Genomic DNA, 53,075 nt, shown 5'->3' with positions numbered 1-53,075 from the left:
ATTTGCAACACGAAGGGCACCATGCCGAGGCGGGACAGCGGGGTGTCGGTGCGGCAGCCTTCACCCATCGGGTCGTAGATCATGTCGTCGGCGACGAAGACATGGTCGGCCTGGAAGCTGCTGCTGCCCGTGCCACGCATGCCGAGTACTTGCCAGTCGTCGAGGATCTCTATCTCGCCACGCGGCAGGAGCGCGGCCCGGCGTACCGGTTTGCCGGCCTCATCGGCGATGAGGAACGTCGCGGTGACGTAGTCAGCGTGGTAGAGACCGCTGACGAAGTCCCACCGACCGCTGACCACGTAGCCGCCGTCCACCCTTTGCGCGCTGCCGGGCTTGAGGGACGCCGCCTTGAGGGCGATGCCGCCGGCGAAGATCCTGCGGGCTGTGTCTTCGCTGACCACGGTGGCGAGCTCGCCGGCACCTTCGAGAAGAATCGTGGCTGTCCAGGCGGTGGCGGGGTCGATGTGCCCAATCTTTTCGATTACCTCGAACGCGGTGACGGCATCGACGACGTTGCCGCCGAGATCGTCGGGAGTCATGATTCCGAGCACGCGCGACTGCCGCAGTGCTGCGATGGAGCGGTCACTGAGGCGCCGACCCGATTCGGATTCGATTGCGCCGATCGCGAGTTCGTCACGGATGGAATCGACCGCGGCGAGGGCCGCGGCGCGCCGATCGGTGCGGGCGAGCGGCCACGAGGTCAGCGGGGCAGTGGTGGTGGAGGTCATCGGTCGGTTCCTTTGCGGTTGGGGTATCACGGACGGGCCGAGGCGGGCAGCGGAGTATGGATCCCGAATCGGCGTTTGCTGTAGGAGAGGGTGCGGGCGGGCCGGTTTTCGACCGTTCTGACCTGCCCGAGAATGATGACGTGGTCGCCGCCGCCGACGATCCGGGCGACGTCGCATCCGAGCCAGCCGGGGGCGTCGATCAAGCGGGGCAGGCCGCTGTCCATCCGCCAGGGTGCGTCGGCGAATCGATCGATGCCGCTGGTAGCAAAGATGCGGGCGAGTTCCTCATCGTGCTCGCCGAGGATGTTCACGCCCAGTCGGCCGGTGGCGGTGACAGCGGTCAGCACCCGCGAGCGGCGGTCGAGGGCGACAGTGATCATGGGCGGGGTCAGCGACAGCGAGCCGAAGGCGCTGACAGTGGCACCCACGGGCGTGTCCTCGGTCATGGCGGTGATCACCGTGACCGGGGCGCACAGGGATGCCATCGTGTCTTTGAATTCGTCGGCGATCGAGGTGGTGTCGGTCCGGTCGGGGGTGTCTGTGCTGATCGACATTCGTGCCCTCACTTCAGGTCAGTGGTGGGAGGTGTTCTTGCTCGATACTGCTCGGGTCGGCAACGTCGGTTCATCCCCGGAACTCGGGATTTTTCAGCGCCGGATCAGTCCGAGGACATGTGCGCGTAGCTCGGCGAAGGCCGGCTCGAGTTTGGTGTGCAGTTGATCCCGGGGGCCGGGTAGGGGGACCTGGATGATCTCGGTGACCGACGTCGGAGCGCCGGAGAGGACGATGACGCGGTCGGCCAGGTACACCGCTTCGTCGATGTCATGGGTGACGAGAACGACGGTCATCCCCAGTTCCTCACGCAGTCTGAGCATCAGGTCCTCGAGATCTGCTCGGGTCTGCGCGTCGACCGATGCGAAGGGCTCGTCCATCAGCAGCACTTCGGGCCGGCACGCGACTGCGCGGGCGATGGCGGCGCGTTGCTGCATCCCGCCCGACATCTGCCAGGGATAGAGGTTCGTCGCGTGTGCAAGGCCCACCGCCTGCAGCGCCTGCTCGGCGATGCGGTGGCGTTCTGTTCGTTTCAGGCCCGAACGGCGGAGCGGGAGCATGACATTGCCCAGCACACTCATCCAGGGGAGCAGGGACCGTGAGTAGTCCTGGAAGACGAGGGCCAGGCCCTTCGGGGGAGCGGTGACATTCTCTCCCTCCAGTGCGACCTCGCCGGCGTCCGGTGAGAGCAGTCCCGCGAGGCACCGCAACAGGGTGGTCTTGCCTGCCCCCGAGGGGCCGACCACGGTGACGAATTCCCCTTGATGGACCGTGAACGTGACGTCGGCCAGGATGTGCCGGGAGGCGGTCCCGCGACCATAGGATTTTGCCACGGCCCGCACATCAAGAGTGAGACGAGCGGGCACATCCGGGTCGGTGGCTGCGGCCGGGGTGGTGGTGGATGTGGTCATGATGCAGAACCTCCTTGCCCAGCTTTCCTGAGCCCGTAGTACCAGCGGAGTAGATACCGTTCGATGCCGCGGAACACGACGTTGCTCGTGTAACCGAGAATTCCCAGAAGTAACAATGCCGACCACATCTCCGGAATCGCGAAGGTGCGTTCGGCCTGCAGTTGCACGTATCCGATTCCGTGCGTGGACGCGACGTATTCGCTGGCGATGATCAACACCACGCCGAGCGCGACGCTGATCCGCACTCCGGCCAGAATCTGCGGGCTTGCCCCCGGCAGGACGACCCGCAGCAACCGATGGTGGAACGGAATGTGATAGCTGCGCATCATGTCTCGTACGAGCGGGTCCAGGGAGCGGACACCGTCGATCGTGCCGAGCAGGATAGGCCAGATCGTCCCGTAGGCGATAACCGCGATCTTCATCTCGTCCCCGACACCCATCAGCACGAGGCCGACGGGAACGAGCACGATCCCAGGTACCGAGCGCATGAACTCGAACACCGGGTGAGCGGCATCGTAGAGACCCTCGCGCAGCGCCAGCACCAACCCGGCACCGATTCCGATCACTGTCGCAATCACCAGACCGGCGAGGAAGTTCCGCACGCTGGGAACGGCATCCGATCCGATCCGGTCGAACAACCACATCTGCTGGAAGGTATGCGCCACCTGCTGAAGTGGAGGGAAATAGAAACTCTCCCTGCGTGTTGTCGCCACCCACACCACGGCGACGGCCACGATGGGCAGCCACAGTTCGACGGCTGCCGCTCGTGCTGTTCTCCGTATCATTTCACTGTCTCTCTGTTGGCGGGCGACCACGGAATCACCCGGCGTTCGAGGTGGAGGAAGACCACGTTGAGGGCAACACCGAGCAGTCCCGCGACCATCAGCCAGGCGAACATCACGTCCACACCACCGGCCTGCTGCGCTATGCCCAGTGACTTGCCCAGTCCCGGAGCCGAGCCGAGGTACTCGGCCGCCGTCGTCAGCATCAGCGCGATGGCGGCCGAAGTGCGTAATCCGGTGACCACGAAGGGGAGCGCGGACGGCAGGACCAGTTGCGTCATGCGATCGAACCGCGAGAGTCGTAACGACCGCACGGTGTCGGCGGCGACAGGGTCGACGTTATGCACACCGTCGACGGTGGACGTCAGTAGCGGCCAGCACGCCCCGAACACGACCAGGAGCACCTTCATCTCCATCGTCGAGCCGAGGATCAGCAGCAGAACGGGGGTGAGTGCGACCGCGGGAATGGTGCGCAGGAAGTCGATCATCAGGCGTGTGCTGCGGGTGAGGAACTCGGATGTTCCGATCAGCAGTCCGACGGGGACGGCGAGGACGACGCACAGGGCGAGGCCCGCAACCCAGCCCACCGCGGTCTGGCCCAGCGTCATCCAGAATTCCGGCGTGGTCGTCATCGACGCGAGAGCCGACAGTGATTGTGTGGCAGTCGGTATCGAACTCGAGGGCAACAGCCCGGACTGCACCGCCAGTTGCCAGCCTGCCAGGGCTGCGACGATGACCGCTGCCCGCGTGGCCAGGCGTCGCTGGGGGAGTGGAAACCAGGGTGAGGTTGCGGCCGGGGGCCGAGGCGTGCGCGTGAGCGTGGTCATGATCGATCAGCTCATCAACTCGTCGACATCGACGTCTCCTGAGACGAACTGATACTGCTCCATCAGCCCGGTCCACAGCGTCAGTGCGGCGCGGGGGTCGCCGGCGTCGAAGACAGGGAGCCGCATTGCCGGAATCAGTTCAGCGGGAACCGGGCTGATCGCCGGCAGCACTGCCCGCACCTCGTCCGGGTGCGCGGCGGCGTATTCGATGCCCCGGTTCAGTGCCCGGACGAAGCCCTGCACTGCCTCCGGATTTTCCTGTTCGAACTTCTGCGAGGTGGCGACGGTCAGCTGCATGCCACCCGGCACCGCCTCTGCGCCCGGTGACATCAAGCGGGTGGCACCCTGGGCGAGCGCGGCGGTATCGAACGGTGAGATCGTGCTGATGGCGTCGACATGGCCTTTGGCGAGGGCGTCGGTCATGTCCGACAACGGCATTTCCAGGAATTTCACCTGGTCGCTGTCCGCCCCGGCCTTGTCGAGCGCGGCACGGAGAGACAGTTCGCCACTGCCTTTCAGTGCCCCGACCGCGACGGTTCTTCCGGTCAGGTCTGCGGGTGTCTTGACGGCACTGTTCTTCGCGACGAGCACGACTCCGGTGTCCTCAGCGGGGAGATCGGTGCTCTTGGTCACGCCCCCGACGATCCGCAGCGGGAGCCCCTTGTCGAACGCCTGGATGACGATCGCTGTCTCTCCGAGAGCGAACTGGTCGGAGCCGTTGACCAAGTTCGTGATCATGGCACCGGCATTGGTGAAGTCTGCGGTCGCGTTGATCCCTTCCTCGCGGAAGAATCCCTTGTCGACCGCAAACGTGAAGGGAACGGAGTCGACGATGGGTAGCTGACCCACCGTGACGTCGAGAAGGCCATCGGTTCGGGACTCTGTGTCCGAGGAACTACAACTTGCCGTCGATACCAGGGCAAGTGTGACCAGGCCGGCGATGACGGCGTGTCGGGGCAGTATGTGCATCGGTCGTTTCCTTCTCCGAGAATAGTGAGGTCGGGGACCTGAAGGGACTCGCGGTTCGCGCGATCTTTCGAGACTGGCGGTGTGGCGAAAGTCTCGTTGTACTGAGCCTGGCGGGTTCGAGTTGTGGACGCAATGACGAGAACTCGGGATGTGTCAGGTCAGTCCAGCCACCGCTGCAGATGCAGCAGGGTGCGCTCGAACGCGATATCGGTTGCTTCGGAATCGAACGTGTCGCGTCCGAAGGTTGCGAACGCGTGGTTCGCACCGGGGTACCGGTAGAACTCCGCCTCCGGGTTCCCGGCGAACGCCTCCGCGATGGCGGTTCGTGCCTCGGGCGGGCAATAGTGATCATTTTCGGCGAAGTGGAACAGGACGGGGACATCGATCTGTTCGGCCACGTCGAGGCGGTCCTGCACTCCGACGCCGTAGTAGCTCACCGCAGTATCGACGTCGGCATTCGCGGCGGCCAGGATAGCCAGACCGCCGCCGAGGCAGTAGCCGAGCGCACCGACCCGCCCATTGCCCCAGTCGCTTCGGCGAAGCCACTGGATTGCCGCGGAAATGTCGAGGCCGGCGGTGGACAGGTCCAGGTTGTCCCGCAGCTCGATCGCGTGAGTGAAGTCCTCCCCGGTGTAGTCGAGTTCGACATCAGCCTCCTGGCGGGCGAACAAGTCGGGGACGAGCGCCTGAAACCCCTGCGCCGCAAAGATCTCAGCCATGGTCCGCATGTAACGGTTGATACCGAAGATTTCGTGCAGCAGAACGATTCCACCGCGATGGTGACGTGTTTCGGGTCCCGCGGAGTAGGCCCGGAACGTGTGGCCGTCCCCGGCAGTGAGGCGAACCGTCGAGGTGAGGATCATCGTGCCTGCCCCGTCCAGTAGTCGAGGTGGGGTTCGAGGGCGGCCTGTCCCATCGGATGATGCCGGATCTCCGGACGACCATCGCCACCTGCGAGCACCTCCGCCATGGGCGTAGGGACCGTGCGGACCTGGTCCGATGCCCCCGGAAATGACGCCAGATCCTTGGCTGCGAGTGCGTACACCACGCGTCCTATGCCGCTCAGATAGATCGCGCCGGCGCACATCGGGCACGGTTCCGCGCTGCTGTACAGCGTGGTCGAGGCAAGAGCCGAAGCCCACCTGGACGCCGACGCCGCGCGCACCACATTGGTCTCGGCGTGCGCAGTGACGTCGCGGTCGGTGACTGCGGTGTTCGTTGCCGTCAGCAGAACGATCCCTGCGGCATCGACGAGAAGGGAACCAAATGGCCGGTTGCCGTCGGCGCGCGCCGTTCTCGCCAGATCCAACGTGTGCAGCAGGTGCGTTCGATCGGTGGCCTCGCCGACCGTGCTGCCGGCCGGATTCACACCGACCTCGTGAAGATCGGAACCGAGCGCCGCTCACGGAAACGCCACACATGGTCGGCGCCCCGAACGTAGATGTCCCGGTATTCCGCCACCGACTGTGCGATGGGTTCACCAGCCTCGAGTCCGTCGTGCATGTACAAGGTGACGAGCACCGTGCCCTCGATCGACGAGGTGGAGAGACGAACGAGGCGATGGTTGCTGAGCACGCTTCGGGACGTGCGAGCCATTGCTGTGCGTCCGTCGGCGAACGCCTGCAGTGCGGCAGTGCCGGCCGTGACCGCCTGACCGGTGACGAACCTTCCGTCTGTCTCGAACAGTTCCGCGAACCCGGCCGGCTCCGCATGGTCGAGCTTCCAGGTGAATTCGACGACGAGGTCGTGTATCGCCGATCGCGTGGGGGTGTCGATGTCGCCGCGGATTGCGTGCACCAGTCGCTCCTTCAGTCGAAGTTGTCGTATCGCTCGTAAGCCTTCTCCGACAACACCGGTCGGCGCATCACAAGTTCTCGTCAACTCCGGCTCTGAACCGCACCCCGTGCGCAACCGACCGCACTCGAGTCGTGGCGGGCGTCAGTCGTCCATCAGCCCGGATCTGATGGCATACGCGGTTGCGTCCGCTCGCCCGGAGGCCCCGATCTTGCGATACAGGTTGCTGATGTGCCTGCCGACGGTCTCGATGCTGATGACGAGTTCGGTGGCGATCGCCCGGCTGGTCGAACCGGCCGCGATCAACCGGAGCACCTGCACCTCGCGGGCGGTCAGACCGTCGGGATAGCGATCCTGTCGACTACGCCGGGCGCTGCGGGCGGCCACGAGCTGCGGTGCGTAGGCCAGGACGTCACCGACTGTCATTCGGAAGCCTTCTGCGTGCAGCACCGAGAGATTGGACGGCGGTCCGGTGAGGATTCCGGTCAAATCTATCGCTCTGGCGGGGAATTCGATCCAGTCATGCAGATTCAATGTCGAGCGGACAGACATGGCCAGACCTACCAGCCGGGCGGCATAGTCGCTGTCGCCGAGATCGTGGAGGCACACGGCAAGACCTTCCAGACACCAGATGAAACGTGGTCTCGCACCGATCGCGGCCGCCAGAGCGAGGCTCTCGAGGTAATGGGTGGCAGCCGCGACGACGGTGCCACGGCCCAGTTCGATCTCGGCGATGAGGTTGAGGAAGACCGAACTGTTCCAGGCATCACCGGCGTCCTGGGCCAGACGTAGTCCCTCTGCGAGCAGCGCTGTCGCCTGAGTGTCGTGGCCGTCCTCATGGAGAATGCGGCCGAGTTGTTGCAGTGGCACGTTGGTGTACGAGCTGTCTCCGACACCGCGAAACCCTTCGACGGCACGGTCCAGGGTGCTGCGGGCAAGCTCGCGGTGGTGGCCGGTCGCGGCGGCCGAGGCGCCGAAGAGGCTGCGGGCGCGGGCTGCCCACCACTGGTCGTCCGCGTCGTCGAGGCTGGCGATGGCCTCCTCGAAGAGCGGGCGGGCGGCGTCGAATCCGTGTACTTCGAATCGGGCGGCGGCAAGGTCGACGAGAGTGCGGGCTCGCGTGGTCGGTTCACCCAATTCCTGCCAAAGACGTGCACATTCGTCCAGTTCGGCGAGCGCATGCGCATATGACGACGCGGCACCGGTGAGAACTGCCCGGGCCTCGCGGGCGCGCACGGCTGGCACGGACCGCCTGTCTCCCGTGAGCCGAAGACTGTCGGTGAGCCAGTGCAAGCCCTCCTGCAGGAGACCTCTCGCGAGCCAGTAGCTGCGCATTCCTGCGGCAAGGTCGACTGCGCGTTCGTCGCCCAGTTCGAGGTAGAACCGTAGTGACGACCTGATGTCGCCGAGGTCACCGTCGGTGCGTGTGAGCCAGTCGTCGGCGGCAGGCCCCACGAGGTCCGCGCCGTCGAGCACTCTGTGCAGAAAGTACTGTGCGTGGGCAGTTCTGGCGGTCGCGGGCTGTGGTTCCGACCGCAGTAGTAGCCGGCCGTAGTCGCGCGTGGTCTGCGCCATCGCGAAGGCGGGTCTGCGACGGTCCGGCCGATCGGGCACCGGAGTGAGCAGGCTGAGGCGCACGAATTCGTCGAGGTGATCCACCACCGCGTGCGGAGAACAGACTTCGGCAGGTCCATGCAGTTCGCCCACCGAATCGGCGAGAATCGCTGACAGTGCTCGAGGTTCGATGACGCCGTCGAAAACCGCAAGGACCTTGTACAAGGCGGCATCGACCGGCTCGAGCAGCGACACGGTGTCCGCAACGGTGCGGGTCAAGGTGCGGTGACGGTCGGGAAGATCAGCGGGTCCACGCATGTTCGGCGACCAACCGTCTTCGATCCGCGCCGCCAAGGCGTCCAGCGTCAACGTGCTCAGTTGATGGGCGGCGATCACGAGGGCGAGGGGAAGCCCGCCGAGTTGCCGGCAAATCGAGGCGACCGTGTGGGCCTGGGCCCCGAGGTCTCGTTCGAAGGCAACCCGGCGGGCGTGATCGAGGAAGAGTTTCAGCGCTGGACTGGTCGACGCGTCGATGTTGGGGGCACCGTCTGCGTCCGGACAGGGGAGAGGGCGCAGTACATATCGGTATTCGTGTGACAGATCGGTCGCGGCCCTGCTCGTTGCGAGGAGCCGGACGTGCGGGTGGGCAGTCAGGAGCGCGCCGAGGGCGCGCACCTCGGAGCGGATCCGTTCGAGACTGTCGACCACGACGACGTGTGGTTTCTCCGATTCGGGCGGCGTCGCCATGGTGTTGCCGATCTGGGTCACCGCGTCTGTCGCGGACTCGCATCCCGACAGATCTACCGGCGTGACGTCGGTGCCCGATGTCACCAGTTCCCTCGTCACTGCGGCGACGACCGCGGTCTTCCCCACACCTCCGGTGCCGACCACGGTCAGCATCCTGACCGCGGGGTCGCGGAGAAGTGTGAGGATCGAGGCAACGTCGTCGTCCCGGCCGACGAGCGCGCGTGGTGGCAATGTGTCCGAGTCCATGGCAGAACCCTCTCGATGTCGACGAAGCCCGCAGTCACCCCTTCGCGGAATGCGCTCCGGTCATCAGGGCTGCGAGGTCGTCGGGTTCGAGGAACGACGGCGGGGGCGGTGGTCCCCAGGCGTAGAGGCCTTGGAGTCCGTGCAGCACTTCCGGGGACCAGAGTTCGTCTTCGGGGACGGTGTCCATGTCGGAGTAGTACTCGGAGAAGTTCCCGGCCGGGTCCTTGAGGTACCAGAAGAAGTTCGCGCCGGCGTGGTGGCGGCCGAGTCCCCAGATGTGGCGTTCGGGGTTGTTCTCGAGCATGGTGTGGGCGCCGCGGCCGACCTCGTCGATGTCGTCGACCTGCCAGCTGGTGTGGTGGATGAAGTTCACCGGTGCGGCCATGACGAGGACGTTGTGGTGCTCGACGGAGCAGCGCAGGAACGCGGCCTTGTCGCCCATGTAGTCGCTGACCTTGAAGCCGAGGCCGTCGGTGAAGAACTTCATGGTGGTCTCGAGGTCGGTGGATCCGATTACCGCGTGGCCGAGTTTGCGGGGGCGTACCGGGTCGGTGCGGGTGAGGAACGGGGCGCGTCCCCACCGGTCGATCCGGCCCGGGCCGTTGTACGGCGTCGGCGACACCGCGGGCTCGATGACGATCCGGGGCCGGACCTGTACCCGCACCAGGGTGCCGGTGATCGGTTCGACGGCGCTGACGGACGTGCCGTCCTGTTCGACGGCCTGCCCGAGCCCGTGCAAACGCCTGGTGGTGGCGGCGATGTCGTCGGGGTCGTCGGCGGCGACGGTCAGCTCGACCAGTCGCCGGGTGGGTGCGTGCACGATGTGGAGTTGTTCGCCGCCGTTGCGGGTGGCGAACACCCCGTGTCCGTGGTGTTCGAGTCCGAAGTCGGTGTAGTAGGCGATGGTGTCGTCGACGTTGGGGACGCCGATGGTGACCTTGCCCAGTCCGTGTAGTGTCATGACGTGGTGTCCTTACTGCGCGTCGGGTTCGGCGACGAATCTCTGGTGCAGTTCGCCGATGCCGTCGATCCAGCTGTGGAGTGTGTCGCCGGGCTGCAGGAACCGTTGCGGGTTGCGGCCGACACCGACGCCGGCGGGGGTGCCGGTGAAGATCACGTCCCCGGGGTAGAGGGTGACGGTGTGGGAGAGGGTGGCGATGAGCGTGGAGACGGGGAAGATCAGGTCGCGGGTGCGGCCTTTCTGCACTTGTTCGCCGTCGATGGTGCAGCCGAGTTCGAGGTCGTCGGGGTCGGCGAACTCGTCCGGGGTGACCAGCCACGGTCCTTGCGGGGAGAACCCGGCGTAGGATTTGCCGAGACCGAATTGTGGTGCGGGACCACGGGTTTGGGTGATGCGTTCGGAGATGTCCTGTCCGGCGGTGAGTCCGGCGATGTGGGACCAGGCGTCGGCGGCGTCGATGTTGCCGGCTTCGCGGCCGATGACGGCGACGAGTTCGACCTCCCAGTCGACGTTGCCGCCGGTGGGGATGATCACGTCGGTGTCGGGGCCGGTGAAGCTGGAGGCGTATTTGGTGAAGACCGGTGGCAGGTGGGTGGGGGATTCGAAGCCGGATTCGGCGGCGTGGGCGTGGTAGTTCAGGCCGACGGCGAACACCTGCCGGGGAGCCGGCGACGGTGCACCCAACCGGGTGCGGTCGATCGGGAAGCTGTCGTCGGCCAGAGCCGAGAGGTCCTGGACTGCGGCCCATTCGGTGACGTCGTCCCAGGCTTCGTAGAGAGCCTGCAGGCTCGGGCCGAACCGGCCGCGGGAGGCGTGGGCGATGTCGACGGCCCGCTCGGAACCTTCCTCTCCGAGGACGAGGGCGGCACGGTGGTCGATATTGGCGATTCGCATGAAAGTGGTTCTCCTGGAGTGAGTTCACACGGTGGTGGTTGCAGGGTGGGGGCTGGTAGGGGATGGGTCTAGGGTCCGCAGTCGGTCGCGGTATTCGCTGAGCAGATCCGTCAGTTGGGTGTTGTCGGTGACGGCGCCGAAGATGTAGTGATCCGGCCGGACGAGCACTGCGCTGATGTTCTGTCCGTGGAACCACCGAGTCCATTGACCGGTCCCGTCGAGCAGATCCGGTGCTCCGGTCTCCTCGACGGTCTTCAGCCGTACGCCGGTGCTGTCGAGCAGTCGCTGCAGTGTCGGATCCGCGTGCGCGACATCGGGTTTACCGCGTACCAGCAGGACCGAACCGAAGCCGGTGACCTCGTCGAGGAGGTCGCTGTGGGCGCCGATCCGCACCGGAAACTGTGGTGCAAGGGTCCCGCGCAGCCCGCCGCCGTCAGTGTCCTGCGCGGTGACGCCGTCTCCGAGGACGGGAAGGGCTGTGACCGGCAAAACCTTCGCGGGGTCGGCGCCACCGCCGATCATGCGGGTATCGCGTTCGGTGGCCTTCTCCTCGTCGAGGACGCAGATGACCCGCCCGAGTTCGACCGACATCGTGACCGCATGCTGCAGGTGCGCGCTGCGTTCGGACGAGTACGAATCGAGCAATGCGAGGTCGGATTCGCCGCGCAGGACGCGATCGAGCTTCCACGAGAGATTGGCTGCGTCGCGGATACCCGAGCACATGCCTTGCCCGGCGAAGGGAGGCATCTGGTGCGCGGCGTCACCGGCGATCGCGAGCCTGCCGGCGTTCCACCGGTCCGCCCACCGCGCGGCGAACGTGTAGACGGCGTGCCGCTCGAGTTCACTGTTCTCCGGCGTCCGGTCCCACGCCCGGAGCAATTCCCATGCCTTCTCCGGCGTGTTCAGTTCTTCTCTCGTCTCGCCGGGCAGTCGCATGAACTCCCACCGACGACGCCCCGGTCCGCCCGACACGACCGTGGTCGGCCGGGCGGGATCGCACAGTTGCCAGTTCTGTGGTGCCCACTCGCGGTCGTCGAGCGGAATGGTGTCGACGATCAGCCAGTCGAAGAAGAAGCCCTCGTCGTGCATGGCCGCACCCATGCGCTCACGGACGAAGCTGTTCGCGCCGTCGCAGCCGACGACGAACCGTGCTCGCACCTGCCGCTGTTTGACGACGGTGCTGGTGAATGTCACTGCGACGTCGTCTGCGCCCTCGTCGATACCGACCACTTCGGCGCCGCGCAGCAGAGTGACGTTCGGCATCGTCGCCACCGCCTCGGCCAGTACCTTCTCGAGCTGCGGCTGGGAGAAGAAGCTCGCTGTCGGCCAGCCGTTCGGACCGGTGCCGGACCAGTCGATCCGCACCAGCGCCTCACCGGCGGCATTGCGCCATTCGTAGTAGTCGGGCACGGCTTCGGAGATCGACTGGACCTCCTCGGTCAGGGCCATCGATTGGAAGACACGGCCGATCTCGTCGTCGAAATGGACTGCCCTCGGGAGCGGGAACGGCTCCGGCCAGCGTTCGACGATCACCACGTCGTGGCCGCGCAGGCCGAGCATCCGACCCAGCGTCAGTCCTACGGGCCCGGCGCCGACGATCACGACATCGTGCGTGTTGTCCTGCATGTTCGTTGCTCTTCCTCGGGTGCGAGTGCAATAGGACCGCAATCGAGCCCTATTGAGCATGTTGAATAGCTACAGCATGCTGTGACCCGCGCCGCATGTCAAGAGACTCGACCCAATCAATCCGTATCAAGCATGCTCAATACGGTAGAATCGGCGTTGGCCCGACTCCCAGCGGTGAAGCGGCGATGGGCACGACGAAACGAGGACACGATGACCGATCTCGCGCAGCGGATGATGATGGACGCATCGCTGAGCCGGACCGAGCAAGCTGCATTGGCTATCGGTCAACTCGCGGAGCAGGCGCAGCACGGGGCGCGCCTCGGGACGAAAAAGGAACTCCAGGAACAATGCGGCGTCGCTAAAGGCACCTTCAACGAAGCTCTGCGCATTCTGCAGTCACGTGGGGTGATCACAGTCCGATCGGGACCCGGTGGGGGGCTGTTTGCCGCTTCACCCACCCCCATCGCGCGTCTCGGGAACTCCATCCTCTCCCTCGACGCCGCGGAAGGAGATGTCGCCGATGCGGTACGCATCCGTGACGCGCTGGACCCGCTGCTCATCGAGGACGCACTCGATCACAGTTCGGCCGTCGACATCACTCGTATGCGCACCGCTCTCGACGTCATGCGGCAGTCCGCCGACGCCGGCGACGCGACGGAATTCGTCCGAGCCAACTGGGAACTGCACGCCGCGATCGCTCGCGTGAGTCCCAACGCGATCCTGAAGTCGATCTACCTGAGCCTGCTCGATTTGATCGAATCCCACACCGTCTCCGTCGAACCGGTCGGCGACAGACCTCTGCCGGAATACATCGCCGAACGACAGCAGTTGCACGTCGACCTCGTCGACGCCCTGGACCGCCGTGACCGGGACGCTGCCCTTCGACTCATCCATGCGCACAACACAACACAAACCTGAGGCCGGACGCGCACACACGGCCTGAAACCCGATACGGAGGCGCACCGGATGTCGAGCATTTAGGGTGGTGCGGTGGGAATCAGTAGCCGGGCGGCACGGGTCGAAGACGTGCACGAATTGGCTCTCGGCATGCCGCACGTCACCGTCATCCACGGCCCCGGCGACAATCCCGTCTACCAGATCGGGGGCAAGTCGTTCGTGTTCTTCCGCAATCCGCGACCCGATGCGACGGACCCCGACACCGGGGAACGCTATGACGACGTGATCGTGTTCTGGGTGCCGTCCGAAGCCGACAAGCAGGCGCTTGTCCGCGACCACGCGACACCGTTCTTCACCACCTCACACTTCGACGGCCACCTGTCGGTGCTCTTGCGGGGGAGCCGCATCGGCGAGTTGTCCCGGCAAGAATTGGTGGAGCTCGTTCAGGATGCGTGGCTCTCGCGCGCGTCGGCGCGCAGGGCAGCGACCTGGCTCGGCGCGCACCCTCCCGCGTGACCCACGATCCGGTGGCGATCGGACTCGGCAATCGGTTCCGCCGCGCAGGTCGGGCGCAATAGTGTGGAAGCCGGCGGGGTCGGGACGTCCATGCACCCGATCCCGTGTTCGGAACGGGTGAGAGGCTGACCATGTCGGGTCGGACTGCGAATGCCAGACGGATGTCGTTGCGGACATTGCTGTGGCTGGCGATCGGGATCCTCGTGGCCCTGTTCGCCGTTTCTGCCGCGTTTTCCGTGTACGGGAGACTGGTGGTTCGTGCGTCCGAGACCCTGCTCTCCGAGCGCCTCCTGCCCGCACAGCATGCCGTGTCGGATCTGACGACCGCCTATGTGGACCAGGAGACCGGGCAGCGTGGCTATGTTCTGACCGGTGATCCGAGTTTCCTCGAACCGTACGACGCAGGCAGGGACGCCGCGGCCGCGTCCCTGTCGGATCTGACCGCGCTCCTTGCCGGCGACGCGGAGGCTTCGGCAACGCTGGACGAGGTCGTCGAGGCGGCGAACACCTGGACCACTCAGGCCAGCGAGCCGGAGATCCTCGCTCGTCGCAACAACGAGATAGCGGACGAGCAGGTCGTGGCCATGACCGCGACGGGCAAGGAACTGTTCGACGGGCTGCGCTCACAGCTTCAGGACCTCAATGCCCTGACGGATGAACGGGTGACCGAACAGGTCGATCGGGTTCGCTCGGCGCAGGTCTTGGCAAATGTCGCGACCGCCGTCGCGTTCGTTCTCGCCGTCGGCACCGCGATAGCCTCCCTGTATCTGACGCGACGATTGCTGACCCGGCCGATCGAGCGTCTCGTCGCGGACATCAGCGCGGTGGCCGAGGGCGACTACGAGCGGGAGATCGGCACCGACGGGCCGAGGGAAGTGTCGATGATCGGCGGCGCCGTCGACACCATGCGGACCAGTCTGCTCACCCAGAATCGGCTACTCGTGCAGGCGGAACACGAACGAACCCGCCACGACGAACAAACCCGGATGGCGGCCGATCTGCACGACCTGACGATTCAGCGCGTGTTCGGGCTGGGCCTGGCATTGACTTCCCTGGCTCGACGGCATCCCCGTCTTGCCGCGGATCTCGATCCGCTGATCGACGAAACCGACAGCATCGTTCGCGGTTTGAGGGCGGTCATCTTCGACCTCGAGAGTGGTGCGACCGCACCGACGAACGGCACCGCAAGTTTGAGCGCGGCGGTCGGTGAGATCGTCGAGAGCAGTACAGCCGCACTCGGATTCACTCCCGACGTGTGCCTGGACGGGCCGGTCGACCAGTTCTCCGGCCACGACGCCGGTCCGGAACTTCAGGCGGTGCTCCGCGAGGCCCTGAGCAACGTTGCCCGGCACGCCCATGCGACATCGTGCCGTGTGATGGTCGCCGCCGCCGACGACCGTCTGGCGCTGAGCGTGACCGACGACGGTACCGGGATGGGCGCGGACGCTGTCCGGGGGCACGGGCTGGCGAACATCTGCAACCGAGCCGCGCAACTCGGTGGTCGTGCCGTCATCCGCGACGGCGCGCCGGGGACCGTGGTCGAGTGGGAAGTGCCCGTGTCCTGATCGCGGTGGCTACGCAGACCACTCGATCAACGGCGGTCGCACTGCAGCGCACAGGGGATTCCCGCGGGCGTCGGTGAGTCCAAGTCGCGCGGTGATGCGCCCGGCCGACGCCGCCGCGTCCGCGGTGGCCTGATCCACCCCGGCCCACATCAACTTCGCCCGTCGGAACATGACGAATCCGCCGTCTCCGTCGACTGTCCCCCACGACAGGTAGACGAACCGTGCACCGGGACGGCCCTGTACGTACGGCCCGGTGATGTCGAGACCCGCCGGCGTCGGGGTCGTCTTGCACTCGAGAACCCAGCGGGCGGTGGCCGCGTCCCCGGGATGCAGGTCGAGCAGATCGCCGGGAGAACCGCGGCGCTGCACGGCCACATGGATGTTGTCGTAGCCGGGGAAATCGGCCCCCGGCGGGCACGACGATCCGGGAAGGTCGGTTGCCTCGATCACGAGTTGCACCAATTCATCCAATCACCTGGGAGAGCCTCCGTGGGGGCGGTCGAAGCGCGGGTGGCGCACCAAGTTCACCCCGCCGCGGTGAGTTTTCCCGGCACCTCCGGTCTGTACTGGTGTGAGGACCCACGAAGCGTGTTGGAGCGGACAATATGCCGCGCTACACCGACGGCGGACATTCCAGGCCGGCGGTGTGCAGCTTCCTGAACAACAAGGAGAAATCTCATGACCTCGACACCTCCCGCCACCGGAGCGTCCGACGCGACATCCGCTCCCACGGACGGAACGACGAAGAAGGCCCGAGTCGCAGGGCTCGTCGTCAGCGCACTCGCGGTGCTGTTTCTCCTGTTCGACTCGCTGATCCACATCGCGAACACCCAGATGGTGCGTGATGCGATGGCCGAACTGGGCTTTGCCGAGAACCTCAACCGTGTGATCGGGGTGGTTCTGCTGGTGTGCCTGATTCTCTACATCGTGCCCGCCACCTCGATCCTGGGAGCCGTGCTGCTCACCGGATACCTCGGTGGAGCGGTCGCTACCAACATGCTCACCGAGCAGCCGATCGTCAGCACCACACTGTTCCCGATCTATGTCGGCATATTCGTGTGGGGTGGGTTGTACCTCCGTGACCCGCTGGTGCGCTCGATCATGCCCGTTCGACGCGTCTGAACCATCCGCGCGGCGACTCGTGACGGCGAGTCGCCGCACTATTGTGGTGCGACGTCGTACGTTCGAGCGAAAGGACGCCTCATGGGTGGTACGCGGTTCCGGTCCCTGTCGACGGGACGCAGTATTCGTGCCGTGTTGTTCGATACGTTCGGCACCGTCGTCGACTGGCGAACCGGTATCGCCTCCGCTGTGGCGGGCTACGCGGAACGCCACCAGCTCGAATTGGACGCAGCCGCGTTCGCCGATCGGTGGCGGGACCGCTACCAGCCGTCCATGGAACCCATCCGGTCCGGTGCTCGCGAGTTCGTGACACTCGATACCCTGCACCGCGAAAACCTCGACGCCGCGCTCCTCGAATCGGGCATCGCCCCCACAGATCACGACTCCGGAGAGCTGGACGAGCTCGCGCGTGCCTGGCACGAACTCACTCCGTGGCCCGACAGCGTGCCCGGTCTCACCGCAATCCGGTCCGACTACATCATCGGTCCGCTCTCGAACGGCAACACCTCTCTGCTGCTCGACATGGCCAAGAATGCCGGAATCCCGTGAGATATCATCATCGGCTCCGATTTGACGTCCTCTCGGCCGTGTACGACCGAGATTCTCCTCGGGACTCGCGTCCCGAGGTTCCTGTTTCACCGACAGTCGCCTCCCCACACTTTAGGTGCGAGGCGGTCTCACACCGTCTCCGCAGGCTGCCACCGCCAGTCCGACGGCCAAAATATTCCTCGCCGCGTTCACATCCCGATCATGGACGGCGCCGCATCGGCACGCCCACACCCGCACATCCAGCGGCATCGCCGAGGCGACCTCCCCGCACACCGAGCAGGTCTTCGACGACGGATGAAACCGATCGACCGCCACCACCCGCCGCCCGTACCAGTCGGCCTTGTACTCGAGCATCGACCGGAACTCCGACCACCCCGCATCCGAGATCACCCGAGACAACGACCGAATCTTGACCATGTTCCGCACACTCAGATCCTCGATGGCGATCACTTGATTTTCGCGCACCAAACGAGTGGAAAGTGTGTGCAGATAATCGCGACGCCGATCGGCGATCCGACCATGAATCTTCGCGACCTTCAGTCGGGCCTTGGCCCGATTACGCGATCCCTTCTGCTTCTTGGCCAGCGCCCGTTGCGCCTTCGCCAACCGCTCACGATCCGTGCGCTCGTGTCGCGGGTTGGCGATCTTCTCCCCCGTCGACAGCGTGTACAGGCTGGTGATCCCGGCATCGAGCCCGACCACCCGATCGGCCGGTTCGAGCTCGGGAATCACGTCTTCGACGAGAATCGAAATGTGGTACTGACCACGAGCATTGCGCGACACCGTCACCTGCGACGGCACGGCCCCCTCCGGCAGCGGCCTCGACCACCGAATATCCAGAGGTTCGGACTGCTTGGCCAACCGGACCTGCCCACCCCGGTAGGTGAAGCAGTTCGAGAAGTAGGTCGCCGACTCCTTCGACTGCCCCTTCTTCTTGAACTTTGGGTAGCGGGACTGCCCGCGCCAGAACCTGTCGAAGGCGCCCTGCAATTGCCGCAGCGATTCCTGCAGCGGCCCCTTCGACGGCTCCGCCAACCACTCCGTCTCGGTGTCCCGCTTCCATCCGGTGAGCATCTTCGAGGTGTCCGCGTAGGTCACCCGACGCTGCTCCTGCAACCAGGCACGCGAGCGCTCGGCCAACGCCCGGTTGTAGACATACCGGGTGCACCCGAACGTCCGAGCAAGCTGTTCCGCCTGCACCGCAGACGGATAGAAACGAAACTTGAACGCCCGCTTCACCACCCTCCCCGCCATGCCCCAGACACTAACCCCACGGTCCGACAAAACCAGATCGGCTCACCCGGCCCTGAAGAACCGGGTATGCGCCGAAAGACTCACGGATCAACCGAATTTACAAACCGCATCCCCGGGCCTATCTGCACACCGCACAACTTCTCGGCCTCCACCCGGGCGAAGTCATGCTTGCGGCCGCGCACAACGGCGACCTCGAGGCTGCACAAGCCGCGGGCCTGGCGACAGCGTTCATTCTCCGGCCCCTCGAACACGGACCTCACCAGACCACTGATCTCGCGCCGACGGGCAGCTGGGACATTTCGGCGACAGACATCACCGATCTCGCAGCACAGCTCCGTGCGTGCTGATCCCGACGCGTGTCAGGTAATCCTTGACGCCGACGCCGACACCTGTCAGGCTTGTCCTGACAGAATGGGAGATCGTCATGGAACTCGTCGAACGCGCCGTCAGCGCCGACATCGACGCCGCTGCGCGCGCCGTGATCACGGCTGCGGCAGCCGAAGCGAGCCGTCACGCCGACGAAATCATCGGCACCGGGCCGCTTCCCGGCACGGCCGAATGGGATGCCGAGCAGGGCACGGACATTCCGAACCAGCGCACCCTGGCCTGGCATCTGCTGAGTCTTCGCATCCAACTGGCGGCGGGACTGGACGGCATCGAAACTGTTCTCGGACTGCGCTTTCAGGGTGCGACATGGGCAACGATCGGGAAGGCCGCCGGAATGACCCGTCAGTCGGCGCACGAGCGATGGGGTGCCCGCACGACCGCCCTGCTCGACCCGATGGGGACCGGCCTTCCGCGGACCGTTGCCGACGATGATCCCGAGGTGGCCCGCTAAATTGCGGCTACGCGAGGTGATCAGTCCCGGTACTCCGGGGACGGCGGTGCGGGTGCCGGGCCGAGCGGCGACAACCAGCGATCGTAGAGGGCAGTCCAGGTTCCGTCTGTGCGCAGTCGCTCCAAGGTGCCGTTGACGAACCGGACGAGGTCGTCGTTGCCGGGCGCGAGGGCGATGGCGTACCGGGCGGAATCGGAGTCGGGACCGACGATGTCGAGATTCGGATCCTGGGCGACGAGGCCGGCGAGGAGGGCAGCACCCACGACGGCGTCGACCTGCCGTTGCTGGATGGCCATGAGGCAGTCGTCCCAGTCGGGTACGGCAAGGATCGTGGCTTTGGGGGCGATCCGCGACAGCGCCGATATCGAGGCCGGATCGTCGTGCGTGCAGACCCGTCGCCGTGCCAGGTCCGCGGGTTCGGATATCCCGGATCCGTCCCGCACGACGAGCCGACGGGGCGTCTCGAGGTACACCGTGGAGAAGGCCAGATCCGGGGGGCTCTCACAGGGCAGTGCCACTGGGCGCACAATCAGGTCCGCGTCCCGGTGCGCGAGCATGTCGGCGCCGTCGTCGGAACCGAGCGGCCGGAATTCGACCTTGCTGGGGTCGCCGAGTAGGTCGCGGGCGACCTCCCTCGCGAGGTCGACGCCGAAGCCGGTGAGGGTGCCGGTAGTCGGATCGCGGAAGCTGAACAGGTTGGTGTTCTGATCGACGGCGACGACCAGGGTTCCGCGGGCCCGGATCTCGTCGAGAGTGCCGCCGACGCCGGCGATCCCCGGACGGAGGCTCGCCGTTGGTGCGCAGGACGACGGCTCCGCGGCGGGTGGCGGCGATTCGGACGGTTCGATGATCCGGGCGCCGACGGACACGGGAAACTCCGTGAAGTCCCCGGAGAACATCGGGGTGGGTGCATCGGGTGCCCCGCAACCGGCGATCAGCACAGTTTCGAACGCGAGGCTGCCGAGCAGCCGAGTGAGCCCCGGTCGCCGTGCGCGGAAAGGTCGCACCATCAGTGATACTCACTCACTCTGGGCTCGATCCCCGCGATCACGGCGAGTGCCGCGGAAACGGCGAGCACGACGGCACCCACGGCGAGCGCCGCCATCGTCCGGTACGACTCACGCATCGCGTCGAGTTCCTCGGCACGCAGCGCGATGATGGCATCTTCGAGCGATTCGTCGAGGGCCCGGAACTGGGCCGTCGACGCCGTCGATCCCGGGCCGACCGCGACGTCCGCCGCACCCTGGTAGTCGCCGTCCGCAAGCTTGCGCAGCAAATCCCGGTGCGCGCTCCGCCATCCCTCGAACGCAGCGGACGCATCGTCGATCGCCGGCACGTCGACGGCGTCCGGTGATGCGTCCGAGCTCAGAATCGCGGTCAGGGCGTCCGTGTGCCGGGTGTAGTCGCTGCCCGCCGGATCGAACCCCGGCCGGAGCAGTCCGAGCGTCTCGTCGGCGCGTGCCTGCTGCGCGAGGATCCGCGCCTTCGTGACCGCCGCGAGAGGCTCGGCGCCGTCGATCCGCGCGCGTTCGCTCGCCGACGTCGACAACAGCCCCGCGACCACGATCCACACGACGAGCGCAGTGAGCAGGACCGTCGCGCACGCAAGCCCCGGATTGACCCGACGGCGACTTCGATGCGCCACGTACACGTGCGCGACGGCGAGGACGACGACCCCCGCCGACGCAACCACGATGGCGGTGACGGGCAGTCGCGCGGTGTGGGACTGGGTGTCGGCGACCGCGCCGGCCTGATCGTTGTAGAGGCGTTCGGCCAGCGGCAGGATGGTGTCCTGCATCAGGGCTGACGCGGTTCCCAGGTACGCCACCCCGACCGGATTTCCCGCGGAGTCGTTGGACCGTGCGGTCGCTACGAGGTCCGTGTAGACGGCGAGGTGCCGCGACATCTCGGTGAGCAGGCGCAGCGAGTCCACATCACCGGAGGTGACGCCGTACGAAGCGGTGACGAGTGCGTTCGACGCGTCGCCGATCGCCTGGTTGTACCGGTCGCGGACCGCGAGCGGTTCGATGGCGCCCGCGATGAACGACGACGTCGCGGCGGCGTCGGCGATCGACAGGGAGCTGAAGAGGTTCTGCGCGGAGTCTGCCAGCGGTTCGGTATGGGCGCGAAGGGTTTCCATTCGCTGCTGTCGTGCACCGATCACGGCGGACGTCACGACACCGGCCGTCAGCGCCACCGCGACGAGGACGACAGCGAGGACGGAAAGGCGCCCGGGCGTCGACTCCAGGAATTCGCGCCACGGGCGTCGGCGGATGTCGGGTTCGACGAGCAGGGATTCTTTCAGGAGGTGCTCGTCCGCCGGCGAAGTGTCACGCTCTTCGCTGGATACGGTGCCGCGGTCCTGGTCGAACACCCTCTCCTCCTCATCCCTGCCCTCAGTGTGCGCCGATCGGTGCCGGAAAACACCGAAAGCATCGACGAGCGCGCGTAGCCGTCCTCGCCCGCGGGTATGTCCGAACCAGGCATGATCAGGCTGGAGGTTCTCGACTCATGAAGACAAGCATCGTGAACGCAAGGGTGCGCGCGTTCGGTGTCGCAGCCTCGGTCGCCGCGATGGTGCTCGGGGCGTGCGCGGCCCCGCCGCCCGGCGACGACGGCGCGAAGAAGGTGTATTTTTTTCTGCCGAACACCACGACGACCCGGTTCATGGAGCGAGACGAACCCTTGTTCACCGACTTCCTCGAACTGTTCGCGCCGAAGGCGACCGTGACGGTCCGCAACGCCGAGGGCGATCCCGGCCGGCAGCAGAGTCAGGTCGAGTCGGCGATCGCGGACGGCGCGTCGGTGCTCGTGCTGATCTCCGCGGACGCGAGATTTTCGGGGGGAGCATTGACCGCCGCTGCCGACGCGAACGTTCCGGTGGTGCTCTACGACCACGACGCGGTCGGCGGACCGGCGGAGGTCCAGGTGATCTTCGATCCACTCGAGGTCGGCCGACGACAGGGAAGTCGCGCCGCGGATCTGATCGCCGCGATGCCCGGTGACGGTCTGAAAATCGCCAGGGTGCAGGGCAATCTGGGTGAATACGGAACCCGCCAGTTTCAGCTCGGCCAGAACGAGTATCTGCAGCCCCTCATCGACAGCGGCAAGATCCGCGTGGTCTGCGAGACCACGATCGACGACTGGGACCCGGCCGAAGGTCAAGCGTTCGCGGACGAATGCCTGACCCGGGAGAACAACGACATCGACCTGTTCGTCACCATGAACGACGACCTGGCAGGCGGAATCGTCGCCGCCCTTGCCGGCCGCGGGCTCGCCGGTCGGATTCCCGTCACCGGGGGACAGGACGCCAATCTCGCTGCCCTGCAACTCATCGCACAGGGCTCCCTCGACAACACGATCTTCAAGAACCTGTCCGACCAGGCGAAGGTCGCCGCGCAGCTGACCACGTCGATTCTCCACGGCGACGGCGTGCCCGAGGACATGATCAACGGCACGATCGACAACCAGTACATGGCGGTGCCGACGGTGTTCCTGCCCGTCCAGAACATCACGAAGGACAACCTCCACGTGGTGGTCAACTCCGGCTTCTACACCTGGCAGCAGATCTGCGCACCGGATCCGGCCTCCACAGTGTGCCGGGAGCACGACTGAGCCATACGACTGGTCAGCGGGGCGCGATGACACTCCGGTCGCCGATCTCGGCGCGCACATCGATCTCCCGCCCGGACAGCAACCAGCCCGACGGGCCGCGCCGCCACTCGTCCCGGTATTCGCCGAGGCATTCGTACGTCGCGCCGGCACGGTCGCCGAGGCCGACGTGAAAGGCCCGGAAATAGGACGTCGTGCGTGCCGTGTCGCCGTCGAGGTCGATGCGGATGTTGCCGAGCAGGTGCTGGGTGGCGCCGCAGACGTCGAGGTGGGAGCGGACACGCGCGACCACGTCAGCGGGCCTGGTCCGACCGTAGGCCACGGTGTCCTCGGTGAGGGTCGCGGCGAACCCCGGCCAGTCCTTCGTGTCGAGCAGGGTTGCCACGGTGTGCAGGCGGTCGCTGATCTGGACGCGTTCGGGTAGAGACTCGCTCATCGCTCGATTCTCCCCGGAGACCTTGCCGGGTGGGCCCCGGCGTCCCGTTGACCGAGACCTTTCGCGCGAACCGGGTTCGCTACGGTGGCACTGGCCCGCCGAACGGGCCGGATCGAGGAGGAATCGACAATGAGCGAGCGCCCCCCCAGTGGACGCACTCCCAGCAGGTGGGAGGAGATCACCGCGGCCGACCCGGGTCATTCGACGTGGTATGTCGAACGGTTCCGGGCGATGGAGGCGAAGGGCCAGGACATCGTCGGCGAGGCCCGGCTGGTCGATGCGATGCTGGGCCGTGGCGGCCGGGTTCTCGATGCGGGGTGCGGACTGGGCCGGCTCGGTGGTTATCTGCACGATGCAGGTCATGTCGTGGTCGGGGTCGATGTCGATCCGGTGCTGATCGGCGTCGCGGAGGAGGATCACCCCGGCCCGACGTGGCTGGTCGGCGACCTCGCGGAGTTGGATCTGCCCTCCCGCGGCGTCGCGGCCGATTTCGACGTGATCGCGTGTGCGGGCAACGTGATGACCTTCCTGGCGCCGTCGACACGGGAGTCGGTGCTGGCGGGATTCGCCGCTCACCTCGCCCCGACCGGCCGGGTGATCGTCGGGTTCGGCGCCGACCGGGGCTACGAGTTCCCGCAATTCCTCGCGGACGCCGCAGCCAACGGTCTGAGGGTGGATCTGCTGCTCTCGACGTGGGATCTGCGTCCGTTCACCGACGACTCCGATTTTCTGGTGGCGGTGCTGTCGCGCGCGGACTGACACTGTGGGGCGGCAGAAGCCCGGCGAGCGCGGCGGTGGCGTCGACCAAGGCTCTGGAGCGGGTCGTGAGGGTCTCGTCACGGACGGCGAGTGCGGCGCCGACGTCGCCCGATCCGGGTGGGTGCCGCAGTTGTGCCATCACAGCGCAGAGGGGTGCGATGCGGTAACCGGCTTTGCGCAACTGATGCACGATGCGGGCATCGCGGACCTGGGACGGGGAGTATCGGCGCGCTCCCGTGGGTGCGTTCCGATCGGGGATGACGAGTCCCTCTGCGTCCCAGTGTCGCAACGTGGACGAGCGGACGCCGAGCGCGGCGGCGAGTTCGGCCACACTCATCCAGTCGGATGCCCGGACGTCCTCGATCGGCTCGGTGGAGATCACCGCGGCGGCCTTCTTCGCCAGCGCGAGTTCGGCGCGTTCGACGTGGAGTCGGGCGTGTGCGGCGTCGAGGAGAGCAACCGTCGTCGAGGCCGGGCACGTGTGCACGCTGCGCACGATCCTTTTGGCGTCGACCGGACCGGCGGCGACGGCGAGTTCTCGATAGGCCAGCGCGGACTGCAGATGCACCTCGGTGTAGATCCGGTATCCGGTGGCGGTGCGGGTGGCGGGAGGCAGCACACCGTCGCGTTCGAGGTTGCGGATCTGCTGGACGGAGCACCCCGCACGGCGGGCCACGTCCACGGTTCGGAAATTCTGCATGTGGAGACTCGACCCCCTGTTTCTCCAGTAGATGCACTACAGAGTCTCCACAAGGACCTCAATGAAACGCTGGAACCATGACGATAGACGACATCATCGACTTCGTGGAAGGACTCGACGACGTCCTCACCCTCAGGCCGGTCCCGGGGGACGGCTCGCCGGAGATCAGCTGGGGCGACACCTTCTTCTACTACTCACCGGATGGGGTCGTACCGACGACGACCCAGCCGTTCGCCACGATCGTCACGAAGAACTATCCGAGTGACGAAGATTCGCGGCTCGACCGTGCGGGGGCATTCCGAGTAAATATCCACGCCGGGAGGGAGGCGTTCATCGTGGCGCTCGGTCACGCACCTCGAGAACAAGGGTCCGCCGACGTCGACGCCGGCGCGCCCGACACGGTCATCGCCCATCCCGTCTACGGCTCCTGGCTGGCCGTCGTGAATCCCGGCACACGCACCAGTCAACTCACCCGCGAGTTACTGCGCACGGCATACGCCGTCGCCCGATCGCGGTACGAGCGAAAACCGGATGCCGTGCGTCGTCACATCTGATGAATCTGGCTGCTGTTCCAGCCGACGAGGAGTTCGTCGAGCGTCATGCCCTGGTCCCTGCGCTCTTGCCGTTGATCGCGTTGCCGATCATGGCGGGGGCCGTCACCGTTGTCGCCGCGGTCGCCGGGAATGGTCGGCGCGGAGACCGTCGTTGCGGGGAGTTCGGTCGCCGCCGCGACGGCGGTGGCCGCCCCGACAGGGATGACCGCGAGTGCGGCGGTGGCAACGACCGTGACGAGCCGGTTCCGCAGCGGGACTCGACGGGGAGTGTTCACTGCGCCCGAACGATTCGACGCGTGCGAAGCCTCGTGGGGAAGTGAGGTGTGCATTTTCAAGTGTCCTGTCCGAATGCGTGGACCCGACGTCCACAGCTACACGAATGGTGTCCGTGAGGGCCCGAAACGTTACACCCGGTGGTCGACGAATTCCGCCAACGTGGCCCTCCCACAAAGCCGGGCTGAACTCCACACAGGAATGCTTGTGCCATGGAGAAGTTCTCCATGGATTGCTCCCTCGCGCTGTACTACCGTCGCAGTGACGCAGGCGGACACCGTGCCACCTGGCAGGAGGGCGACGGGAGAAAAGGTGCCATCCATCGAATCCGGCGAAGCTCGAATCGACTACACCGTGCACGGTGACGGCGGCCGGTCCTCGTCGAACGTGATCTTGCTGGCAGGGTTCAAAGCGCCCGCCACCTCGTGGCGCTATCAGATCCCGTCGCTGATCCGGGCCGGCCACCGCGTCGTCGCCGTGGATCTGCCGGGCCACGGGACTGCTCCGGCCATGCCGCACGGAACGACGATGCAGACACGGGCCGACCACGTGCACGCGCTCCTCGACGAACTCGACCTCCGGGATGCGGCGATGATCGGGGGCTCGATGGGCGGGAACACGATCTGGTCGTATGTCGACACGTACGGCACGGGGCGGCTTCGCGCCGCGGTCGTGGTCGACCAGACACCGAGGATGCTCAACACACCGGACTGGGAATACGGGTTCTACGGTTACGACGGGGACGGGGTGGACACGTTCTTCGAGGACGGAATTCCCTCGACCGGCCACGGCACCCCGATCTGGAAGCGCGGGATGCGGCTGGTCCGTTTCATCGCCGCGATGGGCCGCGTCGACTGGAAACTGTCGCAACCGGAACTCGCCTTGTTGAACGACCACGCGAAACGCGATTGGCGTCCGGCAATCCGCTCGAGTGATCTTCCGGTGCTTTTCGTCGCCGGTTCCGAGAGCGAATTCTGGCCGTCGGCACACGCGGAGGCGGCCGCGGCACTGTCGCCGAAGGGGGCGTCGATCGTTGTCCCGCGTGCGGGACACGCAACGAACATGGAGCGACCGGATCCGGTCAACACGGCTGTCGCCGAATTCCTCTCCTCGGCATGCTGAGCCGAGGTCCTCGAGTTCCGGAGAACGTCGGCTCACCGACGTCGCAATACAGGACCCGGCAATCACAGTCGACACGGTGGGCCCCAAATTCCGCATCACCGCCGATCAGGACATCGTCATCGACCGGCGAGCCACCGGATGCCGTCACGCCGTCTGGTGCAGCTCCGTTGCAGGCCTAGAAGACTCGCGCATCGCTCACGTGCTCGTTTCCGAGTTCCTCGCTTGCGGATGCGTAGTGTGGACGCAGGGCGCTCGCACCACGGGCAACGATCTGACGCTGCTGCACGAGCGGGCGCTGCTCGATATGGCGGCCGGTCACGTCATCCTCCGGCAACACGGATTCGACGCCGTCGTCGCGGGCGGTCGCGCCGGAGGCGGCACCTCCGGCGGCAAGACTCGGTGGACCCGAGCGGGGCACTCGATCGAACTGCACCATGGGGCACGTGCGTACGTACTGCGGCAGTTGGTTTTCGTGGAGGAGTGCCTCGCCCCGTGAGCATGGTGCACCGCGGCGGTGCAGCGGCAGTAGTCGCCCGTCAGTCGACGGGCGGCACGGCGACCGTGCGGCCGGTCTCGGCGGCCTCACGTGCCGCCGCCAGCACCGCGATGGTGCCGAGTGCGGTGCGCGCCGGAACCGGCTGCGGGCCGGCGCCGGCCACTGCCGCCGCGAACTCGGTGTAATAGTCCTGATACGCACCCCGCTGCGACGGGATCGTTTCCGGTCCTCGCGCCGTGTGAAGGACACCCCACCGTTCCGGTCGTTCGAGACCCCACCCGGTCGGATCGTCGACGGGCCGACTCCCCGCGAACAGCGCCTGCGCCTGAACGTCCGTGCCGTCCGCCACATAGCTGCCGGCACTGCCGAACGCGCGCAGCCGCCGTCCCTCGAGATGGTTGACCTTGGTCGACGAGACGGTCGAATAGACGCCGCTGCGGTGGGTGATGTTGACGACGAAGCCGGCGTCGGTGCGTCCCTCCGGCCGGTCGACGTAATCGAGATGTGCGTCCACCCGCTCGGCCGGACCGAGCAACCACAGCATCTGGTCGACGACGTGTGCGCCGATGTCCCGCAACAGCCCACCGGTCGGGCCCGCTTCGAGGGTGTCGGCACCGTCCAGGTCGAAATGCGACTCGACACGCCAGATGTCGCCGAGCCGCGGCAACACCGACTTCAGCGTGCGGATATCGGCGTCGTAGCGACGGTTGTGAAAAACGCTGAGCAGCACCCCGGCTTCGTCGCCGGCGGCGATCAACTCGGAGGCCGTCGCGACATCCGGTGCGAACGGCTTGTCCGCGACCACGTGCACACCCCGCCCGACCGCCTCGAGCACGAGTTCGCGTCGCGTCTGCGGTGGGGTGGTGATGGTGACGGCATCGACGCCGGAATCGATGAGCTCGCCCAGGCTCGGGAACACCGGCACTCCGGGGAAGTCGGCGGTAGCCTGGGCGACGCGGTCGGGGGAGCGGGTCACGATGCCGCCCAGTGTGATTCCCTCCGCCGCCTCGATGAACGGCGCGTGGAAATACCGGCCACCCAGGCCGTACCCGGCAATTCCAATCTTTACGGTCATGCCATGAGTCTATGTTAAGACATTCGAACAATCCACCGGTGTGCGCGGACGCAAGGGTCCGCAGTGGTGGCGCCGTTTTCGAATGAGCCATCGGGGTACACGGTCGAGGGACGAGGAGGTTTGAGGAAATGCCTGTTTGGGGATGGATCTTGATCGCGGTGCTCGTCGTGATCGCGGTGCTGGCGATCATCGCGTCCCGCTCGATCAGCAGTCGCAAGAGGACGGAACGGCTGAAAGGGCGGTTCGGCCCCGAATACGAGCGGACGGTCGGTGAGGCGGGCGACCAAGGCGCCGCCGAGAAGGAGCTCGCCGCCCGCGAACGAAAGCGGGAGAAGCTCGACATCGTCCCGCTGCCACCCGAGGCGCGCGCGAAGTACACCGATTCCTGGCGGACGGTTCAGATCGAGTTCGTCGACAACCCGTCGAGCGCGGTCGCCGCTGCGGACCGGCTCGTGATACACGTCATGCGCGAACGTGGTTACCCGATCGACGACTTCGATCAGCGCGCGGCCGACATTTCGGTAGACCACCCGAAGGTCGTCGAGAACTACCGCGCGGCGCACGGGATCTATCTCGCGCAAGAGCAGGGCGACATCGGTACAGAGCAACAGCGGGAGGCGTTCGTGCACTACCGCGAACTTTTCGAGAAGTTGCTCGAGACGGATGAGAGCAAAGACGAGCCGAACAAGGACGAGTCGAAGGAGACGCGCGCATGACAACCCCAGACCGGCAACCCGAGGGCACCAGCCCGGCCGGGCGCAGTGAAACGTCCACCGAGAACCCCGCCTCGGCGGTCGAGGGAACCGGATCACCCACCGGAACAACCGAATCTGCCCCCGAGGTTGCCGCCGCGCCGGCCGAGGGTGCCCAGCGGCCGACGGAGCTCCCGGACTCGGCGGGCGAGGCCCGACCCGCGTCGGCCGAGGAGGCTCGACCGTCCGCACAGGACGCCGACACGCCGGTCGGGCAGACACTGTTCGCCGAGGACGAACTTTCGGTTCTTCGCTTGCGCTGGGACGAGGTTCAGGCGGGTTTCGTCGACGATCCCCGAGAGTGCGTGCAGAAGGCGGACGGTCTCGTGTCGGACGTCGTCGACCGGATCACGACCGGGTTCTCGGAGGCGCGTTCGCGGCTCGAGGAGCAGTGGGCCCGAGGTGAAGAGGGCTCGACGGAGGACCTTCGTCTTGCGCTGAAGCGCTATCGCGAGTTCTTCCAGCGATTGCTCGAGCTCTGAGCGAGGAGTTCGAGGGCAAGTAAGTGGGGAGGGCCTGATTCCATTACTGCACAGACGAGGGAGACGTGCGTGACAGGTTCGCCGAATGATATCGGTGTAGCGGCGCGGCCGGCAGTGAGGTGGACAGCTCGACGAGGAGCTCCATGGCCTCTCGGCCGAAACTGCGAGGAGCAAGATCCACTGCGAATATCTGCGAACTTCCCAACTCGCTGACCGGGTCACCTGCAAGGGATGCCACCCGAAAACCGTTCTCGCTGTCGGCGTCGGGCGCCTTCCCCAGCGCGTGCAGCATCGGCACGGCGCGAGCTGCCAATCCTTGAGGTCCGAAAACAATTGCGTCGACTTCACATTCGCCGACCAACCTCTCGAGAACGGCGAACAACTCGGCCTCGCTCGGGTCGGCTGGCAGACTGAACACAAGCGGCTCGAGGCGCTCTCGCAGGCACCACTGTTCAAAGCTGCGCGCCGAGTCCGCCGCCCACCTGGGGCCGTGGAACGACTCCAAGCCGATATATCCTGGACGCCGCGTTCCCGTTGACTCGAGTTGCCCAAGAACGAAATCGACGACCGCGGCATGGTCGATCTCGATCGTTCCCTGCGGCTCCGTGGGCAGTGGGCCGCTTCGCCCGGCAAAGACTATCGGGATCGATGCGCTGAGCATTCTCTCGACCACCGGATCCTCGTCCAGGGCATCGATGACGACCGCGCCGTCGACCTGAAAATGTTCGGACGTTCGCGTGTGCAGTGTGAGATCTCGCCCCACCGCCGCCGCCGCGTCCGCCGCCCCGAAAGCGAAATGCATGTAGAAGGACAATCCTCGAACCTCGGACGGGATATACAACCCGAAAGCCCCGGTGCTTCGCCGACGCAAAGACCGGGCTGCCCGATTCGACACGTACCCCATCGATTGCGCGGCCGTCATCACCCGCTGGCGAGTCGCCTCCGACACCCGCCCGGATCCGACCAATGCATCGGACACCGTCGTCTTCGACAGGCCGAGTTCGCGAGCCAGATCGACGATCGTCACTGTGGGCATGCCCCGATCCTACCGACCCAGCGATTCGGGAAACCTCGGTAACACCTCTTGACATGTGACATGGGTACGAGCACGATTAATGCGTGCCGGAACGTTCCGGCATCCGCCTTCGGCGGCTCTACCTCGGAGTTTGCACATGACACATTCGACCCGCTCGCCCGCGAGTAGGTGGCGTTCCCCTGTCATCGCGGGGCTGCTGATGCTCGATTTGGCCGTCGGCTTGGCGCCGCCGCTGCATTGGCTTGCCGGCAACGGCACCGCCTTGCTGTCGATGGGGTACTTCCTCGCAGCCGGTGTGTCCATCACCCTGAGCCTGCTCGTAATGTTCGCCCTCGACTCGGACCCCGGTGATCGTCGATGAACATGCTCGTCGGATATGGCAGCGTCGCCGTCTTCTTCCTGATCGTCGTTGCCGCGTTGGAGCTGACCAAGCGGAAAGACGCGACGTTCAGCGAATACGCGACGGCAGGACGCTCGTTCGGATCGTTCTTCGGAACGATGGCGTTCCTCAACACCTGGCTGCCCGGAACGATGTTCATCTCGTTTGCAGGTCTCGCGGCGGGCGCGGGGGTCATCGGCTTCTACTCACTGATCTATTCGCTGCTCGCCGTCGTGCTGATGTTCTTCCTCGCCAAACCCGTGCACGATTGGGGTAAGCGGTACGACCTGCGAACTCAGGCGGATCTCCTCGGCGCCCGCTACAACTCACGAGCCGTGCGGGTGGTCGCAGCGCTGATCGGCATCGCTGCATCCTTCCCGTGGATCGTTCTGGGGATGCAGTCGCTGGCACTGGTGTTCCAGTACCTGTCGTTCGGGCGAATCGGCGGAGCGACCGCCGTTCTGATCGGGATCATGGTGATCGGGCTGCGACAGATCTGGACAATCCGATTCGGGATGCGCGGTGTGATCATCAGCGACATGGTGCAGGGAATCGTCGCCTACTTCGTCGGCACCCTCGTCATTCTCGGCCTGCTCACCTGGCTGGTCAGTAACGGCCACGGATTCGGTGACGTCGACCCGACCCACTTCGAGTTGCCGGGTCCGGGGAGCGCCTTGGGGCCTTTGTACCTTTCGTCGCTGATACTGACCGGTGCGCTCGGAGGGTGGTGTTGGCCGGACATCTTTGTTCGACTCTTCACTGCGAGAAGCGCCGCGACGATCAAACGTTCGGCGGTACAGGCGGCGCCGGTCCTGCTGATCTTCGGGGCGGCACTGACCCTGATGGCGATCGCAGCGTCCAGCGTCCCCGGTGTCGCGGAGGCACCCGACGATGTATGGTTCATCGCCGCCGGTGTCGGCGGCATCGGCTTGATCACCGTCGCCGGCATTTGCGTGGTCGCGGCCACCATGGGCAATGTCGGCGCCAACCTCCAGGCGCTCGGCACTCAGACCGCGAACGATATCATCGGTGTCGCCAAGGGGGTTCGGGTCACCGATCCAAGGATCGGACGCATCGCGGTGGGGGTGCTGACGCTGTTGGCGGCCCTCGGCGCTTCCGCCACCGTCGGTATCTCCTCCGGACTGATCACCCTCGCTCTCATCTCATACCAGGGCATCTGCCAACTCGCCCCGACCCTGTTCCTGGGCATCTTCTGGAGGAAAGGCACTGCAGCCGCGGCAGTCTCCGCGATGTCGAGTGGCTTCGCTACGGCAGCCGTGCTGCAGTGGCTCTACCCGGTGTCGATCCCATGGCTCGGGGGCCTGACCTCCGGCGTCGCAGCCTTGGCCGTCAACGCTGCCGTCTATGTGGCGGTGACTTACTCGGCGCCGATGAACGATACCGAACGCAACCGAGTCGGCCAGCTGTTCGACCGATTGAGCGAATCGAAGGCCGATCCGGACCCCGAAAGCCGGTCGAGCCCCGACACCGAATCCGATTCCGACACCACCAGCCAGTACACCCACCAGTAGAAGGCAACGCCCAATGAGACACACCCTCGCAACGAACCCACGGTCGGTGACCGTGGCGGCCACCCAGTTCGCCTGCACCTGGGACCCGCACACGAACCTCGAGACGGCCGAACGGCTCGTGCGCCACGCAGCCGACTCGGGTGCTCAGATCGTAGCCCTCCCTGAGCTGTTCGAAACGCCGTACTTCTGCCAGACCCTCGGCGACGAGTACTTCGCCCTCGCTGTGCCCATCGACGAGAATCCGGCCGTCGAACTGTGCCGTCACCTCGCCCATGAACTGCAGATCGTCCTCCCTGTGAGCACATTCGAACGTGACGGCCAGAAGTACTTCAACAGCGTCACCATCATCGACGCCGACGGCAGGAAGCTCGGAACGTACCGGAAAACTCACATACCGGAAGGTCCCGGATATCACGAGAAGTTCTACTTCAATCCCGGCGACACCGGCTTGTCGGTGTGGCGCACGCGTTACGCCACCATCGGCGTCGGCATCTGCTGGGATCAGTGGTTCGTCGAATCGGCACGGATCATGGCGTTGCAGGGCGCAGAGATCCTGCTCTTCCCCACGGCAATCGGATCGAGTCCCATCGCCGATGACGGTCACGGTGAACACGCCACGGAACCGGGAGACCTGCAGGACACTGCTCTGCGACACGCCCATTGGCAGAACGTGCAACGCGGACACGCTGCCGCGAACATGATGCCCGTAGTGGCCGCAAATCGGGTTGGCTGCGAAAGCCAGGGTTCCACGCACATCGACTTCTTCGGACAATCCTTCATGACAAATCAACGGGGAGAAGTCGTCGAGGAACTCAGCGGCGACGGCGAGGGCGTCATCCTTCACGAATACGATTTGGAGCAGCTGCGCACTCAGCGAGCGAGTTGGGGCCTGTTCCGCGACCGCCGCCCAAATGCTTACGCAGACCTGACGGCTGGATCTCACCCTTCACCGAACAACTCGAGTTCAGATCAGCATCAAGGGGGTCGTCGGACCGTATCGGTAGGAACGTTCTGACCCAGACGCCGAAGGTGCGGTTCGTTCATCCCTTCGTGCACGGCCCGCACCCGAACCTCCGGGTGCGGGCCGTGACCTTGTGAGGAATGTGACGGCGTGCGACGGTGGCGAATGAGCGGATCGCGTGTACGAGGAACCGGCCGAGTGTCACGCATTGCCGTGTCACGATGGGTTGGCGCGATCGGGTGCAGGAAGGGGGCGGTGGTGTCGGAGCGATCAGGACCTCCAGCCGACGATCCGTTCGGCGGTCGGGAACCGACCAGCCACGAGCGGATGTCGGGGCTGCCCTGGGATGCGTCGTACCACGAGGGCCGTGCGCCCTGGGATATCGACGGGCCCCAGCCGGCGATCGTGCGGGTGGCATCCGAGGGCGGATTCGCCGGAGCGGTCCTCGACGCGGGCTGCGGAACCGGCGAAAACGCACTTCACCTCGCCGTGCTGGGACTGTCGGTTGTGGGCGTGGATGTGGCAGAGACGGCGCTGGCGATCGCTAGGGCAAAGGCCGAGGATCGTCGGATCGAGATAGAGTTCGCCGCGGCCGACGCACTCCGGCTGGAGACGCTGGGACGCCGGTTCGCGACAGTGCTGGACTGCGGACTGTTCCACACCTTCGACGCCGGCGAGTGGCCGGGCTACGTGGCGAGTCTGGCCTCGGTGACCGAACCCGACGGGATCCTGTATGTGCTGTGCTTCAGTGATGACGGACCCGATGCCGGCCCGCACCCCGTCAGCCGGGAGGAGTTGAGAGCAGCGTTCAACCCCGGCGCCGGATGGACCATCACAGCCATCCAACCGGACCGGATTCACACGCGATTCCACGACGACGGCGCACCGGCCTGGCTCGCGACCGTCACGCGGATCTAGATATCGCGTGCGGCGCGCTGTTACTCGGCGTTGCCGGTCGGGAAGTAGACCGACCCGTCGCTACCGACGCAGCCGCCCTGGACGGGGCCGGGTCCGAAATAGGCGCCGTTGACCGAACCGGCGCTACCGGAGGAATTCGAGCCGACTCCGGCTCCCGCGACGCCGACTGCCCCACAGGTGTAGCTGTTCGAGTCGCCCGGCTCGCTCTCCACCTGAACCTGGGTGCCGGGAGTCGTCGGATCCCCGTGCAGGTTCGGTGCTGCGGCCGCGATACCGGGTGCGGCGAAGGCGGCGAATGCAGCGGCCGCTGCGATCGCCGAGCGCACTGCGACTGTGTTCATGCGAAGTCACTCTCGATTCTGTTGGCGCCCCGGTTCGGCTCGCAGGCTTCAGCGCGGGTTGTGGCACGTGGCGCATTCGTCTCACGGTAGGGACTCATTATCGTCCGATCGACCTCGGAATCCCACCCCTCGGTGCGGGCGCCCCGCCCGGACCGGCCCCGCAGGACAGCGGCCCTTGACATGAAGTGGACTTCAGGTTTCAAGATGGTGCCAGATGTCACTGGAGGCAAGGAGTCCGCGATGAACGGCACCAGAACGGCGCTGATCACTGGGGGATCGGCAGGATTGGGACGGGCGAGCGCACTCGCGCTCGCGGAGCGCGGCTGGGAGGTGATCGTCACCGGAAGGCGGGTCGAACCGCTCGATCGGGTCGCCTCGCGGGGGAGCACCATCACCGCCGTCCCCGGTGATGTGACGGATCCGCGGCATCGCGAGCGTATCGCCGAGGTGATCGAGGCGCAGGGGCGACTGGACCTGCTCCTCAACAACGCCAGCGCGCTCGGCCCCAGCCCCATGCCCGCACTGACCCGGTACCCGGAGGACGCACTGGCCCAGGTCTTCACGACGAACGTACTGGCCCCGCTCGCGCTGATCGGCGCGCTGATCGGGCAGATAAAGGCCGCGGACGGCACCGTGATCAACATTTCGTCGGACGCCGCGGTCGAGGCCTATGCGGGCTGGGGCGGCTACGGTGCGGCGAAGGCGGCGCTCGACCACGCGACCGCGGTACTGGCGGTCGAGGAGCCGGATCTCGCGATCTACGCGTTCGATCCCGGCGACATGCGCACCGCGATGCACCAGGCGGCGTTCCCCGGCGAGGACATCTCGGATCGGCCCGAGCCGGAGACCGTGGTCCCGGCCCTGCTGAGGCTGCTCGACACGAGACCGCCCAGCGGCCGGTACCGTGCATCCGACGTCGCGGCCGCGAACACCGGAGTGTCGTCGTGACCCGGTCGGGCAGCGACTCCGTGACCGAATTCCGGTTCGTCCTGCCGCAGCGGTTGGAGGCGAGCGGCCCGCCGGAGGAGCGGGGCCTGCTGCGGGACTCGGTGAAGCTGCTCGTGTCCGACCGGGGCAACTTGGTGCACAGCACATTTCACGACCTGCCCCGCTTTCTCCGGCCGGGCGACGTGGTGGTGGTGAACGCGTCGGCGACGTTGGCCGCGGCAATGGACGGCACCGTCGACACGGTAGGACCGGTGGTCGTGCACTTCTCCACCGAACTCGAGGGTGGCGACTGGGCGGTCGAGGTGCGAGCGCCGGGCCCGGTATCCGGAGCCCTCGACTCGGTCACGGAGGGAACGCGGATCAGGCTGTCGCGCGGCGCCGTTGCGACACTCCAGGAGCCCTGGCCCCGTGGTTCGACCCGGCTGTGGCGGGCCTCGGTCGACGGCGTCACGGACGTAGCCGCGGAACTGCTCGCCACCGCGGGCCGTCCGATCACGTACGCGTACGTCCACGAGCGATGGCCCCTGTCCTACTACCAGACGATCTTCGGCCGGACCGGTGGGAGCGCCGAGATGGCCAGCGCCGCGCGGCCGTTCACGCATCCGATCGTCACCGATCTCGCGACCTCGGGGGTGGTGACAGCGCCGATCCTGTTGCACACGGGTGTGTCCTCGCCCGAGCGCGGGGAGCCGCCGATCCCCGAGCGGTACGAGGTGCCGGAGCACACGGCGCGGCTGATCAATGATCGTCGCGCGGCGGGCGGGCGCGTGATCGCGGTCGGCACCACGGTGACCAGGGCTCTCGAGACCCGGGCAACGCCGGACGGGCTGACGGTGGCGGGCGGGGGCTGGACGAACCTGGTGCTGAGCGCGGGGCGGCCGGCCCGCGTGGTGGACGGGCTGATCACGGGTTGGCACGCGCCCGGGGCTTCCCACCTGATGCTGCTCGAATCGGTGGTGGGCGCGGCGGCCGTCCGACGCGCCTACGACGAGGCACTCGCGCGCGGATACCTGTGGCACGAGTTTGGGGACAGCGCGCTGTTGCTGCGGCGGTGATCGCACGATCGGATGCGACGCCGCACGGGGCGTGATTGAAACCGGTGGCGCAGGGCAATCGGGAGGGACCGCAGAGGACAGGACAGCGTCATGAACATGGGAAAGAAGATCCGGCACAAGGTCGAAACCGCCGAGGGCGCCGCCAAGAAGGCGGTCGGCAAGGCCACCGGCAACGCCCACCTCGAAGCAGAGGGGAGCAAAGAACAGGCCAGGGGCAACGCCAAGCAGATGGGAGACAAGGTCAAGGACGCCGGAAAGAAGATCAAGAACGCCCTCAAACATTGATATCGACGACGCTTTCAGGGTCCGGCCTATTCGTTCGACAGCAGCGGCCCCAGCGGTCCGAGATCGATGTTCAGGTCCTCGGGTGTGAGATCGAAATGATCACGCAGCTCCGCCATGCGCTCCTCGAGCAGCATGAGCGTCGTCCCGATGCGTTCGATCTGGTCGTCGCTGAGATCGCCGTGCTCGACTCGGCGCAGCGCCTGCCGTTCCATCAACTGCCGCAGTAGCTCGACGATCGTCAGCACGAGGGTGACCAGGCCCTTCTCGACCGATTCGGGATCCGCGTCGATCCGCTGCGGCAATACCCGGCGACCGATGTCGCTCGGGACATCCGAATCGACAGGCTCGGGCTCAGCCATCGGTGGAATCCTGCTCGGCCGGATCTGGGACAAGTGCGCTCACCGACGCGATGAGCGTGCGCAGGGAGATGCGGACCATGTCGACGTCGGCGAGCGACAGCGTGATCTCACCGGTGATGACGACACCGCCGCCCAGCACCCGGTCGAGTAGATCGACGAGCGCGATGCGTCGAGTGTCGTCCGCGGGGACCATCTCACTCATGGCTCACCCGTCGATCCCGGCGAACGAATACGGCGGCCACGGTCCGGTCAATTCCAATGTGATGCCCGGACGTTGGGTGTCGAGTGCCGTGACGAGTGCAGCGAAACCCTCGACGCGATCATTGTCGACGAGGTAGGTGCCGTTGAAGATCATCCAGGCCCGCTTGCCGGTCAGCACCGGGTCGGTGACTTGCCGGCGTACCCCGTCGACGGCCCGGTCCAGGAGCGCGGTGTGAATTTCTCCCGCGTGGCCGGCCGCTTTGCGTTCGACGTCCTGCTGCGCGCTCAATTCCGCACGGCGTCGCAGTAGATACGCGGTTCCCTTTCCGGCCGCACCCGTCGGGGGCGGCTCCTCCTTCACGTCCTGCGACAGCGTCTTGGCGTCGCCGTATCCTTTGACGCCCCATTCGCTCCTACCGGTCACCCGGCGCAGCGTCGCACCGAACTCCTCCTGTCGTTCCGTGAGGAGGCGGCGGACGCGCTCGTCGTCGAGATAGAGGGTCGCCAATCGCAACGGAACGGTGGGGCCGTTGCGCAACACGGCCGCCACCACGGCGTCGTGGGCTCTCGCGGTTGCGGCGAGCCAGTCGAGGTCCTCGAGTTTGCGTTGCAGAGGCTCCTGCCCGAATTCGCCGAGGCTCACCGTCCCCACCACCGCGACCAGACCCGACGACGTCACCGCCCGGACCGGCTCGCCTGCCACGCCGGTGACCCCGGCGAGTTGCGCATCGCCGACGCCGTCCGTCGTGATGCTGTAGAGCCAGACACCGTCATCCGCGGTCATCGTCGCGCTCCTGACGCCTCGCCTCCACCTCGACCGTGTCGGCGGCCTCGACGGCAGGGCGGACCGACCTGTCGGACTCGAGTGCGGCAATCCGCTCCTTGAGCTTTCGATTCTCGAGTTCGAGGTCGCTGCTCTTGCCGGTCAGCCAGGGGTCGTTCTCCCACCAGTTGATCCCGACCTCCCTTGCCGTCTCCAGCGAGGCGATGACCAACCGCACCTTGATGGTCAACAGTTCGATGTCGAGCAGGTTGACCTGGATGTCTCCGGCGATCACGAGCCCCTTGTCGAGCACCCGCTCGAGGATCTCGCCGAGATTCGTCGACTGATGCCCGCCGCCGAATCCGCCGCCCGAACTCTGTGGAAGGTTGCTCGTACCGCCGCCGGCGATCGTCATGACTGCGTGCTCCCGCTGTCACCGACACCGCGGATGTAGCGGCGGGTTCTGCGGTAGGACAACAGTTCTCCATCCAGATCGACGACCACCTCGTACAACGCGAGCATGTCCGTCGACGACGGGATCCGCCGATCCTCGACTACTTCCACCTCGACCGTCCAGCCGTCGTCGGTCGGCATGACCGATGTGGCACCCAGGGGTTTCTTGCCGGTCAATTGCGCAATGTCACGCGTTGCGATCTCCGCGATCTCGGGTGCCGGCAACGGAGGTGGCTCCTCTTCTGCCATCGCCGATCACTCCCTCTCCGTACTGCTGGGCCGTGTCGTTCCGGTCATGCGGTCGAGGATGGCCTGCTGGGCCTGCTCTTCCTCCTCGGCGGAGATCTCGCCCGCCGCGCGTGCGTCCTCCAACTCCTCGAGCGCGCGCCGCGCACTCGCGGGGTTGTGGAGTTCCTCCTCGACCTGCCGCTGAATCAGCTCGGCAAGCGAGATCACCCCACGAACGGGGGCGAGCGGCAGCGTGGCGATGAACGACAGCAGGCCCATCGGTCAGCCCTCCGGCTTCTGCGTCACCACGAAGTCGTAGGCGGCGAGGGGTCCGAGCAGGCGCATCTCGACGCGGCCGTCCCACCGTTCGGCCAGGTCTCCGACTGCCTTCTCGAGTTCGTCCTGCCGGGCGACCTCGACGAGCACGGCCACCTGCGCGGCCTCCTCCTCGTGAGTCGGTTCCCGCACGTTGACCGAATCGGACAGCGACTCGAGCGCCTCGACCACCGTGCGCGTGTCTTCGTCCCGCTTGGCCTCGATGCCGTTGCTGACGATCTCGCCCAGCGCCATCCGGGCGTCGCGGGTGGTCTCCTCGGGCTGATTTCGGATCGCGTCGACCAGTTCGCCCGCTTGTTGGTTTTCCTCGATTATTTCCCGGAGGATCGCTTCCTCGACGTACCGCCCCTTCACGACGTACTGCGCTCGACCCTCGAGTTCCTTCAACGCTGCCGCGAACTCGTCGGCGTGTGCTTCGAGCAGTTCCTTCTCGACGGCGTCCTCATCGGTCATGACCGCCCCGAAACGAAGCGGGAGCACCGGTGCCACACGCGAGGTACCGTCCAGCACGTGCGCATGGGTTCGAAGGTCCTCGGGCTTGCCGAGCGGCCTGTCCACCGAGATCTCGCTGACGAGCGCCGCGATGTCGCCGTGCTTGACGATGCTGACCGGTCCGTCACACACGCCGACCGCGTCCTCTTCGGCTTCCACATCCGCGGGCACTATGCCGTACACGTAGACACCGCTGGTCCGCGGCTCCTCGGGTGCGTCGTTGGACTTTTCTGACGTAGACATCACTTGTCCCCTCGACTGGACTTGCGCGAAACCCGCTCGCGCTCGGGTTCTTCCTGCCCGCCGCCGAGGATGTCGCCGAGTTTGTCACCCGCGGCCTCGAGCGCACCCTTGGTTTTCGATTTGGCGCCACCCTCGGTGACGTCGCCGACCAGGTCCGTCAGACCCTTCGGCTCGCCACTGCCGATCTCGAGCCGGTTCACGGCCTCCGCGAACCGCAGATAGGTGTCGACACTGGCGACGACGACGCGCGCGTCGATGGTCAGCAGTTCGATACCGACCAGTGACACCCGCACGTAGGCATCGATAACCAGGCCCTTGTCGAGGATGGTGTCGATGACGTCGGCGAGGCTACTGGAGCTGGGGCCGCCGCTGACTCCACCACCTCCGCCGCCTCCCGCCGGTTGTATTGCCGTCATTGCCGCGCTCCTTGACGCGAGCCGGCGGATTTCTTGGCGGCAGTCTTACGCGGGCGGCCCCGCCTCTTCGGGGCTGCCTTGTCCTCGGCGGCCGCAGCGGTCTTGCGTGGGCGACCTCGACGTGCCCGCGGGGGTGTTTCCTCTTCCTCTTCCTCCTCGGACTCGTCTTCGTCGGTTTCCTCGGGCTCTTCCTGCTCCGACTCGTCCTGCTCCGACTCGTCCTGCTCGGGCTCCTCGTCTTCGCTCTCCTCGCCTTCGGCTTCGTCGGTTTCGTCGAGCTCGTCCGACTCGTCCGGCTGCGTCTCTTCCTCGTCGGGCTCGACCACCTCGCCGTCCCGGATCTCCCCGCGCCAGCCCACCACCTCGTCGGGATGGAGAACGGACTGCGTCATGACGTGGCGTCCAAAGTGCTTCAACTCCAGTCGCGCTCGTCGTCCCTGGGCCCGCCAGATGTTGCCCGTCTTCTCGAACAGACCCTTCGGGTGATACTCGAGGATGAGGACGATGCGGGTGAGATCGGGAGTCACCTCGTGGAACGTCACCGCGCCGTCGACATAACCCTTGGCACCCTTCGAGTGCCACACGATCCGCTCATCGGGAACCTGCTCGATGATCGACGCTTCCCACGTGCGGTGCGACAGGAACACCTGCGCCTTCCACTCGAGCTTTTCGTCCGATTCCTGCTCCACCCGCTCGACCTTCTTCATGAAGGAGGGGAAGTCGGCGAACTGGGTCCACTGGTTGTAGGCGAGCTGGACCGGGACCCCGACATCGAGCGTTTCGACGATGTTGGTCAACTTGAGCTTCTTGCCCTTGCTGCCGCCACCACCGGTGACGGCCTCCTTGACGTCAGAGGCGGTGTCCTTGACCATTTGCTTGGCGCCCTGCCAGCCACCGCTCACCGCCGACTTGATCGGTGATTCACCCTCGGCCAGCTTCTCGGAACCGGTCACGGCGGCGAGCAGCCCGCCTCCGCCGCCCTCGGCGTAATCGGTGAGCCTGCCGGACGCGTTCTGCACCTTGTCGGAGACCGATGTGAGCGCCTTCTCCGTCACCGTGCCGACCAGCTTCTGCAGTGCCTCCTGCAGCACACCCGACGATCCGCCCCCGTCTCCCGGTGCGGCTTCTCGCAGTTTGTTCGCGGCGTTCGTCATCGTGCTCACCGTCCGCCGCGCCGGACGGGCGCGGAATCAGTCGTCGCTTTGGCCCGTGTCCGGCGGCCGCGGGTCGGGGCTTCCTCGTCGTCCTCGTCGGATTTCGCGCTGCGCGACCTGCTCGACGGCCGGGAGTTGCCGTTGGTGCTGGACGCGCGTCGACGTGCGGCGGGTCGCTTGCGTGGAGCGGGTGCCTCCTCGTCGGCGGCTTCCTCCTCGTCGGGTTCGGGCTCCTCGTAGTCCTCGTCCTCGTCGGCGTACTGTTCGTCCGGCTCTTCGTCGACTTCGGATTCGTCGTACTCCTCGTCCTTGGACCGACCGCGTCGCTTGCGGCCGAGTTTTCCGAGACTGCTGAGTTTGCCGACCGAGTTACCGACACCACCCACAGTGTCGTCGACTGTGTCGCCCACGTCGCTGACGGCTTCGCCGCCGCCCGACAGAATCCGGTTGTTGAGCTGGTTGATGCGCTGACTTGCTGCGGTGACCGCCGCGGCCTTCGCCGCGCTGACTAGCTCTTGTCGAACCGAATCGCTGATCTTGGCGAACTCGGGGGAGTTCGCGAGCACCTTCGTGCCGCGTTCCAACAAGTCGCGTGGCCCGCCGGGGAAGCGTCCGGTCGCACCCGCAGCCGCCAGCATCAGTGCCATTTTCATCCTGTGTGTTCGGCCCAGCATGTACCCCGCGCCGACGGCCAACGCCACCTGACCTTTGGTTTTCATCGTCGAACCCCTTTACCGAGTAGTCGCCGGCGCACCTCTCGCCAACTTCGGCAATGTGTCGCAATACCGTGCGCGGTAAGGGGGCGCCGTCTCCCGACTACCCCAGCCGCACGACGCTCAACCAGCGGCAGAAAAGTCGGTTCGGCCGGCGTGCCGCGGAGCACGCTTTCTGCGTATTTACACGGGCGGTGGCGATATCGACGCGTCGTTGTCGTATTTCGAGAGTCGTTGAGTTGCAACGCGTTCCCTGTGACAGCGGGAAAATGTCACTGGGCGGCGGCTCGTACCGCAGCGACGATCACTGCGACAAGGAGCACCAGCAGAAGAACCACGAGTAATACGGGTCCGAGCAGCAGCGCGACGATCAGAAGGAGAACAAGGCCGAACTTGGCCTTTCCGCTCAAGCCGGATACCAGCGCCTTGATCGCGGCCCACACCGGATTCTTACCCGTCAAGGCGGCGCGAATGCCTTCGAGTCCGGCGCCGACCCCGGCGTTGCTGTGTATCACCTCGTGGACGAGCGACGCCAACCATTTCTTGAATTTCTGCCGAAGATTCTGCGCCTCCATCTCGCCGCGGTCCCGCAGTGCGTCCACGAGGTGGCGAACCTGGTCCTTCAGCCACTCGGTGACGTCCCCGAAGTCCTGCGGAACCGGATCGGGCAGGCGCGAGCGGCCGGCGCCGGAGGATCGGGTGTGGGCCGGTGCGGGGGACCCTGTGTCCCGGGGACGCTTCCCCGTCGGCTTAGTCGCGGATTCGGTGCCGGCATCCGTACGCGTCGGCCGGGCCGCCGTCTCGGTCCGCCGGGGAAGGCCGTGCCGCGATCCGGCCGACGCTGATGTCGAGCTTGCCGGCCGCCTGGGCGGGAGTGGCTGCCTCCGCGGCAGTCGACCCGGGGGAGCGTCGGCGAGCGCCGTCGACCGTGTCGTCGTCCTCTCTCGTGCGCCCATACACCCCAATTACCCTCGGGGAAATTCTTGAAACCGGAGCGGGAACGGCGGCAATCCGGGTACGACGGGTTACCGCTCTCCGCGTTCGTCGAGCGGGTTGTTGCGGGTGACGATGAGCGGGTCGGCGGGGGTGAACGGGAAATTCGGCAGATCGCCGATGTGGGTGCCGAACGTGGCGGCGAGGACTTCGCGGGAGTACGCGCTGACCGATGCGCGGTATCCGATGTCACCGGGCGTCGGCTGGTCGAAGAAAATCAGAAAATGGATGTCGTCGGACCCCGCGACCTCGATGTGGTGTGGGTATGCGCGGGGAATGAAATACACGTCCCCCTGCTCGAGATACCAGGTGTCGAGGGGGCCGTCCGGGTCCATGACCGTCATCCGCGCCGATCCGCGCCGCACATAACCCATTTCGCCGCCGACGGCACCACGGGATCGCCGATTCGCGCCGCCAGGGCGCGGTCCGCGGTGTCGCGTCGGAGAGCGGTGAAGTCGGAGGCGTCGAGATCGTAGGTGTTGCCGAGGACGGCATCGGTCATCGCGCCGAACGCGGCTCCACCGAAGTCCTCGGGGCGCTCGCTCCGGAAGGCGATGAGAATTCCGCGACCTCGTCGCCGATGTTCTCGATGTGGTGCAGCGATCCCGAATCGATGTGGAACATCTCTCCGGCGCCGACAGTGAAGGTGGAGAACACGCTGCCGGTGTCGAGCACGGAGACAAGTGACGTTCCGGACAGGCAATAGGTGAGTTCGTTGGCGTTGGCGTGCCAATGCGAGGTGCGCATCGCTCCGGGGTTGATCGACAGGCGCTTCAGGATCGGGAAGGTGTCCGCTGTCACCCGGGTGATCGAGCCCATGTCGGATTGCTCGACGATCTCGCCGTCGGTCAACGAGGTGTTGTGAATGCTGCGTCGCGTGCTCATGGATGTGCCTTCCGTGTCGGACGGTTGCCTGGGACGGCCTCGGCGGTGGGAAGCAGTTCGCGCATACAGGTAGAAGTATGTCTTTCCGCAGTGAAATGTTCCGGTGATCGCGACGGAGTGAGTGGGCTCCCGGGCTAGGATTCGAAGAAGGCCTGCCAGCTGGTGCCGCCCGTCGGCGCGGTACTCGAACCATGGCGCCGAGGCGGTGATGGCGACGATGAGGGATTTCCCGGTGGAGTACATGCGGGGCCGGAGAAATGGAGTGGGTCGGTTCCGCACACTGCGCGCCACCCGCCTCGTTGTGATCGCGGCGTGCGGCGCACTCGTGATCGCTGGGTGCTCGCCGACGTCCGAGCCGACGACCTCGGAGAACGGTTCACTGCCTGCCGCGACGACGGCGACGGGGACCACTGCTTCGGGTTCGGCGCTCAATTCCATCGATCCGGCCACATTCCAGGCTGCGGTCGACGCTGCCGCCGAGGAGCTGATGATCCCCGGCGCGGTGGTGCAGCTCCGCACCCCGCAGGGAGACTTCGTCGCGGCGGTCGGCACCACGGAACTGGGCGCGGACACACCGCCGGCTGCGCAGACTCATTTCCGGATCGCCTCGAACACCAAGACCTTGACGGCGGCCCTGACGGTCCTGCTGGCACAGGACGGCAAGCTCCGGTTCAGCGACCCGGTGTCGACCTACGTCGCCGACGTGCCCAACGGCGAGAACATCACCATCGCACAGCTGTTGACGATGCGCAGCGGGCTGTACAACTACACGAGTTCGCCCGAGTTGGCGGCGACTTTGGACAGCGACCCGGCGAAGGCCTGGACACCTCAGGAGGTCTTGGACATCGCGTTCAGCCGGCCGCCGAACTTCCCACCAGGCACGTCGTACGAATACAACAACACCAATTACGCGTTGCTGGGTCTGATCGCCGAGAAGGTCGGCGGTCGCCCACTGGCCGAGCAGTTCCAGGAACGGTTGCTCGGGCCGCTCGGGCTGAACCAGACCTCGTTACCCGCCGCCGACGATACGGCGATCCCGGATCCGTATTCGCACGGTTACATGTACGGCGAATCGGCCTACGCTCTAGTGGACGAGCCGTATCCCGCCGACATGCAGGCCGCCGCGCGGGCGGGGACACTGCAACCCCTCGACTACACCAACCAGAATCCGTCCTACGCCACTGCCGCGGGGGGCGCCATCTCCACGGCGGACAACCTGGCCACATGGATCCGGGCGCTGGTCTCCGGCAAAGTGTTGAATCCGGAATACCAGCAACAATGGCGGGACAGCCTGCAACCCGAGGACCCGGACGCACCCGACGGGCAGCAATACGGTTACGGGATCAGCTACCAGCGTTTCGGGCCGAACGCGTCGATGTACTACCACGGAGGTGAGCTGCCGGGCTTCAACTCGTTCATCGGGTACGACCCGGACAACGACGTCGCGCTCGTGATCTGGGCGAATCTGACTCTGTCGCCCGAGGGTAAAACCACCGCGAACGCGTTGCTGCCCACCGTTCTCGACGAGATCTACGCCGGGATGTCGCTGGCGCCGACACCGGCCCCTACCCCCACCAGGTGATGCCAGGTGCGTGAGTCGCCGGTGGGGCAGAATCGTCCCCTGTGAGCGACAACTCCGTTCGAACACCGCACGCGCCGGCAGATGCCGGCGATCCCGACCTGGCCAGAGCACGGGACGGAGACGACGCCGCGTTCACGCGGCTGGTCGGACCGTTGCGCCGGGAACTGCACGCCCACTGCTATCGCATGCTCGGCTCCAGCCACGATGCCGACGACGCCCTGCAGGACGCTCTGCTGCGGGCGTGGCGCGGATTCGCGAAATTCGAAGGCCGCAGCGCACTGCGCTCCTGGCTGTACACCGTCGCGACGCGCACGTGCCTGGACGCGGTCGAATCGCGCGGTAGGCGGGCCCTGCCCGTCGACCTGGGTCCGTCCAGTGATCGCGCCGTCGTCGGTGACGTCCCGCTCACCGAAGTGGCGTGGCTGGGTCCCTACGCCGATGCGGGACTGGCCGCCGGTGTGGCGGGGCCGGCCGCCCGCTACGAGCAGCGCGAGGCCGTCGAACTGGCATTCGTTGCGGCACTGCAACATCTGCCGGGCAATCAGCGGGCGGCCCTGCTGCTCTTCGAGGTCCTGGGGTTCTCCGCCGCCGAGATCGCCGCCGCCATGGACACGACGACGGCGTCGGTGAACAGCGCGCTGCAGCGGGCCCGGGCGATCGTGGCGGAGAAGATTCCCTCGGTGACCCAGTCTCGAACTTTGCGAGAAATCGACGACGCGCATCTGCGTGCCCTGGTCGCCGGGTACTCCACCGCGTTGGAACGCGGTGATGCCGATGCTCTGGTCGCTCTGCTGACCGAGGACGTCACCTGGTCGATGCCACCGATGGCGCACTGGTATCGCGGTATGGCCGCGGTCACGGATTTCGCGGTCCGGGTCCCGCTCACGGGGTGCGGTTCGTGGCGCCACCTGCCGGTCGGTGCCAACGGCCAGCCCGCCGTGGCCTTCTATCTGTGGGACGAGGACGCCGGCACCCACCTCCGCTGGTCGATCACGGTGCTGACCCTGCGTGGCACCAAGATCGCGGAGCTGACCTCGTTCATCGGTGCGGAGCACTTCGAGCCGTTCGGGCTGCCTGAATTCCTGCCGTGACCTGCGCGCGCGGTGACCGATTGCGCCGCCGTGACACCACGGTGGCACATCGATCTTCGGCAGAGTCTTGCGATGGTGCCAATGTGATGCCATGATGGCACCATGGATCTCACGCCCTATGTCGCATCCCTCCGTCACGAACTCGCCGTAGCCGCCGAGGCCGGGGGAGACGACGCCCGTGCCCTCGCCGAGCGACTCACCGCACCACTGGAGTCCGGGGTCCGGCTCGCGCTACTCGACGCGCTGTCGGCGGCCGCCAGTGAAATCACCCGTGACCTCGCACCGGGTTCGGTGGATCTTCGTCTCCGCGGACGTGAGCCCACGTTCGTCGTCACTCCCGCGCCGGTCGAGCGATTGTTCGAGGAGCAGGCCGCATCCGGTCCGGACATGTCGCCGCCTCGGATCCCGGAAGTGGAAGACGGCGCCATGACCCGGATCAACCTTCGTCTCCCGCAAGACCTCAAGGACCGCGTCGAGGAGGCCGCTCGGGAGGCAGGGCTGTCTGTGAACGCCTGGCTCGTCCGGTCCGCGGCCGCGGGGTTGGAGTCCGACGGCGGCAGTAATCGTTCCGAACGGCGTGCCCCACGCGGCAATGACCGTTTCACGGGCTGGGTGCGCTGACCCGACCGGCCCGTCCTTTCATTCGCCACCACCACATTCCGGAGGACAACCATGCCCACTTTCAGCACCCCGGCGCCGATCTCGGCGACGGTCGAACTCGTCGTCGGCGACGCACGGATCACGGCGAGCGACCGCCACGACACGGTCGTGGACGTGCGCCCCAGCGACGGCTCGCGGGAATCGGACGTTCGCGCCGCCGAGCAGACCCGCGTCGAGTACTCCGCAGGGAGACTGCTGGTCAAGGCGCCGAAGCAGCGCGGTCTCGGCCTGTTCGGCAAGGCCGGTTCCGTCGACGTCACCATCGCGCTGCCGACCGGCTCCGAGTTCGAGGGCGAGGCGTCGGTGGCGACGTTCCGCGGCGCCGGACGGCTCGGCGCGTGCCGCGTCAAGACATCGGCGGGGGACGTCCAACTCGGCGACACGGGCCCGCTCGACGTGCACACCGGGGCCGGCACGGTCACCGTGGACCACGTTGCAGGTGATGCGGACCTGAGCACGGGGTCGGGAAAACTCCGCGTCGGCGCGATCGACGGCAGCGCCGTGATCAAGAACTCCAACGGCGACAACTGGATCGGCACGATCGGCGGCGGACTGCGGGTGAAGACGGCGAACGGGGACATCTCCGTCGACGACGCCCGCGCCGACCTCGCCGCCGCAACTGCGAACGGCGACATCCGCATCGGGCAGGTGACGCAGGGCGCGGCGTCGCTCGAAACCGGTCACGGTCGAATCGAGATCGGCATCCGCTCCGGGACCGCCGCCCGGCTCGACGCGCACACGTCCTTCGGGAAGGTCCAGAACCGTCTGGACTCCGTCGACCGGCCCGAATCGACGGACGACACGGTCGAGGTGCGCGCCCGTACCGGTTTCGGCGACATCGTGATTCGCCGCCCCGATTCCCCGAAGTCGACCAGTCGAAAGGCAGAGTGATGACAGCATCGATCACCACCCGGTCCGCTATCACCACCACCGGGCTGCGAAAGTCCTACGGCGACAAAGTCGTCCTCGACGGCATCGACCTCGACATCGGTGAGGGAACGATCTTCTCGCTCCTCGGACCCAACGGCGCAGGCAAGACCACCATGGTGCAGATTCTGTCCACCCTCATCGCTCCCGACGGCGGCAAGGTGAGGATCGCGGGTCACGATCTCGCCCGCGAGCCCGACGCGGTTCGGTCCACCATCGGTGTGACCGGCCAGTTCTCCGCGGTGGACAACCTCCTCACGGGTCGCGAGAACCTGATGCTGATGGCCGATCTGCACCACCTGCGGCGCGACGCGGGCCGCGCCCGGGCCACGGAACTGCTGGCCCGGTTCGATCTCGTCGAGGCGGGCGCGAAGCCGGCCGGGAGTTACTCCGGTGGCATGCGCCGCCGGCTGGACCTGGCGATGACCCTCGTCGGCGATCCCCGGATCATCTTCCTCGACGAGCCGACGACCGGTCTCGATCCGCGCAGTCGCCGCGCCATGTGGCAGATCATCCGCGAACTCGTCGCCGACGGGGTCACGATCTTCCTCACCACCCAGTACCTGGAGGAAGCAGATCGGCTCGCCGACCGGATCGCACTCCTCGACGGCGGCAGGCTGGTCGCGGAGGGAACCCCCGAACAGCTGAAGAGGCTCGTTCCGGGCGGCCACATCACCCTGGCGTTGCCCGGGGTGCGCGAACTCGACGCCGCATCCCGGCTGCTCGGCGACGTGACCCGGAACGAGGAAGCGCTCACCCTGCAGGTTCCCGGCGACGGCAGCGTGCAATCGCTGCGCGCGCTGCTCGATCGGCTCGATCACGCATCGATCGAGGTCGAGAACCTGACCGTCCACACACCCGATCTCGACGACGTCTTCCTCGCGCTCACCGAGCGCGCCGCAACCAGGAAAGAGAGCGTGCGATGACGACCATGGGTTACGCGCTGAGCGATTCGGCGACGATGCTGCGACGCAACCTCCGGCACATGGTCCGGTACCCGTCGGTGACGGTGCTCCTCGTCGGGATGCCGATCATCCTCCTCCTGCTCTTCGTGTACGTGTTCGGCGGCACGCTGGGAGCGGGACTCGGCGATCCCGACGGCGGACGCGGCGCCTACATCGACTACGTGGCACCCGGAATCCTCCTGATGACCGTGGCCAGCGCCGCCCAGGGAACCGCGATCTCGGTCGCCACCGACATGACCGAGGGCATCATCGCCCGGTTCCGGACCATGGCCATCGCACGGGTGTCCGTGCTGACCGGGCACGTCATCGGCAGCATGATCCAGACACTGATCAGCCTCGTCCTGGTCGTCGGTGTCGCCGTGCTCATCGGTTTCCGGCCCACCGCCGGACTCGGCGAGTGGGTAGCGGCGACGGCGGTGCTCGCGATGTTCACGTTCGCACTCACGTGGCTGTCCGTTGCGTTCGGGCTGGTGTCCAAGAGCGTCGAAACGGCGAGCAACCTCCCGATGGTGCTGATATTGCTGCCATTCCTCGGCAGTGGGTTCGTCCCCACCGACTCGATGCCGGCCGGTCTCCGGTGGTTCGCCGAGTACCAGCCGTTCAGCCCCGTCATCGAGACCATCCGCGGACTGCTTCTCGGCGGCCCCGTCGGCAGCAGCGCAGTGCTCGCGGTCGGCTGGAGCGCCGGCATCGCGCTGCTCGGCTACCTCTGGGCGAAACGACTGTTCAACCGGCGCGTGAACTGACGGCTTTCACCCGTGCCGACGGGCGCTCACCGCGGTACTCTTCCGATGCCGCGGTTTCGCCACCGATGATGCAGCCGCAGGTTACAGTCGGAACCGGTTTTTCCTTCTTCAGCAGGGTGGGATCGCGATGAACTTGATCAAGAAATCGGCAGCATCGGTCCTCGTCGCAGCGACGGTGACACTCGGAGCCGGCACGGCGCATGCCGACCCCGTCGTGCCGAACACGGGAACGCCGGCCCTGGCGATCCCCGGTCGGCACGAGGTGGACAAGCAGAAGGCCCTCGAGAACATGCTCAACGAACTCGGCGTCGGCTGGGCCAACGGGGGAGCGGCCGGCACCGCGATCGGTGCGCTCATCGGTCTCGGCGTCGGATGTGTCTCGATGTTCCCGGGCAGTCTCGCCGGCTGCATCATCGGCACGCCGATCGGCGCGATCACCGGTGCGATCGTCGGTATGGGACAGGGCAACCCCAAGGCGCAGCAGGCCATCCAGGAGTACATCAACACGCCGTGAGTCGTTGTCCGTCAACTCTGTTCGCGGAGTCGACGGATCACGGGGGCGAACACCTCCAGATACGGTTCGTGGACGGTGACGTACGAGAAGCCGTAACGCTCCCGATGGCTCCGGAGTTGCTCGGCCATCTCCTCCACGGTTCCCACGAGGACGTACGGGGTGCCGAGGACGTCTGCCACCGACATGGTGCCGCCGAGCCGGTCCGCGATCTCGTTCGCCGCGGCCCGGCGGTCGTCCGTCTCGACGACCAACTGGACCAGTAGATGCCACTCGATGCCCTCGGCTCTCGCACCGGCGTGGTTCCGTACGAAGCGAATTCGCTCGGCCACCTCGTCCGCGGTGGCGAGGCGGAATGTGCCGGGGGGTCGCCCCGGAATCTGGAATGTGCCCGCGACACCGACGATGTCGGCGTGGGCGGCCGCGATCCGCAGCACGCGGTCCCCGGTACCGCCGATGATCAGGGGTGGACCCGAGCCGCCGAATCCACGCCGCTGCAACGGTCGTGGCACAGTGCGGCCCTCGGGTAGCTCGTCGAAGTCCGTGGTGAAGAACGTGCGGAGGCCGTCGACCAACTCCGACAACTGCTCGACTCGGCCGCCGAATGGCCTCCATTCGATACCCGCGGCGTCGAACTCCCACTTCATGTGCCCGGCACCGAGACCGACCTCGAGCTTTCCGTCGGTGAGGATGTCCGTCGTCGCGATCTCGCGAGCGAGCAGGGCGGCGTTCCAGAACGGTGCGTTGAGCACCAGAGTTCCGACCCGCAGTCCGGTGGCGCCGGCGACGGCCACCAGGAGGGGGAACGGTGCCGGGGCGCCGAGGTGGTCGGCGGCGAACACGGTGTCGTAGCCGGCGCTCTCGCCGTGACGGCATCGGTCGAGAAGGGCATCTCGGGAGTCGAAACCGAAAATGTTGAACGAGAATCGGAAATCGCGCATGGACTTCACCGGATTGATCAGAGGAAGCCTGGCCCTTGGGGGCCGGGAGGAAGCTGATTCTGTATTGCGCGATCGCGCGTAGCGGGGTCGCTTTCTTGTGTGGGTTCGGGTCGTTTTTGGTTGGTGATGTACTCGGCGACGATGGCGAGCGGGGCTCCGCCGGCGGAGGCGGCGAAGTAGGACGGTGACCAGAAGTGAGTGCCCCACAGGTATTTCTGGATGTGGTCGGGGAACTCTTGGCGCAGGTATCGAGCGGAGACGCCCTTGAGGCTATTGACCAGGGTGGAGAGTTGCACGGTAGGTGGGTAGTGGATCAAGAGGTGGACGTGGTCGGTTTCTCCGGTGAACTCGGTCAACGTTGCGCCGAACTTGTCACAGACCTCTGCCATGATCTGCTCGCATCGGGTCAGCATCGGGTCGGTGAACGCACCGCGACGATACTTCGTGACGAAGACCAAGTGCGCATGTAGGTTGGAGACAACGCTACGGCCGCGGCGTACGTTCGGGTCAGGCGTCCATCTCGGTGACATAGACCAAAGAGTATCCGCAGGGAAAGGCGCAGGGTGAAGCGGATCGTTGTCGTGAAGCTGGCTCCCACCCCGGAGCAGTATGTGGCGCTGAAATCGACACTGGAGTTGTGCAATGCGGGGGCGAACATGGTTGCGCAGCTCGCGCACACCGCCGCTGATCGGCGCCCGTTCGCGCTGCAAAAGCAGGTCTATGCCCAGCTCAAAGCGTGCGGGTTGTCGGCGCAACCGGCGATCCGGGTCATCAAGAAAGTCGCGGATGCGTACGCGACCCGGACAGCGAACCTGCTCAACGGGAATTACGGCACGCCGGGATCGACACGGTATGCGAAGGTGGCGGGTAAGGCGATCGTGTTCCGTCAGGACGCGGGCCAACCGTTCGACGATCGGTGCTTGTCGTGGCAGATCGATCGATCGACGGTATCGATCTGGACGACCGCGGGCCGGATGCGCAACGTCGGATTCGTGTGCGCGCCGTGGCAGCGGACAATGCTCGCCGACCGCACAGGCGAGTCGGATCTGATTTTCCGGGACGGATGTTTCTACCTGCACGCAACCGTCGACACCGACGCACCGCAGCGGCTGGTCCCCGCCGACGACCCCACCGGGTGGCTGGGCGTGGACTTGGGGATCGTGAACCTGGCGGTGACCACCGCAGACGACCCGGCCGAACTCGACGTCCGGTGGTCCGGTGGTGCGGTCACCGCCCGCCGGAAAAAGAACGGAACCATCCGGTCCGCGCTGCAAAAGGTGGGGACCAGGTCCGCGAAGCGGAAACTGAAGAAACGGCGGAGGAAGGAGACTCGGTACGCCACCGACATCAATCACCAACTCTCGAAAA

At 66.2% G+C, this 53,075-nt stretch carries 65 protein-coding genes and 1 pseudogene (2 of these 66 only partly in view); 28 read left to right on the top strand and 38 right to left on the bottom strand.

From position 1 onward, the window contains the following. From JWS14_RS01955 to mhpA, 13 genes are all read right to left on the bottom strand, one after another. On the bottom strand, nt 1-728 hold the 5' portion of the coding sequence (locus JWS14_RS01955) for an acyl-CoA dehydrogenase family protein (protein ID WP_072943409.1). 481 nt of this gene lie to the left of the window's left edge; the window shows 728 of its 1,209 coding nt (coding positions 1-728); the start codon lies at nt 726-728; its stop codon lies off the left edge, out of view. A gap of 26 nt (nt 729-754) precedes the next feature. Continuing rightward, nucleotides 755-1,282, bottom strand: coding sequence for a flavin reductase family protein (locus JWS14_RS01950; RefSeq protein WP_072943410.1), 528 nt, complete (start codon nt 1,280-1,282; stop codon nt 755-757). 93 nt (nt 1,283-1,375) lie between these two features. Continuing rightward, on the bottom strand, nt 1,376-2,191 hold the full coding sequence (locus tag JWS14_RS01945) for an ABC transporter ATP-binding protein (protein ID WP_095864083.1): 816 nt from the start codon (nt 2,189-2,191) through the stop codon (nt 1,376-1,378). Continuing rightward, nucleotides 2,188-2,976: an ABC transporter permease gene (locus JWS14_RS01940; RefSeq protein ID WP_206012362.1), complete on the bottom strand. Its 789-nt coding sequence runs from the start codon at nt 2,974-2,976 to the stop codon at nt 2,188-2,190. The genes JWS14_RS01945 and JWS14_RS01940 overlap by 4 nt, the downstream gene beginning before the upstream one ends. After that, a complete protein-coding gene (locus tag JWS14_RS01935; RefSeq protein ID WP_206012361.1) occupies nt 2,973-3,800 on the bottom strand; it encodes an ABC transporter permease in 828 nt (275 codons plus the stop codon). Before JWS14_RS01935 ends, JWS14_RS01940 begins: the two co-directional genes overlap by 4 nt. A gap of 6 nt (nt 3,801-3,806) precedes the next feature. Then, nucleotides 3,807-4,769, bottom strand: a complete 963-nt coding sequence (locus JWS14_RS01930) for an ABC transporter substrate-binding protein (RefSeq protein ID WP_206012360.1) — start codon at nt 4,767-4,769, stop codon at nt 3,807-3,809. Between the two features lie 158 nt (nt 4,770-4,927). Then, a complete protein-coding gene (locus tag JWS14_RS01925) occupies nt 4,928-5,632 on the bottom strand; it encodes a dienelactone hydrolase family protein (RefSeq protein WP_206012359.1) in 705 nt (234 codons plus the stop codon). Continuing rightward, the gene (locus tag JWS14_RS01920; RefSeq protein WP_206012358.1) at nt 5,629-6,138 is read right to left on the bottom strand and encodes a nucleoside deaminase; all 510 of its coding nucleotides are present in this window, start codon (nt 6,136-6,138) and stop codon (nt 5,629-5,631) included. Before JWS14_RS01920 ends, JWS14_RS01925 begins: the two co-directional genes overlap by 4 nt. Next, nucleotides 6,135-6,566, bottom strand: coding sequence for a nuclear transport factor 2 family protein (locus tag JWS14_RS01915; protein ID WP_072943420.1), 432 nt, complete (start codon nt 6,564-6,566; stop codon nt 6,135-6,137). The genes JWS14_RS01920 and JWS14_RS01915 overlap by 4 nt, the downstream gene beginning before the upstream one ends. Nucleotides 6,567-6,707: 141 nt before the next feature. After that, nucleotides 6,708-9,110, bottom strand: a complete 2,403-nt coding sequence (locus JWS14_RS01910) for a LuxR C-terminal-related transcriptional regulator (protein ID WP_072943422.1) — start codon at nt 9,108-9,110, stop codon at nt 6,708-6,710. Nucleotides 9,111-9,144: 34 nt separating this feature from the next. Then, nucleotides 9,145-10,071 (bottom strand): VOC family protein, encoded by a 927-nt coding sequence (locus JWS14_RS01905; protein ID WP_206012357.1) that lies wholly within the window; start codon nt 10,069-10,071, stop codon nt 9,145-9,147. A 12-nt stretch (nt 10,072-10,083) separates the two neighbouring features. Continuing rightward, a complete protein-coding gene (locus JWS14_RS01900; RefSeq protein WP_206012356.1) occupies nt 10,084-10,965 on the bottom strand; it encodes a fumarylacetoacetate hydrolase family protein in 882 nt (293 codons plus the stop codon). 24 nt (nt 10,966-10,989) lie between these two features. Further along, the gene (gene mhpA / locus JWS14_RS01895) at nt 10,990-12,591 is read right to left on the bottom strand and encodes a bifunctional 3-(3-hydroxy-phenyl)propionate/3-hydroxycinnamic acid hydroxylase MhpA (protein WP_206012355.1); all 1,602 of its coding nucleotides are present in this window, start codon (nt 12,589-12,591) and stop codon (nt 10,990-10,992) included. A 210-nt stretch (nt 12,592-12,801) separates the two neighbouring features. On the opposite strand from mhpA, the gene JWS14_RS01890 reads away from it, so the two are divergent. The 3 genes from JWS14_RS01890 to JWS14_RS01880 all read left to right on the top strand — a co-directional run bounded on the left by JWS14_RS01890 (nt 12,802) and on the right by JWS14_RS01880 (nt 15,569). Next, complete coding sequence (locus JWS14_RS01890; protein ID WP_206012354.1) at nt 12,802-13,509, top strand: FadR/GntR family transcriptional regulator; 708 nt, start codon at nt 12,802-12,804, stop codon at nt 13,507-13,509. 129 nt (nt 13,510-13,638) lie between these two features. Beyond that, nucleotides 13,639-14,004, top strand: coding sequence for an MmcQ/YjbR family DNA-binding protein (locus JWS14_RS01885; RefSeq protein ID WP_072943505.1), 366 nt, complete (start codon nt 13,639-13,641; stop codon nt 14,002-14,004). A 161-nt stretch (nt 14,005-14,165) separates the two neighbouring features. Continuing rightward, nucleotides 14,166-15,569 carry a sensor histidine kinase gene (locus tag JWS14_RS01880; protein WP_241031221.1) on the top strand — a complete coding sequence of 468 codons (1,404 nt, stop codon included), beginning with the start codon at nt 14,166-14,168 and terminating at the stop codon, nt 15,567-15,569. A 9-nt stretch (nt 15,570-15,578) separates the two neighbouring features. Here the strand turns inward: JWS14_RS01880 and JWS14_RS01875 are convergent, their stop codons facing one another. After that, nucleotides 15,579-16,028: a DUF5990 family protein gene (locus tag JWS14_RS01875; RefSeq protein ID WP_174705512.1), complete on the bottom strand. Its 450-nt coding sequence runs from the start codon at nt 16,026-16,028 to the stop codon at nt 15,579-15,581. A gap of 219 nt (nt 16,029-16,247) precedes the next feature. Between JWS14_RS01875 and JWS14_RS01870 the strand changes: the two genes are divergently transcribed. Continuing rightward, on the top strand, nt 16,248-16,691 hold the full coding sequence (locus JWS14_RS01870; protein ID WP_095864095.1) for a DoxX family protein: 444 nt from the start codon (nt 16,248-16,250) through the stop codon (nt 16,689-16,691). Nucleotides 16,692-16,772: 81 nt separating this feature from the next. Beyond that, entirely contained in the window at nt 16,773-17,240 is a 468-nt protein-coding gene (locus JWS14_RS01865; protein ID WP_241031220.1) for an HAD family hydrolase, read from the top strand. A gap of 111 nt (nt 17,241-17,351) precedes the next feature. Here JWS14_RS01865 and JWS14_RS01860 read toward each other — a convergent pair whose 3' ends face one another. Further along, a complete protein-coding gene (locus JWS14_RS01860) occupies nt 17,352-18,494 on the bottom strand; it encodes an RNA-guided endonuclease InsQ/TnpB family protein (protein WP_206012353.1) in 1,143 nt (380 codons plus the stop codon). Between the two features lie 424 nt (nt 18,495-18,918). Here JWS14_RS01860 and JWS14_RS01855 point away from each other — a divergent pair, with 424 nt between their 5' ends. After that, nucleotides 18,919-19,332 carry a hypothetical protein gene (locus tag JWS14_RS01855; RefSeq protein ID WP_072943434.1) on the top strand — a complete coding sequence of 138 codons (414 nt, stop codon included), beginning with the start codon at nt 18,919-18,921 and terminating at the stop codon, nt 19,330-19,332. A 20-nt stretch (nt 19,333-19,352) separates the two neighbouring features. On the opposite strand, the gene JWS14_RS01850 is transcribed toward JWS14_RS01855, so the two are convergent. After that, nucleotides 19,353-20,342, bottom strand: coding sequence for a glutamate ABC transporter substrate-binding protein (locus JWS14_RS01850; RefSeq protein ID WP_072943436.1), 990 nt, complete (start codon nt 20,340-20,342; stop codon nt 19,353-19,355). After that, on the bottom strand, nt 20,342-21,706 hold the full coding sequence (locus JWS14_RS01845) for a hypothetical protein (RefSeq protein ID WP_206012352.1): 1,365 nt from the start codon (nt 21,704-21,706) through the stop codon (nt 20,342-20,344). The genes JWS14_RS01850 and JWS14_RS01845 overlap by 1 nt, the downstream gene beginning before the upstream one ends. A gap of 137 nt (nt 21,707-21,843) precedes the next feature. On the opposite strand from JWS14_RS01845, the gene JWS14_RS01840 reads away from it, so the two are divergent. After that, a complete protein-coding gene (locus JWS14_RS01840; RefSeq protein ID WP_241031219.1) occupies nt 21,844-22,947 on the top strand; it encodes a substrate-binding domain-containing protein in 1,104 nt (367 codons plus the stop codon). 13 nt (nt 22,948-22,960) lie between these two features. On the opposite strand, the gene JWS14_RS01835 is transcribed toward JWS14_RS01840, so the two are convergent. Next, a complete protein-coding gene (locus tag JWS14_RS01835; protein WP_206012351.1) occupies nt 22,961-23,380 on the bottom strand; it encodes a nuclear transport factor 2 family protein in 420 nt (139 codons plus the stop codon). Between the two features lie 129 nt (nt 23,381-23,509). On the opposite strand from JWS14_RS01835, the gene JWS14_RS01830 reads away from it, so the two are divergent. Further along, nucleotides 23,510-24,139, top strand: a complete 630-nt coding sequence (locus JWS14_RS01830; protein ID WP_206012350.1) for a class I SAM-dependent methyltransferase — start codon at nt 23,510-23,512, stop codon at nt 24,137-24,139. Here JWS14_RS01830 and JWS14_RS01825 read toward each other — a convergent pair. Then, nucleotides 24,090-24,839: a TioE family transcriptional regulator gene (locus JWS14_RS01825; RefSeq protein ID WP_206012349.1), complete on the bottom strand. Its 750-nt coding sequence runs from the start codon at nt 24,837-24,839 to the stop codon at nt 24,090-24,092. The genes JWS14_RS01830 and JWS14_RS01825 overlap by 50 nt on opposite strands. Before the next feature lie 77 nt (nt 24,840-24,916). On the opposite strand from JWS14_RS01825, the gene JWS14_RS01820 reads away from it, so the two are divergent. After that, nucleotides 24,917-25,393, top strand: a complete 477-nt coding sequence (locus tag JWS14_RS01820) for a DUF6194 family protein (protein ID WP_206012348.1) — start codon at nt 24,917-24,919, stop codon at nt 25,391-25,393. Here JWS14_RS01820 and JWS14_RS01815 read toward each other — a convergent pair. Continuing rightward, nucleotides 25,384-25,668 (bottom strand): hypothetical protein, encoded by a 285-nt coding sequence (locus tag JWS14_RS01815; RefSeq protein ID WP_241031218.1) that lies wholly within the window; start codon nt 25,666-25,668, stop codon nt 25,384-25,386. The two genes, JWS14_RS01820 and JWS14_RS01815, sit on opposite strands and share 10 nt — an antisense overlap. Nucleotides 25,669-25,978: 310 nt before the next feature. On the opposite strand from JWS14_RS01815, the gene JWS14_RS01810 reads away from it, so the two are divergent. After that, nucleotides 25,979-26,788, top strand: a complete 810-nt coding sequence (locus JWS14_RS01810) for an alpha/beta fold hydrolase (RefSeq protein ID WP_241031217.1) — start codon at nt 25,979-25,981, stop codon at nt 26,786-26,788. Nucleotides 26,789-26,864: 76 nt separating this feature from the next. Then, complete coding sequence (locus tag JWS14_RS01805) at nt 26,865-27,284, top strand: hypothetical protein (protein WP_206016309.1); 420 nt, start codon at nt 26,865-26,867, stop codon at nt 27,282-27,284. A gap of 40 nt (nt 27,285-27,324) precedes the next feature. On the opposite strand, the gene JWS14_RS01800 is transcribed toward JWS14_RS01805, so the two are convergent. Next, a complete protein-coding gene (locus JWS14_RS01800) occupies nt 27,325-28,359 on the bottom strand; it encodes a Gfo/Idh/MocA family oxidoreductase (protein ID WP_072943449.1) in 1,035 nt (344 codons plus the stop codon). A gap of 128 nt (nt 28,360-28,487) precedes the next feature. Here JWS14_RS01800 and JWS14_RS01795 point away from each other — a divergent pair, with 128 nt between their 5' ends. Together JWS14_RS01795 and JWS14_RS01790 are read left to right on the top strand one after the other, a co-directional pair. After that, on the top strand, nt 28,488-29,075 hold the full coding sequence (locus tag JWS14_RS01795) for a hypothetical protein (protein ID WP_206012346.1): 588 nt from the start codon (nt 28,488-28,490) through the stop codon (nt 29,073-29,075). Beyond that, nucleotides 29,072-29,593 (top strand): hypothetical protein, encoded by a 522-nt coding sequence (locus tag JWS14_RS01790; RefSeq protein WP_206012345.1) that lies wholly within the window; start codon nt 29,072-29,074, stop codon nt 29,591-29,593. The genes JWS14_RS01795 and JWS14_RS01790 overlap by 4 nt, the downstream gene beginning before the upstream one ends. A gap of 43 nt (nt 29,594-29,636) precedes the next feature. Here JWS14_RS01790 and JWS14_RS01785 read toward each other — a convergent pair whose 3' ends face one another. Beyond that, nucleotides 29,637-30,629 (bottom strand): LacI family DNA-binding transcriptional regulator, encoded by a 993-nt coding sequence (locus JWS14_RS01785; RefSeq protein ID WP_206012344.1) that lies wholly within the window; start codon nt 30,627-30,629, stop codon nt 29,637-29,639. Nucleotides 30,630-30,765: 136 nt separating this feature from the next. Between JWS14_RS01785 and JWS14_RS01780 the strand changes: the two genes are divergently transcribed. From JWS14_RS01780 to JWS14_RS01765, 4 genes are all read left to right on the top strand, one after another. Then, on the top strand, nt 30,766-30,990 hold the full coding sequence (locus JWS14_RS01780; RefSeq protein ID WP_143051476.1) for a hypothetical protein: 225 nt from the start codon (nt 30,766-30,768) through the stop codon (nt 30,988-30,990). Then, the gene (locus JWS14_RS01775; RefSeq protein WP_167372228.1) at nt 30,987-32,540 is read left to right on the top strand and encodes a sodium:solute symporter family protein; all 1,554 of its coding nucleotides are present in this window, start codon (nt 30,987-30,989) and stop codon (nt 32,538-32,540) included. Before JWS14_RS01780 ends, JWS14_RS01775 begins: the two co-directional genes overlap by 4 nt. A gap of 13 nt (nt 32,541-32,553) precedes the next feature. Next, nucleotides 32,554-33,555, top strand: a complete 1,002-nt coding sequence (locus JWS14_RS01770; protein WP_083395883.1) for a nitrilase-related carbon-nitrogen hydrolase — start codon at nt 32,554-32,556, stop codon at nt 33,553-33,555. A gap of 204 nt (nt 33,556-33,759) precedes the next feature. Further along, complete coding sequence (locus tag JWS14_RS01765; protein ID WP_241031216.1) at nt 33,760-34,419, top strand: class I SAM-dependent methyltransferase; 660 nt, start codon at nt 33,760-33,762, stop codon at nt 34,417-34,419. Between the two features lie 20 nt (nt 34,420-34,439). Here JWS14_RS01765 and JWS14_RS01760 read toward each other — a convergent pair whose 3' ends face one another. Beyond that, entirely contained in the window at nt 34,440-34,760 is a 321-nt protein-coding gene (locus tag JWS14_RS01760) for a hypothetical protein (RefSeq protein WP_072943458.1), read from the bottom strand. Between the two features lie 240 nt (nt 34,761-35,000). Between JWS14_RS01760 and JWS14_RS01755 the strand changes: the two genes are divergently transcribed. The 3 genes from JWS14_RS01755 to JWS14_RS01745 all read left to right on the top strand — a co-directional run bounded on the left by JWS14_RS01755 (nt 35,001) and on the right by JWS14_RS01745 (nt 37,048). Beyond that, the gene (locus tag JWS14_RS01755) at nt 35,001-35,708 is read left to right on the top strand and encodes an SDR family NAD(P)-dependent oxidoreductase (protein ID WP_072943459.1); all 708 of its coding nucleotides are present in this window, start codon (nt 35,001-35,003) and stop codon (nt 35,706-35,708) included. Then, a complete protein-coding gene (locus tag JWS14_RS01750) occupies nt 35,705-36,763 on the top strand; it encodes an S-adenosylmethionine:tRNA ribosyltransferase-isomerase (RefSeq protein ID WP_206012343.1) in 1,059 nt (352 codons plus the stop codon). Before JWS14_RS01755 ends, JWS14_RS01750 begins: the two co-directional genes overlap by 4 nt. A 90-nt stretch (nt 36,764-36,853) precedes the next feature. Continuing rightward, complete coding sequence (locus JWS14_RS01745; protein WP_072943461.1) at nt 36,854-37,048, top strand: CsbD family protein; 195 nt, start codon at nt 36,854-36,856, stop codon at nt 37,046-37,048. Nucleotides 37,049-37,074: 26 nt separating this feature from the next. On the opposite strand, the gene JWS14_RS01740 is transcribed toward JWS14_RS01745, so the two are convergent. The 13 genes and pseudogenes from JWS14_RS01740 to JWS14_RS01680 all read right to left on the bottom strand — a co-directional run bounded on the left by JWS14_RS01740 (nt 37,075) and on the right by JWS14_RS01680 (nt 44,284). Beyond that, nucleotides 37,075-37,407, bottom strand: a complete 333-nt coding sequence (locus JWS14_RS01740) for a gas vesicle protein K (RefSeq protein WP_072943462.1) — start codon at nt 37,405-37,407, stop codon at nt 37,075-37,077. Further along, entirely contained in the window at nt 37,400-37,609 is a 210-nt protein-coding gene (locus JWS14_RS01735; RefSeq protein WP_072943463.1) for a gas vesicle protein, read from the bottom strand. Before JWS14_RS01735 ends, JWS14_RS01740 begins: the two co-directional genes overlap by 8 nt. Before the next feature lie 3 nt (nt 37,610-37,612). Continuing rightward, nucleotides 37,613-38,392, bottom strand: a complete 780-nt coding sequence (locus JWS14_RS01730) for a GvpL/GvpF family gas vesicle protein (protein ID WP_095864105.1) — start codon at nt 38,390-38,392, stop codon at nt 37,613-37,615. Further along, complete coding sequence (locus JWS14_RS01725; protein ID WP_095864106.1) at nt 38,379-38,786, bottom strand: gas vesicle protein; 408 nt, start codon at nt 38,784-38,786, stop codon at nt 38,379-38,381. The genes JWS14_RS01730 and JWS14_RS01725 overlap by 14 nt, the downstream gene beginning before the upstream one ends. Then, the gene (locus JWS14_RS01720; RefSeq protein WP_072943466.1) at nt 38,783-39,073 is read right to left on the bottom strand and encodes a gas vesicle protein GvpO; all 291 of its coding nucleotides are present in this window, start codon (nt 39,071-39,073) and stop codon (nt 38,783-38,785) included. Before JWS14_RS01720 ends, JWS14_RS01725 begins: the two co-directional genes overlap by 4 nt. 6 nt (nt 39,074-39,079) lie before the next feature. Continuing rightward, nucleotides 39,080-39,331, bottom strand: a complete 252-nt coding sequence (locus tag JWS14_RS01715; protein WP_072943467.1) for a gas vesicle protein GvpG — start codon at nt 39,329-39,331, stop codon at nt 39,080-39,082. Nucleotides 39,332-39,334: 3 nt separating this feature from the next. After that, the gene (locus JWS14_RS01710) at nt 39,335-40,123 is read right to left on the bottom strand and encodes a GvpL/GvpF family gas vesicle protein (protein WP_072943468.1); all 789 of its coding nucleotides are present in this window, start codon (nt 40,121-40,123) and stop codon (nt 39,335-39,337) included. Then, complete coding sequence (gene gvpJ / locus JWS14_RS01705; protein WP_072943470.1) at nt 40,123-40,539, bottom strand: gas vesicle protein GvpJ; 417 nt, start codon at nt 40,537-40,539, stop codon at nt 40,123-40,125. The genes JWS14_RS01710 and gvpJ overlap by 1 nt, the downstream gene beginning before the upstream one ends. Then, a complete protein-coding gene (locus JWS14_RS01700) occupies nt 40,536-41,693 on the bottom strand; it encodes an SRPBCC family protein (RefSeq protein ID WP_206012342.1) in 1,158 nt (385 codons plus the stop codon). Before JWS14_RS01700 ends, gvpJ begins: the two co-directional genes overlap by 4 nt. Nucleotides 41,694-41,698: 5 nt before the next feature. After that, nucleotides 41,699-42,412, bottom strand: a complete 714-nt coding sequence (locus tag JWS14_RS01695; RefSeq protein WP_095864107.1) for a hypothetical protein — start codon at nt 42,410-42,412, stop codon at nt 41,699-41,701. Nucleotides 42,413-42,678: 266 nt separating this feature from the next. After that, entirely contained in the window at nt 42,679-43,008 is a 330-nt protein-coding gene (locus JWS14_RS01690) for a hypothetical protein (protein WP_083395884.1), read from the bottom strand. 148 nt (nt 43,009-43,156) lie between these two features. Further along, nucleotides 43,157-43,366 carry a hypothetical protein gene (locus JWS14_RS01685; RefSeq protein ID WP_095864108.1) on the bottom strand — a complete coding sequence of 70 codons (210 nt, stop codon included), beginning with the start codon at nt 43,364-43,366 and terminating at the stop codon, nt 43,157-43,159. A 65-nt stretch (nt 43,367-43,431) separates the two neighbouring features. Then, nucleotides 43,432-44,284 (bottom strand): annotated as a pseudogene (locus tag JWS14_RS01680) (cupin domain-containing protein). A gap of 379 nt (nt 44,285-44,663) precedes the next feature. Between JWS14_RS01680 and JWS14_RS01675 the strand changes: the two are divergent. The 7 genes from JWS14_RS01675 to JWS14_RS01645 all read left to right on the top strand — a co-directional run bounded on the left by JWS14_RS01675 (nt 44,664) and on the right by JWS14_RS01645 (nt 50,769). Next, on the top strand, nt 44,664-45,866 hold the full coding sequence (locus tag JWS14_RS01675; protein ID WP_095864334.1) for a serine hydrolase domain-containing protein: 1,203 nt from the start codon (nt 44,664-44,666) through the stop codon (nt 45,864-45,866). 41 nt (nt 45,867-45,907) lie between these two features. Beyond that, nucleotides 45,908-46,957, top strand: a complete 1,050-nt coding sequence (locus tag JWS14_RS01670) for a sigma-70 family RNA polymerase sigma factor (RefSeq protein ID WP_206012341.1) — start codon at nt 45,908-45,910, stop codon at nt 46,955-46,957. Between the two features lie 102 nt (nt 46,958-47,059). Beyond that, nucleotides 47,060-47,578 (top strand): toxin-antitoxin system HicB family antitoxin, encoded by a 519-nt coding sequence (locus JWS14_RS01665; RefSeq protein ID WP_206012340.1) that lies wholly within the window; start codon nt 47,060-47,062, stop codon nt 47,576-47,578. Between the two features lie 51 nt (nt 47,579-47,629). Beyond that, complete coding sequence (locus tag JWS14_RS01660; RefSeq protein ID WP_206012339.1) at nt 47,630-48,508, top strand: DUF4097 family beta strand repeat-containing protein; 879 nt, start codon at nt 47,630-47,632, stop codon at nt 48,506-48,508. Then, entirely contained in the window at nt 48,508-49,470 is a 963-nt protein-coding gene (locus JWS14_RS01655; protein WP_095864112.1) for an ATP-binding cassette domain-containing protein, read from the top strand. Before JWS14_RS01660 ends, JWS14_RS01655 begins: the two co-directional genes overlap by 1 nt. After that, complete coding sequence (locus JWS14_RS01650; protein ID WP_206012338.1) at nt 49,467-50,255, top strand: ABC transporter permease; 789 nt, start codon at nt 49,467-49,469, stop codon at nt 50,253-50,255. The genes JWS14_RS01655 and JWS14_RS01650 overlap by 4 nt, the downstream gene beginning before the upstream one ends. 127 nt (nt 50,256-50,382) lie before the next feature. Beyond that, nucleotides 50,383-50,769: a hypothetical protein gene (locus JWS14_RS01645; RefSeq protein WP_072943487.1), complete on the top strand. Its 387-nt coding sequence runs from the start codon at nt 50,383-50,385 to the stop codon at nt 50,767-50,769. Between the two features lie 11 nt (nt 50,770-50,780). Here JWS14_RS01645 and JWS14_RS01640 read toward each other — a convergent pair whose 3' ends face one another. Next, complete coding sequence (locus tag JWS14_RS01640; RefSeq protein ID WP_095864335.1) at nt 50,781-51,707, bottom strand: LLM class F420-dependent oxidoreductase; 927 nt, start codon at nt 51,705-51,707, stop codon at nt 50,781-50,783. A 17-nt stretch (nt 51,708-51,724) separates the two neighbouring features. Further along, nucleotides 51,725-52,237 (bottom strand): IS200/IS605 family transposase, encoded by a 513-nt coding sequence (gene tnpA, locus JWS14_RS01635; RefSeq protein WP_241031215.1) that lies wholly within the window; start codon nt 52,235-52,237, stop codon nt 51,725-51,727. Nucleotides 52,238-52,270: 33 nt separating this feature from the next. Between tnpA and JWS14_RS01630 the strand changes: the two genes are divergently transcribed. Continuing rightward, on the top strand, nt 52,271-53,075 hold the 5' portion of the coding sequence (locus tag JWS14_RS01630; protein ID WP_206012337.1) for an RNA-guided endonuclease InsQ/TnpB family protein. The gene runs 434 nt beyond the window's last position; 805 of the gene's 1,239 nt are visible here — the first part of the coding sequence; the start codon lies at nt 52,271-52,273; the stop codon falls past the right edge of the window.

This window comes from Rhodococcus koreensis (assembly GCF_017068375.1).
In the GTDB taxonomy this organism is placed as follows: domain Bacteria; phylum Actinomycetota; class Actinomycetes; order Mycobacteriales; family Mycobacteriaceae; genus Rhodococcus_F; species Rhodococcus_F koreensis.
This window is presented reverse-complemented; position numbering and strand designations above follow the sequence as displayed.

Excerpts from the sequence above, each read along its gene's own strand:
- JWS14_RS01710 (WP_072943468.1), bottom strand. The coding sequence starts at position 40,123 with ATGTCTACGTCAGAAAAGTCCAACGACGCACCCGAGGAGCCGCGGACC.
- JWS14_RS01825 (WP_206012349.1), bottom strand. The coding sequence starts at position 24,839 with ATGCAGAATTTCCGAACCGTGGACGTGGCCCGCCGTGCGGGGTGCTCC.
- JWS14_RS01775 (WP_167372228.1), top strand. The coding sequence starts at position 30,987 with ATGAACATGCTCGTCGGATATGGCAGCGTCGCCGTCTTCTTCCTGATC.
- JWS14_RS01925 (WP_206012359.1), bottom strand. The coding sequence starts at position 5,632 with ATGATCCTCACCTCGACGGTTCGCCTCACTGCCGGGGACGGCCACACG.
- JWS14_RS01785 (WP_206012344.1), bottom strand. The coding sequence starts at position 30,629 with ATGCCCACAGTGACGATCGTCGATCTGGCTCGCGAACTCGGCCTGTCG.
- JWS14_RS01890 (WP_206012354.1), top strand. The coding sequence starts at position 12,802 with ATGACCGATCTCGCGCAGCGGATGATGATGGACGCATCGCTGAGCCGG.
- mhpA (WP_206012355.1), bottom strand. The coding sequence starts at position 12,591 with ATGCAGGACAACACGCACGATGTCGTGATCGTCGGCGCCGGGCCCGTA.
- JWS14_RS01885 (WP_072943505.1), top strand. The coding sequence starts at position 13,639 with ATGCCGCACGTCACCGTCATCCACGGCCCCGGCGACAATCCCGTCTAC.
- JWS14_RS01800 (WP_072943449.1), bottom strand. The coding sequence starts at position 28,359 with ATGACCGTAAAGATTGGAATTGCCGGGTACGGCCTGGGTGGCCGGTAT.
- JWS14_RS01900 (WP_206012356.1), bottom strand. The coding sequence starts at position 10,965 with ATGCGAATCGCCAATATCGACCACCGTGCCGCCCTCGTCCTCGGAGAG.
- JWS14_RS01655 (WP_095864112.1), top strand. The coding sequence starts at position 48,508 with ATGACAGCATCGATCACCACCCGGTCCGCTATCACCACCACCGGGCTG.
- JWS14_RS01830 (WP_206012350.1), top strand. The coding sequence starts at position 23,510 with ATGAGCGAGCGCCCCCCCAGTGGACGCACTCCCAGCAGGTGGGAGGAG.
- JWS14_RS01665 (WP_206012340.1), top strand. The coding sequence starts at position 47,060 with ATGGATCTCACGCCCTATGTCGCATCCCTCCGTCACGAACTCGCCGTA.
- JWS14_RS01790 (WP_206012345.1), top strand. The coding sequence starts at position 29,072 with ATGACAACCCCAGACCGGCAACCCGAGGGCACCAGCCCGGCCGGGCGC.
- JWS14_RS01880 (WP_241031221.1), top strand. The coding sequence starts at position 14,166 with ATGTCGTTGCGGACATTGCTGTGGCTGGCGATCGGGATCCTCGTGGCC.
- JWS14_RS01715 (WP_072943467.1), bottom strand. The coding sequence starts at position 39,331 with ATGGGCCTGCTGTCGTTCATCGCCACGCTGCCGCTCGCCCCCGTTCGT.
- gvpJ (WP_072943470.1), bottom strand. The coding sequence starts at position 40,539 with ATGACGGCAATACAACCGGCGGGAGGCGGCGGAGGTGGTGGAGTCAGC.
- JWS14_RS01730 (WP_095864105.1), bottom strand. The coding sequence starts at position 38,392 with ATGACCGCGGATGACGGTGTCTGGCTCTACAGCATCACGACGGACGGC.
- JWS14_RS01755 (WP_072943459.1), top strand. The coding sequence starts at position 35,001 with ATGAACGGCACCAGAACGGCGCTGATCACTGGGGGATCGGCAGGATTG.
- JWS14_RS01780 (WP_143051476.1), top strand. The coding sequence starts at position 30,766 with ATGACACATTCGACCCGCTCGCCCGCGAGTAGGTGGCGTTCCCCTGTC.
- JWS14_RS01645 (WP_072943487.1), top strand. The coding sequence starts at position 50,383 with ATGAACTTGATCAAGAAATCGGCAGCATCGGTCCTCGTCGCAGCGACG.
- JWS14_RS01770 (WP_083395883.1), top strand. The coding sequence starts at position 32,554 with ATGAGACACACCCTCGCAACGAACCCACGGTCGGTGACCGTGGCGGCC.
- JWS14_RS01835 (WP_206012351.1), bottom strand. The coding sequence starts at position 23,380 with ATGAGCGAGTCTCTACCCGAACGCGTCCAGATCAGCGACCGCCTGCAC.
- JWS14_RS01870 (WP_095864095.1), top strand. The coding sequence starts at position 16,248 with ATGACCTCGACACCTCCCGCCACCGGAGCGTCCGACGCGACATCCGCT.
- JWS14_RS01695 (WP_095864107.1), bottom strand. The coding sequence starts at position 42,412 with ATGAAAACCAAAGGTCAGGTGGCGTTGGCCGTCGGCGCGGGGTACATG.
- JWS14_RS01820 (WP_206012348.1), top strand. The coding sequence starts at position 24,917 with ATGACGATAGACGACATCATCGACTTCGTGGAAGGACTCGACGACGTC.
- JWS14_RS01720 (WP_072943466.1), bottom strand. The coding sequence starts at position 39,073 with ATGGCAGAAGAGGAGCCACCTCCGTTGCCGGCACCCGAGATCGCGGAG.
- JWS14_RS01745 (WP_072943461.1), top strand. The coding sequence starts at position 36,854 with ATGAACATGGGAAAGAAGATCCGGCACAAGGTCGAAACCGCCGAGGGC.
- tnpA (WP_241031215.1), bottom strand. The coding sequence starts at position 52,237 with ATGTCACCGAGATGGACGCCTGACCCGAACGTACGCCGCGGCCGTAGC.
- JWS14_RS01725 (WP_095864106.1), bottom strand. The coding sequence starts at position 38,786 with ATGACGATCGCCGGCGGCGGTACGAGCAACCTTCCACAGAGTTCGGGC.
- JWS14_RS01740 (WP_072943462.1), bottom strand. The coding sequence starts at position 37,407 with ATGGCTGAGCCCGAGCCTGTCGATTCGGATGTCCCGAGCGACATCGGT.
- JWS14_RS01735 (WP_072943463.1), bottom strand. The coding sequence starts at position 37,609 with ATGAGTGAGATGGTCCCCGCGGACGACACTCGACGCATCGCGCTCGTC.
- JWS14_RS01660 (WP_206012339.1), top strand. The coding sequence starts at position 47,630 with ATGCCCACTTTCAGCACCCCGGCGCCGATCTCGGCGACGGTCGAACTC.
- JWS14_RS01855 (WP_072943434.1), top strand. The coding sequence starts at position 18,919 with ATGGAACTCGTCGAACGCGCCGTCAGCGCCGACATCGACGCCGCTGCG.
- JWS14_RS01910 (WP_072943422.1), bottom strand. The coding sequence starts at position 9,110 with ATGGACTCGGACACATTGCCACCACGCGCGCTCGTCGGCCGGGACGAC.
- JWS14_RS01640 (WP_095864335.1), bottom strand. The coding sequence starts at position 51,707 with ATGCGCGATTTCCGATTCTCGTTCAACATTTTCGGTTTCGACTCCCGA.
- JWS14_RS01905 (WP_206012357.1), bottom strand. The coding sequence starts at position 10,071 with ATGACACTACACGGACTGGGCAAGGTCACCATCGGCGTCCCCAACGTC.
- JWS14_RS01650 (WP_206012338.1), top strand. The coding sequence starts at position 49,467 with ATGACGACCATGGGTTACGCGCTGAGCGATTCGGCGACGATGCTGCGA.
- JWS14_RS01840 (WP_241031219.1), top strand. The coding sequence starts at position 21,844 with ATGAAGACAAGCATCGTGAACGCAAGGGTGCGCGCGTTCGGTGTCGCA.
- JWS14_RS01935 (WP_206012361.1), bottom strand. The coding sequence starts at position 3,800 with ATGACCACGCTCACGCGCACGCCTCGGCCCCCGGCCGCAACCTCACCC.
- JWS14_RS01760 (WP_072943458.1), bottom strand. The coding sequence starts at position 34,760 with ATGAACACAGTCGCAGTGCGCTCGGCGATCGCAGCGGCCGCTGCATTC.
- JWS14_RS01850 (WP_072943436.1), bottom strand. The coding sequence starts at position 20,342 with ATGGTGCGACCTTTCCGCGCACGGCGACCGGGGCTCACTCGGCTGCTC.
- JWS14_RS01940 (WP_206012362.1), bottom strand. The coding sequence starts at position 2,976 with ATGATACGGAGAACAGCACGAGCGGCAGCCGTCGAACTGTGGCTGCCC.
- JWS14_RS01950 (WP_072943410.1), bottom strand. The coding sequence starts at position 1,282 with ATGTCGATCAGCACAGACACCCCCGACCGGACCGACACCACCTCGATC.
- JWS14_RS01865 (WP_241031220.1), top strand. The coding sequence starts at position 16,773 with ATGGGTGGTACGCGGTTCCGGTCCCTGTCGACGGGACGCAGTATTCGT.
- JWS14_RS01795 (WP_206012346.1), top strand. The coding sequence starts at position 28,488 with ATGCCTGTTTGGGGATGGATCTTGATCGCGGTGCTCGTCGTGATCGCG.
- JWS14_RS01700 (WP_206012342.1), bottom strand. The coding sequence starts at position 41,693 with ATGACGAACGCCGCGAACAAACTGCGAGAAGCCGCACCGGGAGACGGG.
- JWS14_RS01930 (WP_206012360.1), bottom strand. The coding sequence starts at position 4,769 with ATGCACATACTGCCCCGACACGCCGTCATCGCCGGCCTGGTCACACTT.
- JWS14_RS01945 (WP_095864083.1), bottom strand. The coding sequence starts at position 2,191 with ATGACCACATCCACCACCACCCCGGCCGCAGCCACCGACCCGGATGTG.
- JWS14_RS01860 (WP_206012353.1), bottom strand. The coding sequence starts at position 18,494 with ATGGCGGGGAGGGTGGTGAAGCGGGCGTTCAAGTTTCGTTTCTATCCG.